Origin of the sequence: Rubellimicrobium arenae (genome assembly GCF_017916275.1) — a bacterium.
Lineage (GTDB): Bacteria > Pseudomonadota > Alphaproteobacteria > Rhodobacterales > Rhodobacteraceae > Rubellimicrobium > Rubellimicrobium arenae.
Genome location: NZ_JAFMST010000014.1, coordinates 1 through 54,595, shown reverse-complemented (window position 1 = coordinate 54,595; position 54,595 = coordinate 1). Strand labels below are relative to the sequence as shown.

Annotated in this window: 54 protein-coding genes, 1 tRNA gene and 1 pseudogene (1 of these 56 cut by a window edge); 25 read left to right on the top strand and 31 right to left on the bottom strand. The window is 69.7% G+C overall.

Annotation, left to right across the window (positions count from 1 at the left end; translation table 11 throughout):
* The 4 genes in view from J3P31_RS18750 to rnr are tightly spaced (at most 60 nt apart) and all read left to right on the top strand, a layout consistent with a single transcriptional unit that may run on beyond the window.
* On the top strand, positions 1-73 hold the end of the coding sequence (locus J3P31_RS18750; RefSeq protein WP_210530048.1) for a DUF8846 family protein. The gene continues 269 nt to the left of window position 1, outside the view; 73 of the gene's 342 nt are visible here — the last part of the coding sequence; its start codon lies off the left edge, out of view; it ends in the stop codon at positions 71-73.
* Positions 74-133: 60 nt separating this feature from the next.
* The gene (dapE, locus tag J3P31_RS18745; protein ID WP_210530047.1) at positions 134-1,273 is read left to right on the top strand and encodes a succinyl-diaminopimelate desuccinylase; all 1,140 of its coding nucleotides are present in this window, start codon (positions 134-136) and stop codon (positions 1,271-1,273) included.
* Complete coding sequence (locus J3P31_RS18740; protein ID WP_210530046.1) at positions 1,270-1,689, top strand: GNAT family N-acetyltransferase; 420 nt, start codon at positions 1,270-1,272, stop codon at positions 1,687-1,689. The genes dapE and J3P31_RS18740 overlap by 4 nt, the downstream gene beginning before the upstream one ends.
* 44 nt (positions 1,690-1,733) lie before the next feature.
* Entirely contained in the window at positions 1,734-4,004 is a 2,271-nt protein-coding gene (gene rnr / locus J3P31_RS18735) for a ribonuclease R (RefSeq protein ID WP_210530045.1), read from the top strand.
* Positions 4,005-4,008: 4 nt separating this feature from the next.
* On the opposite strand, the gene J3P31_RS18730 is transcribed toward rnr, so the two are convergent.
* Positions 4,009-4,347: a hypothetical protein gene (locus J3P31_RS18730; RefSeq protein ID WP_210530044.1), complete on the bottom strand. Its 339-nt coding sequence runs from the start codon at positions 4,345-4,347 to the stop codon at positions 4,009-4,011.
* 153 nt (positions 4,348-4,500) lie between these two features.
* On the opposite strand from J3P31_RS18730, the gene J3P31_RS18725 reads away from it, so the two are divergent.
* Complete coding sequence (locus J3P31_RS18725; RefSeq protein WP_210530043.1) at positions 4,501-5,730, top strand: lytic murein transglycosylase; 1,230 nt, start codon at positions 4,501-4,503, stop codon at positions 5,728-5,730.
* 45 nt (positions 5,731-5,775) lie between these two features.
* Here J3P31_RS18725 and J3P31_RS18720 read toward each other — a convergent pair whose 3' ends face one another.
* The 9 genes from J3P31_RS18720 to J3P31_RS18680 form a co-directional block, all read right to left on the bottom strand.
* A complete protein-coding gene (locus J3P31_RS18720) occupies positions 5,776-6,252 on the bottom strand; it encodes an RNA pyrophosphohydrolase (RefSeq protein ID WP_210530042.1) in 477 nt (158 codons plus the stop codon).
* Entirely contained in the window at positions 6,252-7,682 is a 1,431-nt protein-coding gene (locus J3P31_RS18715; RefSeq protein WP_210530041.1) for a S41 family peptidase, read from the bottom strand. Before J3P31_RS18715 ends, J3P31_RS18720 begins: the two co-directional genes overlap by 1 nt.
* A 10-nt stretch (positions 7,683-7,692) precedes the next feature.
* Entirely contained in the window at positions 7,693-8,820 is a 1,128-nt protein-coding gene (locus J3P31_RS18710; RefSeq protein ID WP_210530040.1) for a murein hydrolase activator EnvC family protein, read from the bottom strand.
* Complete coding sequence (gene gpmI / locus J3P31_RS18705; protein WP_210530039.1) at positions 8,817-10,331, bottom strand: 2,3-bisphosphoglycerate-independent phosphoglycerate mutase; 1,515 nt, start codon at positions 10,329-10,331, stop codon at positions 8,817-8,819. Before gpmI ends, J3P31_RS18710 begins: the two co-directional genes overlap by 4 nt.
* Before the next feature lie 81 nt (positions 10,332-10,412).
* Positions 10,413-10,967: a DUF1440 domain-containing protein gene (locus J3P31_RS18700; RefSeq protein WP_210530038.1), complete on the bottom strand. Its 555-nt coding sequence runs from the start codon at positions 10,965-10,967 to the stop codon at positions 10,413-10,415.
* Between the two features lie 59 nt (positions 10,968-11,026).
* Positions 11,027-11,494 (bottom strand): 23S rRNA (pseudouridine(1915)-N(3))-methyltransferase RlmH, encoded by a 468-nt coding sequence (gene rlmH / locus J3P31_RS18695; protein WP_210530037.1) that lies wholly within the window; start codon positions 11,492-11,494, stop codon positions 11,027-11,029.
* Between the two features lie 4 nt (positions 11,495-11,498).
* Complete coding sequence (gene rsfS / locus J3P31_RS18690) at positions 11,499-11,852, bottom strand: ribosome silencing factor (protein WP_210530036.1); 354 nt, start codon at positions 11,850-11,852, stop codon at positions 11,499-11,501.
* A 137-nt stretch (positions 11,853-11,989) separates the two neighbouring features.
* Positions 11,990-12,574: a hypothetical protein gene (locus J3P31_RS18685; protein WP_210530035.1), complete on the bottom strand. Its 585-nt coding sequence runs from the start codon at positions 12,572-12,574 to the stop codon at positions 11,990-11,992.
* On the bottom strand, positions 12,571-13,143 hold the full coding sequence (locus tag J3P31_RS18680; RefSeq protein WP_210530034.1) for a HupE/UreJ family protein: 573 nt from the start codon (positions 13,141-13,143) through the stop codon (positions 12,571-12,573). The genes J3P31_RS18685 and J3P31_RS18680 overlap by 4 nt, the downstream gene beginning before the upstream one ends.
* A 269-nt stretch (positions 13,144-13,412) precedes the next feature.
* On the opposite strand from J3P31_RS18680, the gene leuC reads away from it, so the two are divergent.
* From leuC to J3P31_RS18640, 9 genes are all read left to right on the top strand, one after another.
* Complete coding sequence (gene leuC, locus J3P31_RS18675) at positions 13,413-14,852, top strand: 3-isopropylmalate dehydratase large subunit (protein WP_210530033.1); 1,440 nt, start codon at positions 13,413-13,415, stop codon at positions 14,850-14,852.
* 14 nt (positions 14,853-14,866) lie between these two features.
* Positions 14,867-15,472 carry a 3-isopropylmalate dehydratase small subunit gene (gene leuD / locus J3P31_RS18670; protein WP_210530032.1) on the top strand — a complete coding sequence of 202 codons (606 nt, stop codon included), beginning with the start codon at positions 14,867-14,869 and terminating at the stop codon, positions 15,470-15,472.
* Positions 15,473-15,853: 381 nt separating this feature from the next.
* The gene (locus J3P31_RS21500) at positions 15,854-16,576 is read left to right on the top strand and encodes a hypothetical protein (RefSeq protein WP_246849668.1); all 723 of its coding nucleotides are present in this window, start codon (positions 15,854-15,856) and stop codon (positions 16,574-16,576) included.
* A gap of 59 nt (positions 16,577-16,635) precedes the next feature.
* The gene (locus J3P31_RS18665; protein WP_246849667.1) at positions 16,636-17,649 is read left to right on the top strand and encodes an endonuclease/exonuclease/phosphatase family protein; all 1,014 of its coding nucleotides are present in this window, start codon (positions 16,636-16,638) and stop codon (positions 17,647-17,649) included.
* Positions 17,650-17,773: 124 nt separating this feature from the next.
* Entirely contained in the window at positions 17,774-19,756 is a 1,983-nt protein-coding gene (locus J3P31_RS18660) for a M10 family metallopeptidase C-terminal domain-containing protein (RefSeq protein ID WP_210530030.1), read from the top strand.
* A gap of 166 nt (positions 19,757-19,922) precedes the next feature.
* Positions 19,923-21,407: a M10 family metallopeptidase gene (locus J3P31_RS21780; RefSeq protein ID WP_210530029.1), complete on the top strand. Its 1,485-nt coding sequence runs from the start codon at positions 19,923-19,925 to the stop codon at positions 21,405-21,407.
* 70 nt (positions 21,408-21,477) lie between these two features.
* Complete coding sequence (gene leuB, locus J3P31_RS18650; protein ID WP_210530028.1) at positions 21,478-22,587, top strand: 3-isopropylmalate dehydrogenase; 1,110 nt, start codon at positions 21,478-21,480, stop codon at positions 22,585-22,587.
* A gap of 89 nt (positions 22,588-22,676) precedes the next feature.
* The gene (locus J3P31_RS18645; protein ID WP_210530027.1) at positions 22,677-23,657 is read left to right on the top strand and encodes a DMT family transporter; all 981 of its coding nucleotides are present in this window, start codon (positions 22,677-22,679) and stop codon (positions 23,655-23,657) included.
* Between the two features lie 45 nt (positions 23,658-23,702).
* Positions 23,703-23,779, top strand: a tRNA-Pro gene (locus J3P31_RS18640).
* 131 nt (positions 23,780-23,910) lie between these two features.
* On the opposite strand, the gene J3P31_RS18635 is transcribed toward J3P31_RS18640, so the two are convergent.
* From J3P31_RS18635 to J3P31_RS18600, 8 genes are all read right to left on the bottom strand, one after another.
* Positions 23,911-24,672, bottom strand: coding sequence for an SDR family oxidoreductase (locus J3P31_RS18635; protein WP_210530026.1), 762 nt, complete (start codon positions 24,670-24,672; stop codon positions 23,911-23,913).
* Positions 24,669-25,697 (bottom strand): zinc-dependent alcohol dehydrogenase, encoded by a 1,029-nt coding sequence (locus J3P31_RS18630; protein ID WP_210530025.1) that lies wholly within the window; start codon positions 25,695-25,697, stop codon positions 24,669-24,671. The genes J3P31_RS18635 and J3P31_RS18630 overlap by 4 nt, the downstream gene beginning before the upstream one ends.
* A 13-nt stretch (positions 25,698-25,710) precedes the next feature.
* Positions 25,711-26,808, bottom strand: coding sequence for a mandelate racemase/muconate lactonizing enzyme family protein (locus tag J3P31_RS18625; RefSeq protein ID WP_210530024.1), 1,098 nt, complete (start codon positions 26,806-26,808; stop codon positions 25,711-25,713).
* A gap of 4 nt (positions 26,809-26,812) precedes the next feature.
* Positions 26,813-27,814: an ABC transporter permease gene (locus J3P31_RS18620; protein WP_246849666.1), complete on the bottom strand. Its 1,002-nt coding sequence runs from the start codon at positions 27,812-27,814 to the stop codon at positions 26,813-26,815.
* Complete coding sequence (locus J3P31_RS18615; protein ID WP_210530023.1) at positions 27,811-28,827, bottom strand: ABC transporter permease; 1,017 nt, start codon at positions 28,825-28,827, stop codon at positions 27,811-27,813. Before J3P31_RS18615 ends, J3P31_RS18620 begins: the two co-directional genes overlap by 4 nt.
* Complete coding sequence (locus tag J3P31_RS18610; protein WP_246849665.1) at positions 28,824-30,362, bottom strand: sugar ABC transporter ATP-binding protein; 1,539 nt, start codon at positions 30,360-30,362, stop codon at positions 28,824-28,826. The genes J3P31_RS18615 and J3P31_RS18610 overlap by 4 nt, the downstream gene beginning before the upstream one ends.
* A 73-nt stretch (positions 30,363-30,435) precedes the next feature.
* Positions 30,436-31,410 carry an ABC transporter substrate-binding protein gene (locus J3P31_RS18605; protein ID WP_210530022.1) on the bottom strand — a complete coding sequence of 325 codons (975 nt, stop codon included), beginning with the start codon at positions 31,408-31,410 and terminating at the stop codon, positions 30,436-30,438.
* A gap of 58 nt (positions 31,411-31,468) precedes the next feature.
* Positions 31,469-32,941: an aldehyde dehydrogenase family protein gene (locus J3P31_RS18600; RefSeq protein WP_368373115.1), complete on the bottom strand. Its 1,473-nt coding sequence runs from the start codon at positions 32,939-32,941 to the stop codon at positions 31,469-31,471.
* A gap of 188 nt (positions 32,942-33,129) precedes the next feature.
* Between J3P31_RS18600 and J3P31_RS18595 the strand changes: the two genes are divergently transcribed.
* Both J3P31_RS18595 and J3P31_RS18590 read left to right on the top strand, forming a co-directional pair.
* Positions 33,130-33,849 carry an FCD domain-containing protein gene (locus J3P31_RS18595; protein WP_210530021.1) on the top strand — a complete coding sequence of 240 codons (720 nt, stop codon included), beginning with the start codon at positions 33,130-33,132 and terminating at the stop codon, positions 33,847-33,849.
* A 22-nt stretch (positions 33,850-33,871) separates the two neighbouring features.
* Positions 33,872-35,497 (top strand): GMC family oxidoreductase, encoded by a 1,626-nt coding sequence (locus J3P31_RS18590; protein ID WP_210530020.1) that lies wholly within the window; start codon positions 33,872-33,874, stop codon positions 35,495-35,497.
* Positions 35,498-35,680: 183 nt separating this feature from the next.
* Here the strand turns inward: J3P31_RS18590 and ccoS are convergent.
* The 4 genes and pseudogenes from ccoS to J3P31_RS18570 all read right to left on the bottom strand — a co-directional run.
* Positions 35,681-35,836: pseudogene (ccoS, locus tag J3P31_RS18585) on the bottom strand (cbb3-type cytochrome oxidase assembly protein CcoS); the annotation flags it as partial.
* A gap of 1 nt (position 35,837) precedes the next feature.
* A complete protein-coding gene (locus tag J3P31_RS18580; RefSeq protein WP_210530018.1) occupies positions 35,838-38,021 on the bottom strand; it encodes a heavy metal translocating P-type ATPase in 2,184 nt (727 codons plus the stop codon).
* 4 nt (positions 38,022-38,025) lie between these two features.
* Complete coding sequence (locus J3P31_RS18575) at positions 38,026-38,490, bottom strand: FixH family protein (protein WP_210530017.1); 465 nt, start codon at positions 38,488-38,490, stop codon at positions 38,026-38,028.
* Position 38,491: 1 nt separating this feature from the next.
* Positions 38,492-40,027: a 4Fe-4S dicluster domain-containing protein gene (locus J3P31_RS18570; protein ID WP_210530016.1), complete on the bottom strand. Its 1,536-nt coding sequence runs from the start codon at positions 40,025-40,027 to the stop codon at positions 38,492-38,494.
* Positions 40,028-40,160: 133 nt separating this feature from the next.
* Here J3P31_RS18570 and J3P31_RS18565 point away from each other — a divergent pair, with 133 nt between their 5' ends.
* From J3P31_RS18565 to J3P31_RS18555, 3 genes are all read left to right on the top strand, one after another.
* A complete protein-coding gene (locus J3P31_RS18565; RefSeq protein ID WP_210530015.1) occupies positions 40,161-40,841 on the top strand; it encodes a DUF2270 domain-containing protein in 681 nt (226 codons plus the stop codon).
* A gap of 84 nt (positions 40,842-40,925) precedes the next feature.
* On the top strand, positions 40,926-41,441 hold the full coding sequence (locus J3P31_RS18560; RefSeq protein WP_210530014.1) for a hypothetical protein: 516 nt from the start codon (positions 40,926-40,928) through the stop codon (positions 41,439-41,441).
* Positions 41,442-41,544: 103 nt separating this feature from the next.
* Positions 41,545-41,757: a DUF1127 domain-containing protein gene (locus J3P31_RS18555; RefSeq protein WP_210530013.1), complete on the top strand. Its 213-nt coding sequence runs from the start codon at positions 41,545-41,547 to the stop codon at positions 41,755-41,757.
* A 70-nt stretch (positions 41,758-41,827) separates the two neighbouring features.
* On the opposite strand, the gene ccoP is transcribed toward J3P31_RS18555, so the two are convergent.
* The 4 genes from ccoP to ccoN are packed head-to-tail and all read right to left on the bottom strand — an operon-like array spanning position 41,828 to position 45,286.
* On the bottom strand, positions 41,828-42,709 hold the full coding sequence (gene ccoP / locus J3P31_RS18550; RefSeq protein ID WP_210530012.1) for a cytochrome-c oxidase, cbb3-type subunit III: 882 nt from the start codon (positions 42,707-42,709) through the stop codon (positions 41,828-41,830).
* Entirely contained in the window at positions 42,706-42,945 is a 240-nt protein-coding gene (locus J3P31_RS18545; RefSeq protein ID WP_210530011.1) for a cbb3-type cytochrome c oxidase subunit 3, read from the bottom strand. Before J3P31_RS18545 ends, ccoP begins: the two co-directional genes overlap by 4 nt.
* Positions 42,946-42,956: 11 nt before the next feature.
* Positions 42,957-43,682, bottom strand: coding sequence for a cytochrome-c oxidase, cbb3-type subunit II (gene ccoO, locus J3P31_RS18540; RefSeq protein WP_210530010.1), 726 nt, complete (start codon positions 43,680-43,682; stop codon positions 42,957-42,959).
* 11 nt (positions 43,683-43,693) lie between these two features.
* Entirely contained in the window at positions 43,694-45,286 is a 1,593-nt protein-coding gene (ccoN, locus tag J3P31_RS18535) for a cytochrome-c oxidase, cbb3-type subunit I (protein ID WP_210530009.1), read from the bottom strand.
* Between the two features lie 190 nt (positions 45,287-45,476).
* Between ccoN and J3P31_RS18530 the strand changes: the two genes are divergently transcribed.
* Positions 45,477-46,313 (top strand): universal stress protein, encoded by an 837-nt coding sequence (locus tag J3P31_RS18530; protein ID WP_210530008.1) that lies wholly within the window; start codon positions 45,477-45,479, stop codon positions 46,311-46,313.
* 27 nt (positions 46,314-46,340) lie between these two features.
* On the opposite strand, the gene fnrL is transcribed toward J3P31_RS18530, so the two are convergent.
* A complete protein-coding gene (fnrL, locus tag J3P31_RS18525) occupies positions 46,341-47,102 on the bottom strand; it encodes a transcriptional regulator FnrL (RefSeq protein WP_368373114.1) in 762 nt (253 codons plus the stop codon).
* Between the two features lie 130 nt (positions 47,103-47,232).
* On the opposite strand from fnrL, the gene hemN reads away from it, so the two are divergent.
* From hemN to J3P31_RS18515, 3 genes are all read left to right on the top strand, one after another.
* Positions 47,233-48,588, top strand: coding sequence for an oxygen-independent coproporphyrinogen III oxidase (gene hemN, locus J3P31_RS18520; protein WP_210530006.1), 1,356 nt, complete (start codon positions 47,233-47,235; stop codon positions 48,586-48,588).
* Between the two features lie 248 nt (positions 48,589-48,836).
* The gene (locus tag J3P31_RS21680) at positions 48,837-48,965 is read left to right on the top strand and encodes a hypothetical protein (RefSeq protein ID WP_256439179.1); all 129 of its coding nucleotides are present in this window, start codon (positions 48,837-48,839) and stop codon (positions 48,963-48,965) included.
* Between the two features lie 59 nt (positions 48,966-49,024).
* Entirely contained in the window at positions 49,025-50,047 is a 1,023-nt protein-coding gene (locus tag J3P31_RS18515) for an aspartate-semialdehyde dehydrogenase (RefSeq protein ID WP_210530005.1), read from the top strand.
* A 162-nt stretch (positions 50,048-50,209) separates the two neighbouring features.
* Here the strand turns inward: J3P31_RS18515 and J3P31_RS18510 are convergent, their stop codons facing one another.
* Positions 50,210-50,854 (bottom strand): carbonic anhydrase, encoded by a 645-nt coding sequence (locus J3P31_RS18510; RefSeq protein WP_210530004.1) that lies wholly within the window; start codon positions 50,852-50,854, stop codon positions 50,210-50,212.
* 140 nt (positions 50,855-50,994) lie between these two features.
* On the opposite strand from J3P31_RS18510, the gene J3P31_RS18505 reads away from it, so the two are divergent.
* Both J3P31_RS18505 and J3P31_RS18500 read left to right on the top strand, forming a co-directional pair.
* Complete coding sequence (locus tag J3P31_RS18505; protein ID WP_210530003.1) at positions 50,995-52,380, top strand: leucyl aminopeptidase family protein; 1,386 nt, start codon at positions 50,995-50,997, stop codon at positions 52,378-52,380.
* On the top strand, positions 52,377-53,198 hold the full coding sequence (locus tag J3P31_RS18500) for a C40 family peptidase (RefSeq protein WP_210530002.1): 822 nt from the start codon (positions 52,377-52,379) through the stop codon (positions 53,196-53,198). The genes J3P31_RS18505 and J3P31_RS18500 overlap by 4 nt, the downstream gene beginning before the upstream one ends.
* A 13-nt stretch (positions 53,199-53,211) precedes the next feature.
* On the opposite strand, the gene J3P31_RS18495 is transcribed toward J3P31_RS18500, so the two are convergent.
* From J3P31_RS18495 to J3P31_RS18485, 3 genes are all read right to left on the bottom strand, one after another.
* Positions 53,212-53,562 (bottom strand): DUF2794 domain-containing protein, encoded by a 351-nt coding sequence (locus J3P31_RS18495; protein WP_210530001.1) that lies wholly within the window; start codon positions 53,560-53,562, stop codon positions 53,212-53,214.
* A gap of 123 nt (positions 53,563-53,685) precedes the next feature.
* Positions 53,686-54,036, bottom strand: coding sequence for an I78 family peptidase inhibitor (locus J3P31_RS18490; protein WP_210530000.1), 351 nt, complete (start codon positions 54,034-54,036; stop codon positions 53,686-53,688).
* Positions 54,037-54,103: 67 nt separating this feature from the next.
* A complete protein-coding gene (locus tag J3P31_RS18485; RefSeq protein ID WP_210529999.1) occupies positions 54,104-54,418 on the bottom strand; it encodes an I78 family peptidase inhibitor in 315 nt (104 codons plus the stop codon).
* Between the last annotated feature and the right edge of the window lie 177 nt (positions 54,419-54,595).

Genomic DNA, 54,595 nt, shown 5'->3' with positions numbered 1-54,595 from the left:
GCTGATGGATCGCGCCCTGGCCGAGAACGCCGTGATCGTCGCACAGATGACGCCCTTCTACAGCAACGAATAGGCCACGCCTTGCATGGCTGCGGGCCTGCGGCTTAGGTGCCCGGGCTGCCCGGAGGACCCCATGCCCGACGCCCTGACGCTCGCCGCCGACCTGATCCGCTGCCCGTCCGTAACGCCTGTGGAGGGCGGAGCGCTGGTCCTGCTGGAACGCGTGCTGGCGCAGGCCGGCTTCGACTGCGTTCGGGTGGACCGGAATGGCATCCCGAACCTGTTCGCCCGGATCGGACTCAAGGGCGCCGTGCGGAGCTTCGGCTTCAACGGGCACACGGACGTGGTGCCCCCGGGGGATGTGGCGCGCTGGAGCATGGACCCCTTCGCAGGTGAGATCCGTGACGGGATGCTCTGGGGCCGGGGGGCCGCCGACATGAAGTCCGGGGTTGCGGCCTTCGTCGCCGCCGCGGTCGAGGTCGCGCCGCGGCTGCCGGCGGATGGGGCCATCGTGGTCACCATCACCGGCGACGAGGAAGGGGACGCCACCGACGGCACGGTCGCCCTTCTTGACTGGATGGCAACCGAGGGCGAGGTGATGTCGGTCTGCCTGGTGGGGGAGCCGACCTCCGTCGAAGCCCTGGGCGACACGATGAAGATCGGGCGCCGCGGGTCGTTGACGGCGCATGTCACGGTGACCGGGAGGCAGGGCCATTCCGCCTACCCGGAACGGGCGCGAAACCCCATCCCGGCGCTGGCCCGGCTCGTGGACCGGCTGTCGTCCGAACGCCTGGACGACGGCACGGATCATTTCGGCACGTCCACGCTGGCCGTGGTGACGATGGACACGGGGAACACGGCCTCGAACGTCATTCCCGCCGAGACCCGGGCCACTCTCAACATCCGCTTCAACGACCGGCACACCGGTGCGTCGCTGGAGGCCTGGCTTCGCGAGGTGTCGCGCGAGGTCGCCGACGCGTTCGGGGTCGAGATCGCTCTTGCGGTCCGCGTCTCGGGCGAGGCGTTCCTGACGCCGCCCGGGGCCTTGTCGGATCTGGTGTCGCGGGCCGTCCAGGCCGAGACGGGTCGGGCGCCCGTCCTGTCCACCACGGGCGGCACCTCGGACGCGCGCTTCATCAAGCGCATCTGCCCGGTGGTGGAGCTTGGCCTTGTCGGGCCGACGATGCACCAGGTGGATGAACGGGTCGAGGCGGCGCAGGTCGGTGGCTTGGCCCGCATCTATGGACGCATCCTGGAGGACTACTTCGCATGAGGATCGAGGTCACCCGGACGACGGACCTGGAGACCTGCCAGCGGCTGCGGCGGACGGTCTTCATCGAGGAGCAGGCCGTTCCCGAGGACCTGGAGGTGGATGGACTCGATCCCGACGCGATCCACCTCCTGGCGTGGGGGGATGGCCATCCGCTCGGGACCGCGCGGCTGCTCGTCAAGGGCGACACGGGCAAGATCGGGCGTGTCTGCGTCCTGCCCGAGGCGCGGGGGCTCGGGCTGGGCGCGGCGCTGATCCGCGCGGCCGTCGAGGAATTGGGGGCGCTGGGCCTGGCCAGGGCCAAGCTCGGATCCCAGACGCACGCCATCCCGTTCTACGAGCGCCTGGGCTTCGTGGCCGAGGGGCCGGTCTACGACGATGCGGGGATACCCCATCGCGATATGGTGCGAACACTCTGAAAAGCGCCCGTGACGTGGCGGCCGAGGCGCGCTAGCTCTGCGCCATGGCAGAGTTTCCCACCAAGGACGCGATCCTCCAATGGATCGAGGACAATCCCGAAGCGACCAAGCGAGACATCGCACGGGCCTTCGGCATACGCGGCGCGGCGAAGATCGACTTCAAGGCGCTTCTCAAGGACATGGAGGCGGAGGGCGACCTTCCCGGCAAGACGCGCCGGCGCGACCGCCACGAGGGCGGCGGGATGCCTCCGGTCACGGTGATCGAGATCACGGGTCCCGATGCGCAGGGCGACCTGCTCGCGCGGCCCGTCGACTGGCGCGGCGACGGGCCGCCTCCGGCGATCCGGGTGCAGCTGCGGGAGATCGATCGGGACATCGGCCCGCGCGACCGGCTCCTGGCGAAGATCGACGAAACCCCGGGCGAGGATCAGCCCTATGCCGCCCGGCCGATCCGCCGCATCGCTGCGGCGCCCGCGCGCGTGCTGGGCATCTTCCGCAAGGACAGTCAGGGCGGCCGCATCCTGCCCATCGACAAGGGCGAAGCCAAGCAGTGGGTCGTCGGCCCCGGCAATGACAACGGCGCCCGCGACGGCGAGCTGGTCGAGGCCGAGCAGGTCGGACCCAAGGGTCGGCTCGGGCTGCCCAAGGCGCGCGTGACCGAGGTCCTGGGCGACCCTGCCGGCCCGCGCGCGGTGTCGCTGATCGCGATCCACCAGCACGGCATCCCGGACGTCTTTCCCGAAAAGGTGCTGGACGAGGCCGAGGCGGCCGAGCCCGCAGGCCTGGACGGGCGCGAGGACCTGCGCGAGATCCCCCTGGTCACCATCGACCCCGAGGACGCACGCGACCGGGACGACGCCGTGCTGGCGATCCCGGACGACACGCCGGGAAACGAAGGGGGGTTCGTCCTTTGGGTCGCCATCGCGGACGTGGCCTACTATGTCCGCCCGCAGAGCGCGCTCGACACCGAGGCGCGGCTGCGGGGCAACTCGACCTATTTCCCGGACCGGGTGGTGCCGATGCTGCCGGATCGGCTGTCGGGCGACCTGTGCTCGCTCCACGAGAACGTGGACCGCGCGGTGATCGCCGTCCGGATGCGGATCGACCGGGAAGGGCGCAAGCTCGACCACAGCTTCACGCGCGGGCTCATGCGGTCGCGCGCCTCGCTCGAGTACGGGCGGGTGCAGGCGGCCATCGACGGCCAGCCGGACGACAGGACCGAGCCGCTGCTGGAGTCCGTGCTGAAACCGCTCTACGGCGCCTACGAGGCGCTGCGGCGCGCCCGCGACATGCGTGCCCCGCTCGATCTCGACCTGCCCGAACGGCGGATCGTGCTGGACGAGAGCGGCAAGGTCACCTCGGTCGCCTTCAAGGACCGGCTCGACGCCCATCGGCTGATCGAGGAGTTCATGGTGCTGGCCAACGTCGCCGCCGCCGAAACCCTGATCGCCAAGCGCACGCCGCTGCTGTTCCGCGTCCATGAGGAGCCCGACCCGCTGAAGCTCGAGTCGCTCCGCGAGACGGTGGAGGCTTCGGGCCTGACGCTGGCCAAGGGGCAGGTGCTTCAGACGCGGCACCTGAACCGGCTTCTCGCGCAGGCGGCGGGAACGGATCAGGCCGAGCTCATCAACATGGCGACGTTGCGGTCGCTGCCGCAGGCCTACTATGCGGCCCAGAACTTCGGGCATTTCGGCCTGGCTTTGCGCAACTACGCGCATTTCACCTCGCCGATCCGGCGCTACGCCGACCTGATCGTCCATCGGGCGCTGATCTCGGCACATCGCTGGGGGCCGGACCCGGCGGCGGATGGATTGTCGGACTCGGACATCGACCGCATCGACGAAACGGGGGAGCTCATCTCCCAGGCCGAACGCCGCTCCATGATGGCCGAGCGCGACACCCAGGACCGCTACCTCGCGGCCTTCCTCGCCGACCGGGTCGGGGTGGAGTTCGGGGGGCGCATCTCGGGCGTGGCGAAGTTCGGGCTTTTCGTGAAGCTGGACGAGTCCGGGGCCGACGGCCTGGTGCCCGTGCGATCGCTGGGGGAGGAATACTTCCACTACGACGCCCGTGAAGGCACCCTGACGGGCGGCAGTTCCGGCGTGGTCTTTGCGCTGGGAAGCCGCGTGACCGTGAAGCTGGCCGAGGTCGCCCCGGCGACCGGCGGCATCCTTCTGGAACTGCTGACCCTCGAGGATCATCCTCTGCCCCGGCGTCGTGGCGGCAGCCGGCGGGGGGCGCCGCCGCGCCGCAAGCTCGGGCAGGAAAAGGCGCGCGCGGCCAAGGAAAGGAAGGTCAGCCGGCGACGGAAATGAGGGCTCAGTCCTTCTCCTTCCCCTCGGCCTCCTGCAGGCGGGCCTTGGTCGTCTCGGCCCAGTCCCGCCCCGGTTCGCCCCCCCAGAGCAGCCAGGCGATGTAGCCGGCCGAGGGGTTTTCCTCGTTGCCCCAGTCATGGCCGCGCTTGTCGACCTCATGCCGGGCAAAGTAGCTTGCCATGGCGACCACGTCGTCACGGCTCAGCTCCTTGCGGTCGCGAAGCTGACGGGCGCGGGCCCAGCCGACCTCCGTGCCGCCGCGGTTGAAGGTCTCGTGAAGCTTGAGGCCCTTTGCCGCCTCGCGGGCAACGGTGGCGGGGGGTGTCATGTCGATGCGGGCCATGGGGCCTCCTGTGGCTTTGGCGGGGAACGGCCCATGGCGCGCTTCGTTCCCGGCCCCGCCGTTTTCGCCTCCCGGACGGCGGTTTCGCCTTCCGCGCGAGTGTCGGGCGGGCTAGGTTCGGAGGTAACAACAAACGGTGGGCAAGAGGGCAGTATGCGACAGGGCTTGGCTCGAATCCTTCTGTCGGGGGCGATGATCCTTGGCGTGGCTTCCTGCGGGATGGGCGTGCGCCCCGGCGCACAGATGGGGACGCAGCAGAACGTGAACGCTTTCGTGACGGTGCCGAATCCGGCCTACGACGCCTGGGTGGCGTCCTTCCTGCCCCGTGCGCAGGCGGCGGGCATCCCCGACGCTACGCTTCAGGCCGCGTTCGCCCAAGCGGGCTTCATCCCCCAGGTGATCGAACGGGACCGCAACCAAGCCGAGTTCTCGCGCACGCTGCAGGATTACCTGCTCAGCGCCGTGTCCGACAGCCGCGTGGAGAACGGGCAGGCTGCGCTGCGGTCGCATGGCGACCAGCTTGCGCGGATCGAAGCGACCTACGGCGTCGATCGGGAGGTGGTCGCGGCGATCTGGGGCATGGAGTCCTCCTATGGCACCCGCAAGGGCGACGTGCCCGTGGTCTCGGCGCTCTCGACCCTGGCCTTCGAAGGGCGGCGCGCCCAGTTCTTCGAAAGCCAGCTGATCTCCGCGCTGCGGATCCTGGCGGCCGGGGACACGACCCCCCAGGCCATGAAGGGCTCCTGGGCGGGGGCGATGGGGCATACCCAGTTCATCCCGACCTCCTTTGAGGCCTATGCCGTGGACTTCACCGGCGACGGGCGGCGCGACATCTGGGGCGAGGATCCGTCGGATGCGCTGGCCTCGACGGCGGCCTACCTGTCGGGCCATGGGTGGCGGTTCGGGGAACCCTGGGGCGTGCAGGTCCTCGTGCCCGAGGGCGTGGGCGGCGGCACCCGGTCGGCGTCGGAATGGGCGTCCCTGGGCGTGCGGGACGTAAACGGCAACCCGCCCCCCGACTTCGGGTCCGCGACGCTGCTCCGCCCCGAAGGGGCCGCGGGCGCGGTGTTCCTGACCTACCGCAACTTCGATGTCATCAAGCGCTACAACAACGCCGACAGCTACGCGATCGGGGTCGGGCACCTCGGCGACCGCCTCAAGGGCCGTCCGCCCCTGCAGGGCATCTTCTCGAGCGAGCGGCCGCTCACCCAGCCCGAGCGGGTGGCGCTCCAGCAGCGGCTGACCGCGCTGGGCTACGACACCGGCGGCACCGACGGGAGCATCGGGCCCCGCACGATCCAGGCGATCCGCGACTTCCAGGCCTCGCGGGGGTTGCCGCCCACGGGATTCGCGGCGCCGTCCGTGCTGGCCGCGCTGCGGTAGGGCAGGGATCGGAACGGCGCTGGCGGGCTTTGCGGTTCGCCAGCCTCAGCCGTTCAGCAGGGCGTGGGCGGCCTTGTACGCCTCGCGCTTGAAGGGGACGATGTGCTCGGCCAGCCGGGCCGCGTCGTCCCATCGCCAGTCCTCGAACTCCGGATGCGCGGTGGCGATGCCCACCTCGGCATTCGTGCCCAGATACCGCATGAGCACCCAGGTGATCGCCTGCCCGCGCCACCGGCCGCGCCAGTGCGCCGGGCGCAGCTCCTCGGGGATGTCGTAGGCGATGGCGGCGGGACCGACCGCCTCCACCCGGACGAGGGAGGAGGGAATGCCGGTCTCCTCCTCCAGCTCCCGCAGGGCGGCGGTGGTCAGGTCCTCGCCCCTGTCCACGCCGCCCTGAGGCATCTGCCAGGCCGCGGGATCCTCGGCGGGACGGTCGTTCCGACGTCCGGCGAAGACCTGCCCCGCCGGATTCACCAGGATGATGCCGACGCAGGGCCGGTATCCCTCGGGCAGGTCGGGCATCACGGCTCGGCGGTGGCCGGCGCCTGAGCGGGCGCATCGGCGGCAGGCGCGGCCTGCGCGGCCTGCGTCGGGACCGGCGCATCGGGGCCCAGGGCCGAAAGCCCCTTGAGGATGTCGATCGCGTAGGCGAGCTGGTAGTCCTCCTCGCGGAGCTTGGCCGCGGCTTCCGCCCGGGCCTGATCCTGCTCGATCTGCGACTTCTCCTCGTCGGTGAGCCAGTCGTTGTTCAGAGCGCCCCGCAGGTCGCCTTCGTGGATCTCGCGCGGCGCGGCCGAGGTATCCTCGCCGGGGTCGGTCGCATCGGCGGCCGGCTCGGGCGCCGGAGGCTGGTCCACGATGATGTCGGGCGAGATGCCCAACGCCTGGATCGACCGGCCCGACGGCGTGTAGTAGCGCGCCGTGGTCAGGCGCATCGCGCCATCCCCGGCCAGCGGCATGACCGTCTGCACCGAGCCCTTGCCGAAGCTCTGCGTTCCCACGACCACCGCGCGGCGGTGGTCCTGGAGCGCGCCCGCCACGATCTCGGAGGCCGAGGCCGATCCGCCGTTCACGAGGACGACCATCGGCTTGCCCGAGATCAGGTCACCGGGCGTGGCGTTGAAGCGCTGCCCGTCCTCGGCGTGGCGGCCGCGCGTCGACACGATCTCCCCGGCATCAAGGAAGGCGTCCGCCACATAGATCGCCTGGTCCAGCAACCCGCCCGGGTTGTTCCGGAGGTCGAGCACGATGCCGTTGACGTGATCCATCCCGCCTGCGGCGTCGATCTGCGCCTTGAGGCCGTCGGTCAGGTTCGGGAAGGTCTGGTCGTTGAAGGTCGTGACCCGCAGCACCACGGTGTCCCCTTCGGTCCGGGCGCGCACGGCCTGCAGCTTGATGGTGTCGCGGACGATCGAGACGTCGAAGGGCTGCTCCTCGCCTTCGCGGACGATGGTGAGCTTGATCTCCGAGCCGACGGGGCCGCGCATCATCTCGACCGCCTCGTCGAGGGTCAGGCCCATCAGGCTCTCGCCGTTGACGGCGGTGATGAAGTCCCCGGTCTCCAGGCCCGCCAGATCCGCCGGGGTCCCATCCATGGGCGAGACGACCTTGACCCAGCCTTCCTCCTGCGTGACCTCGATGCCTAGGCCGCCGAACTCTCCGCGGGTCTGGACGCGCATCTTCTCGGCGTCGTCGGGGCTCAGGTAGCTCGAATGCGGGTCGAGCGAGGTGAGCATCCCGTTGATCGCGGCCTCGATCAGCTTCTGCTCATCGACCTCCTCGACATAGTCGGCGCGAATCCGTTCGAAGATGTCGCCGAAAAGGTCGAGCTGCTGGTACACGCTGCTGTCGCGGCTCCCGGCCTCCTGGGCCAGGAGGGGCCCGGCCACCTGCGTCGAGACCACGAGGCCCAGGGCGGCCCCACCCATGGCGGCGAACGCCAGTTTCTTCATCGGAGCCCTCTCAGTCCAGCCGGAACCAGGTGCCGGGGTCCACGGGACCATCGGCGTCGCGAACCTCAAGATACAGGGACTCTGTCCGGGCACTACCCCCTGCGCTCGCCGGAGCGGTCAATATCGCGTCAGCATCCGGCGTTTCCCCTCCCATGAGGCCCAGAGGCGCACCTTCGGGCAGGATCTCGCCTGCATTGCCATACACCTCGCCCAGGCCGGCAATCACGAAGAGCGTGCCTGGCGCGGGCTCAAGGATCGCCACGGTGCCATAATCGAGCAGCGGCCCCCGGAAGCGCAGCGTGGCGGCCACCGGAACGCTGACCAGGGCGCGCGGATCGGTCGCGATGACCAGCCCCGGACGAGTGACGCCCGCAGCGTCGGCCTCACCCGGCCGGCGAAGGATCGTCCCCTCGACGGGCAGGGGCAGGTCGCCCTTGCGGGCCGTCGCCTCGTCGGGCGGGGTCGAGAGCTGCTCGTCCACCGTTTGCGCCAGCCCTTCGGCAAACCCGTCCAGCGACTCCGTGGAGGCCATCAGCAGCGCGGTCGCCACCGGATCCTCGGTATAGGCGCGGGGCAGTTCCGTCCGGTCGGCGGCAGCGGCGGCCAGCGCGGCCCGGGCGGCCTGCACGTTGGACAGGCCGTCGCGGAGCGTCTGCGCGGCCTCGTCCTGCGTGGCCTGGATCGCGGACAGCGTCTCGAGCTTGCCGCGCAGGGCCTCGGCCTTGGCCTGGAGGGCCGGCGTCACGTCGGCGAGCATCATCCCCGCCCGGGCCGTCCCGAGCGGCCCTGACGGGTGCAGCATCAGCACCGGCTCGGGCGCCTGCCCCATGGACTGGAGCACCCCCAGGAGTTGGGCGATCCCCTCGCGGTCGGCCTGCAGTTCGGCCTCGATGCGGGACCGTTCCACGGCGACCCGGCGAAGCGTGTCCCGAAGGAGCCCGAGCCCGTCCTCGTAGGCCTTCACCGTCCGCGTCAGCGCGGCGAGCCGGTCCTCGGCGCCCGTGGCGCCCTCCATCATCTGCGTGGCCTCGTGCAGCTGACGGGCGGCCTGCGCCGCCGCCTCCGCCGTGCCGGGCTGCTGCGCGGCGGCCGGGACGGGCAGGGCCAGGAGCGCCACGAGCGCGAGGGCGCGCCTCATCTCTGGATCAGGCTCCGTCCCGTCATCTCGGGCGGCAGGTCGAGGCCCATGAGGTCCAGGATGGTCGGCGCGAGGTCGGCAAGGCGCCCGTCGCGCAAGGCCACGCCCTGCGGCCCGCCGAACAGGATGACCGGGACGGGGTTCGTGGTGTGGGCGGTGTGGGGGCCGCCCGTCTCCGGATCGACCATCAGCTCGCAGTTGCCATGATCGGCGGTGACGACCATGGCGCCCCCGGCCTTGTCCAGCGCGGCGAGGACGCGGGCCAGGCCCCGGTCCACCGCCTCGCAGGCCTTGATCGCCGCGGCAAGGTCGCCGGTGTGGCCGACCATGTCCGGGTTGGCGTAGTTGGTCACGATCAGGTCGTAGCCCGCCTCGATGGCCTGGACGAAGTGGTCCGTGACCTCCTCGGCCGACATCTCGGGCTGGAGGTCATAGGTCGCGACCTTGGGCGAGGGCGCCATGTACCGGTCCTCGCCCGGGTAGGGCGTCTCGATCCCGCCGTTCAGGAAGAATGTGACGTGCGGATACTTCTCGGTCTCGGCCAGGCGGAACTGGCGCAGGCCCTTGGAGGCCACCCAGGCGCCCAGCGTGTTCACGATGTCCCGCTTGGGGAAGACCTGCGGATACCAGGCGTCGTGCCGGTCCGAATAGGTCACCATGCCGAGCCGGGCGGCGAGCGTCGGGGCCGGGCCGCGGTCCCAACCCGCAAAGTCCGGGTCGGCCAGGGCCGCCAGGATCTCCCGCGCGCGGTCGGCCCGGAAGTTGAGGCAGAAAAGCCCGTCTTCGGGCTTCAGGCCCTCGTAGCCGTCCAGCACCGTGGCCTCGATGAACTCGTCGGTCTGGCCCCGTTCGGAGGCAAGGCTCACGGCGCTTGCGGCGTCCTTGGCGCGGGCGCCCTTCGCCTCGGCGATGGCGTCGTAGGCGGTCCGGACCCGTTCCCACCGGTTGTCGCGGTCCAGGGCATAGTAGCGCCCGATCACCGTCGCGATCCGCGCGCCGTCGGGCAGCCCGCGCTGCAATTCGGCGATGAAGTCGCCGGCGGAGGTCGGGGCGACGTCGCGGCCGTCGGTGATCGCGTGGATCGCCACCGGCACGCCGGCCGCCGCGATGATCCGTGCTGCCGCGAGGGTGTGGGCGATGTGCCCATGCACGCCGCCATCCGACGCCACGCCCACCAGATGGGCCGTGCCGCCAGACCGCCTGAGCGTCGCGATGAAGGCCTGCAGCGCCGCATTGGCGGCGAACGAGCCGTCCTCGATGGCGAGGTCGATCTGGCCCAGGTCCATCGCCACGACCCGCCCCGCGCCGATGTTGGTGTGCCCGACCTCGGAATTGCCCATCTGCCCGCGCGGCAGGCCGGCGTCCGGCCCGTGCGTGACGAGCTGGGCGTGCGGGAAGTCCGTCCAGAGACGGTCGAAGGTAGGGGTCTGCGCCAGCTTCGGAGCGTTGGCGAAGGGGTCGTCCCGCAGGCCCCAACCGTCGAGGATGCAAAGGACGACTGGCTTTGGCATGGACGTTCTCCCTTCGTGACGGCGCCGTTCTAGACGACCGGCACGCAAAGGGAAACCATGGCCGGCCCGCCCGAAGCCCCGCTAAGGGGCCACGAGCCGCCGGGGGCGGCCGGGAGGCCCGTCCAGGGCGCGCAGCACCCCTTCGGCCACCGCCCCCAGGACGGCGTGGGCCACGACCGAACGGGCGTGATCCTGCCAGGGGTAGTGCTGCGGCGGCGCGGCCAGGCCCAGGGCCGGATTGATCCCCTCGTCTTCGATCAGGGTCATGGCCAGACCCCAGAGCGTGCCGCCGCCGGCCGCCACGGCGGGATGGCGGTGCCGCAGGACGGCGTAGGCCAGGGTCGGGACCATGCCGAAGGAATAATGGAGGGCCAGGCCCGCTGGATGGGGCTGGGGCGGGTTGAGCTCGCGGCCCATGGCCCCGGCGATCCGGTTCGCCGCCACATGGGCCGGATCGAGCCCGCCGGGCCGTGCGCGGCGGGTCTGGGCCCGGGTCTCGGAGGCTTCGGCGTCCCACATCGCCCAGTCCACCCGGTCCAGCACCCACATGGCTGCCGCCCCTGCGGCCGCTCCCTTCAGGAGCGTTCCAAGGAGGCCGTCGCCCTGCCGGTCCGCACGATGATCGCCCTGGCTCATGCCGCCCTCCGCCCGGTTGGTGCTGGGGCAACCGGCGGGGGACCGGAAGGTTCCGCGCCTCAGGACCGGTGGTAGGGCGTTCCGGCCAGGATCGTCGCGGCCCGGTACAGCTGCTCGGCCAGCATGACGCGGACCAGCATGTGCGGCCAGACCATCGGGCCAAGGGACAGGAGCAGGTCCGCGCGCCCCGTCACCGAGGGGTCGATGCCGTCCGCCCCGCCGATCACGAACACCGCCTCGCGGCGCTCCATCTTCCAGCGGTCGAGGCGTCCCGCGAAGGTGGGCGAGGTCAGAAGATCGCCCCTTTCATCGAGGCAGCAAAGCCAGCCGTCCTTGGGAACGCGAGCCTGGAGGAGCGCCCCCTCGGCCGCCATGCCGGCCCCGGGCTTCGCCTCCACCTCCACGACCGAGGCCGGGCCCAGGCCCAGGGAGCGGCCGGTCCGGTCGAAGCGGGTCAGGAAGTCGTCGAGCATCTCCCTCTCGGGGCCCGCCCGCAGGCGGCCCACGGCGAGGATCGTCACTCGCAACGGGTCAGCCTGCCGCGGCGGACCGGTTGGCGGCTCCGGAGGGCATCCACATCTTCTCGAGCTGGTAGAAGTCGCGCACCTCGGGCCGGAAGACGTGGACGATGACGTCGCCCGTGTCGATCAGCACCCAGTCGGCGGTCTCCTTGCCTTCCATCTTGGAAAGGATGCCATGATCCTGCTTCAGCCGGTCGGCGAGCTTCTCGGCGATGGCGGCCACCTGGCGGGTGGAGCGGCCGGAGGCGATCACCATGAAGTCACCCATCTCGGAGCGGCCGCGCAGGTCGATCGTGACGATATCCTCGGCCTTGTCATCCTCGAGGGAGTCGATGACCACCTTGAGGAGATCCTCGCTGGTCATCTGGGGGTCGGGCGTGGGCCCGGGGGTTGCGGCTGGCGCCGCGTGAGCGTCGGGTGACAGGGAGTCATCCTCCTTTCTGCGCGCCGTCAGCCCCGGCGCAGGGCTTGCCTGAAAGATAGCATCGCGGGCATCTCCTCTCAAGGAAGCGGTCCCGCGAATGTGAGCGAGAGCGCCAAGGCGCTTATGGCGGCCACCCATGAGGCCGCGACCCGCAGCCCGATGCGCAGAGGGCCGGGCCAGCGCGACAGGAGTGGCGCAAGGGCGAAAGGTCCTGCAAGGGCCACCAGGCTCCCCAGCGCCAGGCCGGCCAGACCCCCGGCCGGCAGGGTCCGGGGGTCATGCCCGCCGGTCAGGGCCGCTCCGGCCAGCGTCCCGGTCAGCGCTGCCAGCGCCATGTGGCCGGGACCAGCCAGCGGCAGGCCCGTGGCCGTCAGGACCGCGCAGGCGAAACCGGCCGCCAGCGCCAGGAGATCGGCGTTCGGCCCGATCCAAGGGGCCAGGATCAGGCCAGCCAGGAGCCCCGCCGCTCCAGCCAGGACGAACTCCCTCCGGCGTGCCATGACGGCCATGAGGCCGAGCGCCAGCAGGGGCAGGAGGAGCGGGCCTCCGCTCGCGGCAAGGCCCTCGCCGACGTTGCGGGGGATGCCGTGCGCCACGGCGGGCCCCGCCCCCAGGAGCAGAAGCAGGCCCGCCCGTCCGGCCCGGCCTGCGGCCCGCCTCACGCCAGGCCGGCGAGGAAGGCGCCCCCGGTCAGCGCGATCGCCGCCCCGAGGGTCCGCAGGATCGGCTTGCCCCGGGCTACCGTCGCTTCGCCCACGCCGACGCCCAGCAGGTGCAGGGCCCCGGTCGAGATCACGAAGCCCACGGCAAAGGCGAGCGGGTTGGCCGAAGCGGGCAGTTCCGCGCCGTGGGCGTAGCCATGGAACAGCGCGAAGGTTCCGACGATCAGGCAGGCCGGGACCAGGGGAAGCCGCACCGCGAAGGCCACGAGGAGCCCCAGCACCACGCCGGACAGCGCAATCGCCGTTTCGACCGATGGCAGGGGCACGCCCATGATCCCCAGCATCCCCCCGAACGCCATCACGAGCGGAAACGCCACCGGCAGGGCCCAGAGCGCGGGACGACCCAGGATCGCGCCCCAAAGGCCGACGGCCACCATGGCCACCACGTGATCCGGGCCCAGGATCGGATGGGACAGCCCGCTGACCAGCCCGCCGGCCTCTGCGCTGTGGGCCAGGGCCGCGCCGGGGGCCAGAAGGACCCAGGGGGCCAGGAGGGCTATGCGTTTCATGTCATCTCTCCGGATCGTTCGGCGCGAACTTGGCGGCTGCGACATCCGCCCGCAAGGTCCGCGTTTTTCTTGCAGCGAAGAGGCCGAATGTGTATGTGCCGCCTCATGACGCATGTTTTCGACATGGGCGACCGGGACAGGCTCCCCTGGCGGTTCTTCGGAGCCACCCACGGCATTCGCGCGCAAGCGTAATCCGTTCGCGTCGGCGCGCGCGGCGCGCACCTTTTGTCGAACCCTTCCCGTCACGACCCCCTGCCAGGAGCGGACTCATGTCCCCGAACCCCTCCAAGCCCCGGACCCTGTACGACAAGATCTGGGATGCCCACCTCGTCGATGAGCAGCCCGACGGCACCTGCCTGCTCTACATCGACCGACACCTCGTCCACGAGGTGACCTCGCCCCAGGCCTTCGAAGGTCTGCGCATGACCGGCCGCAAGGTCCGCGCGCCGGAAAAGACCATCGCCGTGCCGGACCACAACGTCCCCACGACCGAAGGCCGGGACAAGCGCATCGACAACGAGGAGTCGCGCATCCAGGTCGAGGCGCTCGACAAGAACGCCAAGGACTTCGGGATCAACTACTATCCCGTGTCCGATATCCGTCAGGGGATCGTCCACATCGTCGGGCCCGAGCAGGGCTGGACGCTGCCGGGCATGACCGTGGTCTGCGGCGACTCGCACACCGCGACGCACGGGGCCTTCGGCGCGCTGGCGCATGGCATCGGCACGAGCGAGGTCGAGCATGTCCTCGCCACCCAGACGCTGATCCAGAAGAAGTCCAAGAACATGAAGGTGGAGATCACCGGGTCCCTGCGCCCCGGCGTCACCGCCAAGGACATCACGCTGTCGGTCATCGGCGCCACCGGCACCGCGGGCGGCACCGGCTACGTCATCGAGTACTGCGGCCAGGCGATCCGCGAGCTGTCCATGGAAGGCCGCATGACGGTCTGCAACATGGCCATCGAGGGCGGCGCCCGCGCGGGCCTGATCGCGCCCGACGAAAAGACCTTCGCCTATGTCCAGGGCCGCCCCCACGCGCCGAAGGGTGCCCAGTGGGAGGCCGCGCTGAACTGGTGGAAGACGCTCTTCACCGATGAGGGCGCGCATTTCGACAAGGTGGTGACGATCCGCGGCGAGGACATCGCCCCCGTCGTGACCTGGGGCACCTCGCCCGAGGACGTGCTGCCGATCACCGACGTCGTGCCCGATCCGTCGCAGTTCACCGGCGGCAAGGTCGAGGCGGCGAAGCGGTCGATCGAGTACATGGGGCTCCAGCCCGGCCAGCGCCTGCAGGACATCACGATCGACACGGTGTTCATCGGCTCCTGCACCAACGGCCGGATCGAGGATCTGCGTGCCGCCGCCGCGATCCTGAAGGGCAAGAAGATCAAGGACGGCCTCCGTGCCATGGTCGTTCCCGGCTCGGGCCTCGTGCGCGCCCAGGCCGAGGAAGAGGGCCTGGCCCAGATCTTCATCGATGCGGGCTTCGAATGGCGCCTCGCGGGCTGCTCCATGTGCCTCGCCATGAACCCCGACCAACTGGCGCCGGGCGAGCGTTGCGTCTCGACCTCGAACCGCAACTTCGAAGGCCGCCAGGGCCGGGGCGGGCGCACGCACCTCGCCTCGCCCGCGATGGCCGCCGCCGCCGCGCTGACCGGTCACCTGACCGACGTGCGCGAGCTGATGGCCCAAGAGCCGGAACTGGCCTGAGAGGAGACGGGACCATGGACAAGTTCACCCACCTGAGCGGCATCGCCGCGCCCATGCCGCTCGTCAACATCGACACGGACATGATCATCCCCAAGCAGTTCCTGAAGACCATCAAGCGGTCGGGCCTGGGGGTGAACCTGTTCGACGAGATGCGCTACAACCAGGACGGCACCGAGATCGCGGACTTCGTGCTGAACCGGCCGGCCTACCGCGCCGCCACGATTCTGGTGGCTGGCGACAACTTTGGCTGCGGCTCCTCGCGCGAGCATGCGCCCTGGGCGCTGGCCGACTTTGGCATCCGCTGCGTGATCTCCACGTCCTTCGCGGACATCTTCTTCAACAACTGCTTCAAGAACGGCATCCTGCCGATCGTCCTCCCCGAGGCCGAGCGCGACCTTTGCATGAAGGACGCCGAGAAGGGCGCCAACGCCCGGATCGAGGTGGACCTCGAGGCGCAGACGATCACCCTGTCCGACGGGCAGGTGATTCGGTTCGAGATCGACCCCTTCCGCAAACATTGCCTGTTGAACGGGCTGGATGACATCGGATTGACCATGGAAAAGGCCGGCGCCATCGCGGCCTTCGAATCCCAGCTGTCCCAAGCCCGCCCCTGGGTCTGAGCCAGCAATCAAAGGGGCTGCGCCTGTCCTGCGCAGTCCCGCAAGCCTCCGGAAAGCTGTGCTGAAAGTGCCACGACTCAGCATTTTCTTGCTTACGAGGCTTTGGATGACAACCGATGGTTGTTTTTCCGTTGCGCAACCTACGCCTTCCGATCAATAGTCCGGCTTAGGTACAAAGATTGTCAGGCCGTCGGCTTGGGGCGGCAATCGGCCGGAGAGCGTAAGCACGAAATCGCCCCCGGCCCCGAGTGGGACAGGAACTGGATGTCGCGCATCGTGGGTTCGCGGGCACCGTCGGCGGTGCTGCGTGCTGGCTTGGTGGCGTTGCTCATAATCCTCCCCCAGCTCATGCTTGGGCAGGGGTCCCCCAGCTCTCGGCAGTTGGCGGCGCTCTTCGCGATCATGGCGGCCCTGTTCACTGGTCTCGAATACACGGTTCGCGCCCCCAGCCTCCTCGAGTTCCGTGACGCCCGTCCTTACAATCGTGTCCGCATATCGGCGCTCTTCCTCGCCGTGATGCTGGTGTGCCTCATGCTCCGGGGCGGGCCGCAGGACATGCTGTCCCTGGCGGCGTGCCGGATCGGAGAAGGCCTGGCCTGGGCTCTCGACCTGCGGTGGTCGCCCCTGCACCTTCTGCTCGGGACCTTGCCGGAGGGCGCTGATCCCGCTCTGGTCACGGCCATCGGGCGCGCGGCGGCGACCGCCTATATCCTGTCCCTCCTGATGGTGGCGGCGTTTGCCGCGCTGGTGTGGCTTCGTCTCTGGCCCCGGTGCCGGAGCTTCAACATCTGGATCAACCTTCCCCAGTTCGACCCCGCGACCGGCGGGGACGTCGTGGCCCGCCTCCGCCGGGATGCCCAGGCCAACATGTTGCTGGGCCTCCTGCTGCCGTTCCTCCTGCCGCTGGTCGCGGACGTGCTGGCAGCTCCCTTTGATGGCATGATGCTGCGGGAACCTGCGGCCCTGGTCTGGACAGTGATAGCATGGGCGTTCATCCCCGCGAGCTTCGTGATGCGAGGGGTGGCGATGACTCGGCTCGCAGGGATGATCACCGCCCACCGTGCGCGCTTGCGCCAGTCGGGCGGGCTGCCGCAAACGGTCTGATCCGAACCCTTGCCGTCCTTCTGGGGCTGGCCGTCGCCGCCCCGGCGGTGGCCGATCCGTTGCGTTTGGCCACTTGGGGGGCGGATCTGAGCCGGGCCGGGCCCGGGCTCCTCCTGCGAGACCTACTCAAGGGCGAGGACCCGGCCATCGCCGGGGTCATCTCGACGCTGGCTGCGGTCCGTCCCGACATCCTCCTGCTGACGGACATGGACTGGGACGGAGATGGTGCGGCCTTGTCGTCCCTGGCCGACCGGCTTGCGGAACAGGGGCTCGCCTACCCGTACCGGATGGCGTTGCCTTCGAACGCCGGGCTGGCCTCCGGCCTCGACCTCGATGGCGATGGGCGGCTGGGAGGGCCGGGCGACGCCCAGGGCTACGGGCATTTCGCCGGCGAGGGCGGCCTCGCGCTCCTCTCCCGCTGGCCGTTGGGCGAGATGCGCGACCTATCCGGCCTCCTCTGGCGGGACCTGCCGGGCGCGCGGCTGCCCAGGATGGACGGGCATCCCTTCCCGTCCGATGCGGCGCAGGCCATCCAGCGCCTGTCCTCCTCGGGCCATTGGATCGTCCCGGTCGAGACGCCGGCCGGGCGCGTGACCCTGCTGGCCTGGTCCGCGACGCCGCCCATCCATGACGGACCCGAGCGGCGCAACTCTCTCCGCAATGCGGATGAGCTTGCGGTCTGGCTCCGCCTGCTGGACGGCGATCTGGGCCCGGTTCCCGAGGGGGCGGTGGTCATCGGCAACGCCAACCTCGATCCCATGGATGGAGCGGGGCTCCGCGACGACATGCTGAAGGTGCTGGCTGACCCGCGCCTCCAGGATCCCCTTCCCAGGAGCGAGGGCGCGCGTGCCGACGCCGACCCGGGACAGGTGGGCGACCCCGCGCTCGATACGGTGGACTGGCCCGGCGGGTCCGAGGGACCGGGGAACCTCCGGGTCACCTATATCCTCCCGGCCGCAACCTGGCATGTGATCGGCTCCGGGGTGGTCTGGCCTCGGCCCGGAGAGCCGCTGGCCGAGGCTGTTCAGGCGGCGGGGCCACATCGTCTCGTGTGGGTGGAACTGGATCGCTGATCCTGGCCCGGGTGACGGGGCCGCCTTCACGGAAGGAGGGAGCCCTGTCGGTCCAGCAGGGTGTTAACAAAATATTAGCCAAGATTGACGATCCTTGTGACCGAGCCGGGACAGGGGACGATTCATGTCAGTGCGCCGATGGGGCCTGGAGATGTGGGTCGGTTCCGCGGCAGGGCGACCGTCCCGGCCCGACGTGGCGGCTCTCGCCGATGGGGGCTACGCCATCGCCTGGCTCGATCAGGCTGATCCCGCAGGGGCGCGGATCCACGTCCAGCGGTTCGACGCCACCGGAGCCGCCGTGGTTCCGGAGGCCGTCCTCTCCTATCCGGTGCCCGTCATCGCGCCCTGCGTGACGGCCCTGTCCGACGGCGGCTTCCTGGTCGGGGCGGAGGTCAGGCCGGAGGGCAGGGATCACGATCTCCTGGCCTCCCGCTTCGACCGGAGCGGCCTTGGTCTGGGGGCGCTGCCCGTCGATGCCGGCCCCGACGCGACGGGGTTGGCGCTTGCCTCGGTCGGCGACGGCCTCGTCGCCGTCTATGAGAAGGGAGGCGATCTGACCACCCGGCTGTTCGACCGGTCCGGCGCGATTGTCGGCGGCGACAGGGCGACCAACGCGATCACCCTCGGCCCGCAGGTAAGCCCCGATGTGGCAGCTCTGGCAGGGGGCGGGTTCGCGGTGGCCTGGACCGACCTCAATTTGGGCCGCATCCAGGCCCGGGTCTTTGCGGCCGATGGCACGGCGGTCAACATCAACGAGATCCAGGCCAACGCGACGTCCCTGGGCGGCGACCCTGGCCATGCGGCCCTGGCCGCCCTGACCGGCGGCGGCTTCGTCGTCACCTGGGAAACCGGGTCCAGCCTGTTCCCCGGAGCCGCCCCGGACGTTCGGGCGCGGATCTTCGACCCGATGGGCGCCCCTCTGGGGGCGGAACTGGTCGTGAACGCCAGCAGTCCGGGGAGCCAGGAAGGCCCGGACGTCGCCCCACTCGCGGGGGGCGGCTTTGCCGTGGTCTGGATCGACCTGTCGGGCGAGCCGACCGTGCGCGGGCAGATCTTCGACCCCTTCGGCGCGCGGGTCGGGCAGGAGTTCGTGATCAGCACCTCGGCCCCCTCCGCCGAGGCCGTCCCGGGCGACCTGTCCGTCCGCGCGCTGGCGGACGGCCGTCTGGTCGTGACCTGGACCGCCGAGGGGGACGGCGGCCAGCCTTGCGTGCTTCACCAGATCCTCGACCCCCGCGAAGGCGTGGTGAACGGGGGCGCTGGCGACGACCTGCTCTATGGCCATGAGGCTTGGGGCGACGAGATCAGCGGCTTTGGCGGCCAGGATACGCTGGTGGGATTGCGGGGCGACGACTTCCTCCTGGGAGGGGGCGACGACTTCCTCCTGGGAGGGGGCGGCGACGATCTCCTGAAGGGGGGACGCGGCGACGACATCCTTCATGGCGGGCGAGGCGCCGACATCCTGATCGGTGGCACGGGCGGTGACGATCTCTGGGGTGGCGCCGGCTTCGACATCGCGAATTATGAAGCCGCCACCGCCGGGGTGCGCGCGGCTCTCGATGGGACGCTGTCCGGGATCGGGGACGGGGCGGGCGATGTCTTCGGCGGCGTGGAGGGCCTGTGGGGGTCCGCCAGCGCGGACCGCCTGCGAGGCGACGCGGAGGAGAACCTGCTGCGCGGCGGGGATGGCAACGACCGGCTGGAAGGCCGGGCGGGAGCCGACAGCCTCTGGGGCGACGGGGGGGACGACTCCATCCTGGGGGCCACGGGGGCCGATTGCCTGACCGGCGGCGCGGGCGCGGACGGCTTCGTTTTCCAGTTCGCGTCCGAAAGCGCGGCGGAATCGGGCCGTGACCAGATCATGGATTTCCAGAAGGGCGTGGACCATCTCGTCCTGACGCTGATCGACGCGAATACTGGCGTCGCAAGGGACCAGGCCTTCGTGCTCGACACCAATGCGTCCTTCTCTGCCGGCGAGATCCGGCAGCTCCAGCAAGGCGGCAATCTGCTGATCGAGTTCAACACCGACACCGACCTCCAGCCCGAGATGTCGATCCTGCTGGTCGGTGTTGCAGGCCCGCTGACGGCGACGGATTTCGCGCTCTGACGGCCTCGGCAGAGTTCAGCCCGCCCGCCAACACTTCCGCGTGGGCGGACTTGGCCGGTCAGGTGGGTCGATGTTACCGGTCCACCGCAGCCCCGTGCCTCAAGCGGGAGCGGCAGGAGGACAGTGGATCGGGAGGTATCGACCTTCCGCACAAGGGAGGTCGAGTATGGCCGGAACGGCACGCCCCGTAAGCAGCTCCGAGACGGGCAACGTCTGGATGGACGGAGTCCTTTGGACTCGGAAATGGAGCTCGGGCCAGGAGCCCACCGTCATCAGCGCCTACATCGCCGGCCAAGGCGGGACCGAGTTCGTCGGCCCTGACGACTCCGTGGTCCAGGCCGGGGTTCCCACCGGCCGCGAGCTGGACGCCATGACCTCGGCCATGACCTCCTTCGAGCAGGTCTGCGGCCTGCGGTTCCGGACGGTGGCCTCGGAAGCCGATGCCGATCTCATCTGGGCCAGCGTGGGCAACAAGGATGCAGGCGGGGACGGCATCCTCGGCTGGGCCTGGCTGCCCGGGACGGCCTACAGCACCGCCTACGGCGATGAGCAAAGCATGGTCTCGATCAACCATGACGCCTACTTCCCGGCCAAGGGGGCCGAGGCGCTCGTGAGGGGCGGCTTCGACTACTGCACCTTCATCCACGAGCTGGGCCACGCGATGGGGCTGTCCCACTCACATGACGACTGGGACGGGACCGGGTACTTCCCGGGCGCCAAGTCCGACACGGACATCGGCGAATTCGGCATGAACCAGGGCGTCTTTACCATGATGGGGTACAACGACGGCTGGCAGACCGCCCCCGAGGGCCTTTCGCCCAGCGACACCTGGGGCTACCAGGCCACGCCCATGGCCATCGACATTGCCGCTCTCCAGAAGCTGTATGGTGCGAACACGACCGCGCGTCAGGGGGGCGACACCTACACGCTTCCCGACGCCGACCGGATCGGCACCTTCTACTCCTGCATCTGGGACACGGGCGGCGCCGATCTCATCGTCGGAGCCCAGGATCGGGCCAACGTCATCGACCTGCGCGCGGCCACGCTGCGGGCCGAGCCCGGCGGCGGGGGCTGGGTGTCGCACGCGACGGGCGTCCACGGGGGCGTCACCATCGCCCATGGCGTGGTGATCGAGAACGGGCGCGGCGGAGCGCGGGACGACATGATGACCGGCAATTCGGCCGGCAACAACCTGGCTGGCCTGGGCGGCAACGACAGGCTGCTGGGCCGGGTCGGAAATGACGTGCTCGTGGGCGGACGCGGCGACGACTTCCTGTACGGTGGCTCGGGCGATGACCGGCTCGTCGGCGGAAAGGGGGCGGATTTCATGAACGGCGGAGAGGGCCGTGACGTTTTCGTCTTCGGGATCGCGGAAAGCCCGGCCGGCCCGGGCCAGGACCGGATCGACGGGTTCGAGCGCGACCGGGATGTCATCAACCTGTCCGGCATCGATGCCAACGGCGATGGCCTGGGCGAGGGGACCTTCCGCCTCGACACGAACGACGACTTCGCCCGGGCCGAGATCCGACAGGTCGCGTCCAAGACCGGTCTCGTGCTGGAGATGAACGTCGATGGGGACGCGGAAGCGGACATGTCGCTTCTGCTGCTCGGCGTGGGAGGCCCCTTGAGCGTGACGGATTTCGTGCTCTGACCAGCCCCGCTTGACCCCGGGTCCCCCCGGGGCTACGCCCCCGCGCGACCCATCCAGCGGAGCGCGCATCATGGCCCACGATCTTCTCATCCTCGCCGGCGACGGCATCGGCCCCGAAGTCATGGGAGAGGTCAAGAAGGTCATCGGCTGGTTCAACGCGAACGGCATGGCCTTCGAGGTCGAGGACGACCTCGTGGGCGGCTGCGCCTATGACGCGCATGGGCAGGCCGTGTCCGACGCGACCATGGACAAGGCGCTGAAGGCCGATGCCGTGCTCCTGGGCGCGGTGGGCGGCCCGAAGTGGGACAAGGTCCCCTACGAGGTGCGCCCCGAGGCCGGGCTCCTGCGCCTGCGCAAGGACCTCGAACTCTTCGCCAACCTCCGCCCCGCCAAGTGCTTCGACGCGCTCGCCGACTTCTCCTCGCTCAAGCGCGAGCTGGTCGAGGGGCTCGACATCCTCATCGTCCGTGAACTGACCGGCGGAGTCTACTTCGGCGAGCCCAAGGAGATCCGCGACCTTGGCAACGGCCAGAAGCGCGCTATCGACACCCAGGTCTACGACACCTACGAGATCGAGCGCATCGCCTCGGTCGCCTTCGAGCTCGCCCGCGTCCGCCAGAACCGCGTCTGCTCCATGGAAAAGCGCAACGTCATGCGCTCGGGCGTCCTTTGGAACGAGGTCGTGACGCAGGTCCACAAGGACCGCTACGCGGACGTGCAACTGTCCCACATGCTCGCGGACGCGGGCGGGATGCAACTCGTGCGCGCGCCCAAGCAGTTCGACGTGATCGTCACCGACAACCTGTTCGGCGACATGCTGTCGGACGTGGCGGCGATGCTGACCGGGTCGCTCGGGATGCTTCCCTCCGCCTCGCTGGGTGCGCCCGACGCCGCGACCGGGCGGCGGAAGGCCCTCTATGAGCCCGTCCACGGCTCCGCGCCCGACATCGCGGGGCAGGGCAAGGCCAACCCGATCGCCTGCATCCTGAGCTTTGCCATGGCGCTCCGCTACTCCTTCAACGCAGGCGACGCGGCGGACCGGCTCGAGGCGGCGGTCGAGAAGGTGCTGGCCGATGGGGTCCGCACCGGCGACCTGCTGGGTCCTCAGGGCGGCACGGCGGTCAGCACCTCGCAGATGGGGGATGCCATTGTTGCAGCACTTGAGGACGGTGCGCGCTGATCCGCCCGGCAGCGGGTTGACCCTCAGCGATTCGTGATCCTAAAGCGGGAGTCGGCGCGATCCCCAGAATCGCGTCCGAAAGGACTCCCATGGCACAGAACGGCAAAGGGGCGCTTCTCGCGCTGGCGGCCTTTGGCATTTACGCCACGCACGACGCGCTGGTGAAATTCCTGGGGGCGGAGTACGCCCCCTTCCAACTCCTGTTCTTCTCGGTTCTCTTCAGCTTCCCGATGGCGACGCTGATGATGATCCGCGACACGGCGCCGGGAACGCTCCGGCCCGTCCACCCCTGGTGGATGGCCCTGCGCACGGCGGCCTCGGTCTGCACCGGCCTGTGCGCCTTCTATGCCTTCTCGGTCCTCCCCTTGGCGCAGACTTATGCGATCGTCTTCGCGCAGCCGCTGCTCATCACCCTTCTGGCCATCCCCGTCCTGGGGGAAACGGTGCGCCTGCGCCGGGGGCTCGCGGTCGTCGTGGGGCTGCTCGGGGTCATGGTGGTCCTGCGGCCTGGCGGAACCGATCTGGGCCTGGGCCACCTGGCCGCGCTCATGGCGGCGGTCACCGGCTCGGTCGCGTCGATCGTCGTGCGCAAGATCGGCCACGAGGAACGGCCCGTCGTTCTTCTGCTGTACCCGATGATCGCCAACCTGGCCGTCATGGGCTGCGCCCTGCCGTTCGTCTACCGGCCCATGGAGGCCGAGCACATGGGCCTGATCGCCTTCCTGTCCTGCCTGGGATGGGCGGGCGGGGTCGTGATCATCATGGCCTACAAGGCCGGCGAGGCCGTGATCGTCGCGCCCATGCAGTATTCGCAGATCCTCTGGGCCACGTTCTACGGCTATGCCTTCTTCAACGAAACCATCGACGGCGCCACCGCGATCGGCACGGCGATCATCATGGCCTCGGGGCTCTACATCGTTCTTCGGGAGGGTCGGGCCTCGGCCAACAAGCCTGTGCTGAGCACCAAGCTCCGTCCCGACACCGGCACGGCCCCCCGCGCCAGCACGCTGCTGCGCCTTGCCGGACTGCAACCCAAGGTCAGGGTGCCGCAGGCTACGCCGGGTGAATGATCAGGGCTTGCAAATCATGGGCGCGCGGGATACCTCGCCCCCTGTCGGAGTGTAGCGCAGCCTGGTAGCGCACCTGCTTCGGGAGCAGGGGGTCGGAGGTTCGAATCCTCTCACTCCGACCATTTCCCCGGAACGGCGGATTGACCGCAGATCGGCCCCTTCGGGGCCGTTTTCGTTTGTGGCGCAGGACAGGCGAACGAAAAACGGCGGCTGGTTGCCCTGCCGCCGCGCTGTTCCGGCCGTTCGAGGGTTTTCAGCGCCCCATCCAGCCCCCGTCCACCGTCAGGATCGTGCCGCTGACGTAGTCGGACGCCTTGGACGCCAGAAACACCGCCGGTCCGCCAAAGTCCTCGGGCGTGCCCCAGCGGCCCGCCGGGATGCGGCCCAGGATGGCGGCGGATCGGTCGGGATCATTGCGAAGAGCCTCGGTGTTGTCCGTGGCGATGTAGCCGGGCGCGATGGCGTTCACGTTGATGCCCTTGGAGGCCCATTCATTGGCGAAGGCCATGACCAGCTGGCCCACGCCGCCCTTGGAGGCCGCATAGCCGGGAACGTTGATCCCGCCCTGGAAGGTGAGCAGCGAGGCGGTGAAGATGACCTTGCCGCCCTTGCCCCGCGCGATCATCCCGCGCCCTACGGCCTGCGTGAGCAGAAACTGGGCCGACAGGTTGGTCTCGATGACCTCGTCCCACCACTCCTCCGGGTGGTCCGCTGCTGGGGTGCGCCTGATCGTGCCCGCGTTGTTCACGAGGATGTCGATGGGCGCCTGCTCCATCCGCGCGGCAAAGGCCTTGAGAGCGGCGCGGTCCGCGAAGTTGACGGCGTGCCCCTCGAAGCGGCGGCCCATGCTGCGGATCTTTTCGCCCACGTCGCCGCCATCGGCCTCCATCTGGGCCGAAGCGCCGATGATGTCGGCTCCGGCCTCGGCGAGCGCGAGCGCCATGCCCGCGCCGATGCCGCGGCGGGCGCCGGTGACAAGGGCCGTCTTGCCGGTCAGGTCGAAGAGGTTGCTCATGCCGGCTCTCCGATCCTGATGAGGGTCTTCATCGCGGTTGCGTTCCCTTCCAGCGCTTCGAAGGCCTGCTGGACGGCCGCCAGCGGATGCCGGTCGGTGATGAGGCGGTTCACGTCCAGCCCGTCCGCGATCATGAGGATGGCCTGATCGTAGTCCACGGCCTCGTAGACCCGTGCGCCGACCATCTCCAGCTCGCGCCAGAAGAAGCGGAACAGGTCCACCTGGGCCTTCTGCGCATGGATCGCGACCATGCATATCCGACCGCGGGTCGCGGCAGCGGCGGTCATCAGGTCCACGCCGGGCTGGGTGCCCGACACCTCGAACACCACGTCCGCGCCCTTGGTCCCGGTGATCTCGGTCACCTGCGCGGCGACGTCGCCCTCGCGCGGGTTGAGGCCGGTGAACCCCATCTCGGCCGCCATCTTGAGGCGGTTGGGGTTGATCTCGGACAGGATGACGTTCGCGCCCACATGCTGGGCCACCAGGGCGATCAGCATCCCGATGGGGCCGCCGCCGATGACCAGCGCCGTTTCGCCGGCCTGGAGACGCGCGCGGCGCACGTCGTGAACCGCAACGGCCAGTGGCTCGATCATCGCGGCCGTTTCCAGCGACATGCCGGGGGGCAGCTTGTGAAGCGTATGCGCGGGGACGTTCCACTTTTCCTGAAGCGCGCCGTCGGTGTCCAGGCCCAGGAACTTCAGCTTGTGGCAGATGTGGGTGTAGCCCGCCTGGCAGGCCGGGCATTCGCCGCAATGGGCCAGCGGGCGCACCACGACGCGGTCGCCGGGCGCGAAGCCCGTCACGCCTTCGCCGACCTGGGCGACGGTGCCGGACATCTCGTGGCCGATCACGCGATGGTTCCCCACCCGGGCGTCCATGTTGCCGTGGAAGACGTGCATGTCGGTGCCGCAGATGCCGACATAGGCCACGTCGAGCTGGACCTCGCCCGGCCCAGGCGCGGGGGCCTCCTTCTGTTCGAGGGTGAAGGTCTTGTGGCCGGTGTAGAAGGCCGCCTGGATGGTCATGGGTGTTCTCCTGTCAGGCGTGAACGGCGTAGGGAGCCAACCGCTCCCAGGCAAAGACGACGCCGGTTCCGGGGGTGTCGGGGGCAACCGCGTGCCGCCCTTCGTGGACGAGCGGGCGCGTCGTGTAACGGTCGATGGGGAAGCTGTGGACCTCGACCCAGCCTGCGTTGGGCTGCGCGCCGACAAGGCTCACATGCAGTTCCTGCATCCCATGGGAGCAGACCGGAAGGCCATGCTGCGCGCACAGATGCGCGACGCGCAGGAAGCCAGTGATGCCGCCGCAGTTGGAGGCATCGGGTTGCAGGAAGGACAGCTTGGCCTGGTCCACGGCGTACTCGAACTCGTGGATGGTGTGGAGGTTCTCGCCCATGGCCAGCGGCACGCCCGTCGCATCCGCGATCCGGGCATAGCCCTGGTAGTCGTCGGGGATCGTCGGCTCCTCGAACCAGAGGAGGTTCAGCGGCTTGAAGGCCTTGGCAGCCTCGATGGCCTGCGGCACCGACAGCGAATAGTTCGCGTCCACGGCAAAGATCCGGTCCGGCCCCAGGATCTCGCGCACGCCCTCGGCCCGGCGGACGTCGTCGGCCAGGTCGGGCCGCCCGACCTTGATCTTCACCGCCTCGAAACCTTCGGCGATGAAGCCCCGGACGTTGTCCATCAGCTTCTCGTAGGGGAAGTTGAGGTCGATGGCGCCCCGATAGACCTGGGAGCGGTTCGACGTGCCTCCGGCCATGCGCCAGAGGGGTTGCCCCTCCGCTTTGCCGCGCAGGTCCCAGAGCGCGATGTCCACGGCCGAAATCGCGAAGCTCGCGATGCCGCCCCGCGCGACATAGTGCACCCGCCACTGCATCCCGTCGTAGATCGCGTCGATCCGTGCGGGATCCTGGCCCAGGAGGAAGGGCCGCAGATCGTGGTTGACCATGGCCAGGATCGCGCGTCCGCCGAAGCCGCCGGTGTAGGTGTAGCCGGTCCCCTCCCGCCCTTCGGAGTCGCGGACCGTGACGGTCACCAGCTCGAAGTGGGTGTGGTCGCCGTGCTTGGCGTCGGACATCACCTCGTCCAGCGGCACGCGGAACAGGCGGGCCTGGAGGTCGATTATCGTTCGGGTCATGACGTCAGGCCTTGGATGCGGCAGGGCGGGCCAGCCGCACCTGCAAAAGGATCACGATCAGGAGGAAGGCGCCCCGGATCACTGACTGCCAGTAGGCCGACAGCGAGATGACCCCGAGGCCGTTCTCGAAGTTCAGAAGGTTGAAGACGAGGCCGAAGAGCAGCGCCCCCGCCACCGTCGCGGGTACCGAGCCCATGCCGCCGGTCAGGAGCGTGCCGCCCACCACCACCGAGGCGATCGCGGCCAGTTCCCAGCCCTGACCTTCCAGCGGCTGACCCGCGCCGTAGCCCGAGGCCAGGAACACCCCGGCGAGCCCCGCGCAGGCGCCCGAGAACAGGTAGACGAACACCAGCGCTCGCGAGGTCTTGAGGCCCATGAGGTGCGCGGCCTCGGCGTTGCCGCCCACGGCCAGCACGGTCCGGCCCAGAGAGGTCCTTTCCAGGATGTACCAGGCGACGAGCACGACCGCCGCCGCGACCACGATGGTCCAGGGCAGGATCGGGCCGATCTTGTTCATGCCGAGCCCGGTGAAATCCGAGGTCCAGTCCACCGACACCGCCTGCCGGTCCGACACCACGAGCGAGGTCCCCCTCGCGGCCAGCATGGTGGCCAGCGTCGCCATGAAGGGCGGCAGCCGCAGCCCGACGATCAGCCCCGCGTTGATGGCGCCCGCGACAAGGCCGGTCAGCACGCCCGCGGGCAGCGCCACGACCAGGCCACGCGCGCTCAGCAGCGCGGCCACGACCGAGGACAGTGCCGCCACCGCGCCCACCGACAGGTCGATGCCGCCCGTCATGATGACGAGGCACATCCCCACCGAGATCAGCACGAACATGGAGTTGTACTGGAGGAAGGACGAGATGTTGTAGGCCGACAGGAAGTTGTCGTAGCGCCACGCGCCGAACAGGATGAGCAGGGCCAGCGCCACCCAGACGGTGAGATGCGTGCCCCCGCCCAGCGGGCGCATGTAGCGGCGGAGGTTGAGGTCGAGCGGCTGGGCGGTCATGTGCGCCTCCGGCTGTCCTGGAGATAGACGGCGATGACGATGATGGCGGCGGTGACGATGAAGGTGGCCTCGTCCGGCACGCCGTTGGCGATCAGCGTATAGCCCACGAGCTGGATGAACACCGCGCCCAGCAGCGTCCCGAGGATCGGCGCGCGGCCGCCCGACAGCGCGGCTCCGCCGACCACGGCGGCGGCGATGGCGTCGAGCTCCATCAGGTTGCCGACGCGCGCCGCATCCGAGGCCGAGTTGATGGCCACGTCGATCAGCCCGGCCAGGCCCGCAAAGGTCGAGGCGATGGCGTAGGTCGCGATTTTCACCCTGGCCACCGGCGTCCCGGCCAGCGCCGCCGCGCGCTCGTTGCCGCCCACGGACAGCAGGTAGCGCCCGTAGATCGTCTTGCGGACGACCAGGGCCACGATCACCGTCAGGCCCAGCGCGATCCAGCCCTGCACCGGCAGGCCAAGGACGCGCCCCGTGCCCAGCCAGGTGAAGCTCGGGTTCGAGAAGGTCTGGAGGTTGCCGTTCGTCAGCACCTGCGCGACGCCCCGCCCCGAGATGAACAGGATCAGCGTCGCGATGATCGGCTGCACGCCCAGGAAGCTGACCAGCGACCCATTGAACAGCCCGCAGCACATGGCGACCAGCAGCGGGGCCACGATGGCCGCCGCGAGGCCCAGCCCCGGGTTGGCCTGACCCCAGGCGCTCCCGAAGATCAGGGGCGCCAGCGCGCCCGCGACGGCCATGACCGCGCCCACCGACAGGTCCACGCCGCCGGTGGCGATCACCAGCGTCATGCCCAGCGCGACGATGGCCACCGTGGCGACCTGGCTCACGTTCACGGCCAGCGTCTGGATGGCCAGGAAGTTCGGCGTCAGCACGACGTTCAGGAGGATCAGCGCCGCAAGCGCCGCCACGAGCCCCAGGAAGCGGCGGTTCAGGCGCGACCGGCGCGGGGCCGGGGCTTCGCCCACTCCGCCCAGGCCGCGGCCGGTCAGGCTGTTCTGCTGGCTCATTCAGCGGCCTCCATATGGGGGTCGTCGGGGGGCTCGGCGATGGCGTGGATCAGCGATGCCTCGGTCACGCCGGGGTTGTTCAGGCGGCGCACGGACCGCCCATCCTGCAGCACGACGATGTTGTGCGCGCCCTCGATCAGCTCCTCGAACTCCGAGGAGATGAGCAGCACGGCGCAGCCCTGCTCGACGTGCTTGGCGATGATCGACTGAATCTCCAGCTTGGCGCCGACGTCGACGCCCCGCGTGGGCTCGTCAAGGATGAGGAGCTTGGGCTCCAGCGCCAGCCAGCGGCCCAGAAGGACCTTCTGCTGGTTGCCGCCCGACAGCTCGCGGATGGGCTGGTCCATGTCGGCGGTGCGGATGCCCAGCGCCTTGATGAAGCCGTCCACGATCTGGCGCTCCCGCGCCTCGTCGACGATGCCCATGCGGGACAGCCGGGGAAGGAGGGCCAGCGTCAGGTTCTCGCGCACGGACAGGTCGGGGATGATCCCTTCGACCTTGCGGTCCTCGGTCAGGAAGGCGATGCCCGCGTCGATGGCGTCGCGGGGCGTGTTGATCCGCACCTCGCGCCCCCCGACCCGGAGCGTGCCGCCGGTCACCTTGTCGAGCCCGAAGACCGCGCGCGCGGCCTCGGTCCGGCCCGAGCCCAGGAGCCCCGCGAGGCCCACGATCTCCCCGGCGCGGACCTCCAGGTCCAGCTTGCGCAGTCGCCGGTCCGAAGACAGGCCCTTGGCTTCGAGGAACACGGGGCCCGTGCTGGTCTGGTCGGTGGACAGCTGCGTCCGGCCCGCCGCCCGGATCTCGTCGGGGTCGCGGCCCAGCATCCCGGCGATGAGATCGAGCTTGGTGGTGTCCGCGATCCGCGTCTCGCCCACCGTGCGGCCGTCGCGCATGATGGTGACGCCGTCGCAGACCTGGAACAGCTCGTCGAGGAAGTGGCTGACGTAAAGGATGGAGGTCCCCCGATCCTTGAGGGCCCGGATGACCCCGAACAGCGTCTCCACCTCGCGCTCGTCGAGCGAGGAGGTCGGCTCGTCCATGATGAGGAGCCGGGTGTCCATGGAGGCCGCGCGACCAATGGCCACGAGCTGCTGGATCGCGGTGGGGTAGGAGCCCAGCGGCCGGTGAAGGTCCAGCTCGATCCCGAATCGGGAGAGTACCTCGCGCGCGCGCGCATCGGCGGCGCGCCAGTCGATGGCGCCCCATGGCTTGCGGGGCTCGTAGCCCAGGACGATGTTCTCGGTCACCGTCCGCTGCGGGACGAGCGTGAGTTCCTGATAGATGGTGGCGATGCCCACGCCCTGCGCGTCGCGCGGCGACCGCAGGTCCACGGGACGGCCCTGCCACAGGACCTCGCCGCCGTCGCGGCGGTAGACGCCCGTCAGGATCTTGATCAGCGTGGACTTGCCCGCGCCGTTCTGGCCCACGAGCGCGTGGACCTCTCCGGGGAGGATGGTGAGGGAAGCGTCGCGGAGGGCGGGCACACCGGCGAAGGCCTTGGTGATCCCGGACATCCGAAGCAGAGGCTCGGCCATGGCGGGCCCTCCTGTGGTGGGCGTTCCGCCCCAGGGATCGGCCCCCCGCCCGTGGCAGGGGGCCGGGTCGAACTCAGTACGCGCCCGCGATGCTCTCTTGGGCATTCTCGGCGGTGAAGATGCGGTCCTCGACCTTCACCCAGGGCTCGATGGCTTCGCCGGCGGCGTAGCGCTTCATCGTCTCGCAGGACAGCGGGCCGAAGAACGGCGAGGACTCCACGGTCACGGCCATCTTGCCGTCGATGATCGCCTGCAGCGCGTCGCGGGTGCCGTCGATGGACACGACCATCACGTCCTCGCCGGGCTTGCGGCCCGCGGCCTCAAGGGCCTGGATCGCGCCGATCGCCATCTCGTCGTTGTGGGCGTATACGATGTTCACGTCCGGATGCGCCTGCAGCAGCGTTTCCATGACGCGGCGGCCCTCGTCGCGGGCAAAGTCGCCCGAACGGGACTCGAGGATCTGGAACTTCGAGTCGGCGGCGATGGCCTCGTCGAAGCCGCGCTTGCGGTCGTTGGCGGGCGAGGAGCCGGTGGTCCCCTCCAGCTCGATGATCTTGCCCTCCTCGCCCTGGAAGTTCTGGATCACGTACTCGGCCACGCGGCGGCCCTGGTCCACGAAGTCCGACCCCAGGAAGGCCACGTAGTCGCGCCCGGCCTGCGCCACGTTCGGATCCACCGAACGGTCCACCAGGAACACGGGAATGCCCGCGGCCTTGGCGCGCATCACGGCGGGGATGAGCGGGCTTTCCTCGCGCGGGGGTAGGAAGAGCACGTCGATGCCCTGCGCGATCATCGAGTCGACGTCCGCCACCTGCTTGGCGGCCGAGCCGCCCGCGTCGGTCACGATCAGGTTCCAGCCGCACTGGGCGGCGGTGTCCTGGAACGACTTGGTCTCGGCGATGCGCCAGGGGTTGTTCGACTCGCTCTGGGCGAAGCCGACGGTGTAGCTGTCCTTCTGCTCCAGCGGCGGCAGGTCCTGCGCCGTGGCGAGCCCCGCCCAGCCCAGGACGGCGAAGGCGGTGGCCCCCAGCAGAGTGCGTCTGTTCATTCCATTCCTCCCGTTTGGAGCCGCCGTCCTCCCGGCGGCATCGTTCATGGGCCTGTCGTCAGGCCCAATTCACGTACATGGTCTTCTTTCGGAGGTATCCGTCGAAGCCCCACTTTCCGTCCTCCCCGCCCAGGCCCGAAAGACCCCAGCCGGTATGGAAGCCCTGCACCAGCTCCCCGTTGGTGCGGTTGCAGTAGATCTCGCCGAAGTGCAGGCCCTCGGCCGCCTGGAAGACCCGCTTGAGGTTCGCCGACCAGACATAGGCCGAGAGCCCGTAGGCCGAATCGTTGGCCAGGGTCAGCGCTTCCTCGAAGGAGCCGATCCGCTGGGCCGCGACGACGGGCCCGAAGACCTCGTCCTTCATCACCGGCAAGTCGTTCGACCGCGCCAGCAGCACGGTCGGCGCCATGAAATGCCCGTGCTCGTACCGGCCTTCCGTCAGCGGGCCGCCCCGAAGCAGCACCTCTGCGCCCTGCTCGATGGAGGCAACGGTCATGGCTTCGACCTTCTCCACCTCCCCGCCCGAGATCTTGGGGCCCAGGTCGGGGTCCTCCATGCCGGGGCCGATGCTCAGGGCCCTGGATTTCTGGACGAAGCGGTCGAGGAACTCGTCCGCGATGGCCTCGTGCAGATACATGCGTTCATTGCAGGTGCAGATCTGCCCGCAGTTGGTGAAGCGCGCGGCCACGGCGGCGTCCACCGCGCGTTCGATGTCCGCGTCCTCCATGACGATGAAGGGGGCCTTGCCGCCCAGTTCCAGGCGGAGGTTCTTGATGGAGGGGGCGCCCGCCGCATAGATCTCGCGGCCTGCGCGGGTCGACCCCGTCATCGTGGTCATGTCTGCGCCTTCGACCAGCGCGCGGCCGACGTTGCGGCCATCGCCGGTCACGACGTTGAACACCCCCCGGGGCAGCCCGATCCGCTCGGCCAGCGCCGCCAGGGCCAAGCCCGAAAGGGGGGTGAACTCGTGCGCCTTGAGCACGAAGGTGTTCCCGGCGACCAGGGCGGGACCGAGCTTCCGCGTCGCCAGCGCCGAGGGATAGTTCCAGGCCGTCAGCCCCGCCACGACCCCGTGCGGCAGGCGGCGGATCCAGATCTCCTCGTTCTCGGCGTCGGAGGGCAGGATCTCCCCCTCGATCCGGCGGGCCCACTCGGCGGCGTAGCGCAGGAAGGTCTCGGTCGCGCCGATCTCGCCCCGCGCCTGTCCCAGGGGCTTGCCCTGTTCCAGGACCACGATGCGGGCCAGCGTCTCGGCCTCGGCATGGACGGCATCGGCCAGCGCCAGAACGGCCCGGCCGCGTTCGACCGCCGGGATCCTGGCCCAGGCGGGCTGGGCGGCCCGGGCGGCAGCCAGCGCCTCCTCGGCATGGGCGCGGGTTCCGGCCGGCGTGGTCGCGATGATGCGGCCGGTGGCCGGATCCTCGACTTCGTCCACCGCCAGCCCGGCAGGATCATGCCACTGGCCGTTGATGAACATGCGCGCCTCGAACGGGCGCGCGTCGGAAATCATGGAAAGAAGGCCGTTCAGCACCAGCAAGTCGCCTTTGGTATGACCAAACTGGCGGCATTGGGGCTTATTTGGGGCCGGTAGTCAAGAGCCGATTCACAGATAGGCTTATTTCTGCAGGTGCAAACGTTCGCAGGGATAGCTGCAACTTCCATTTGCGCGGTCCGCTGGCATCTATATAGTCATACCAGAGCGGCCTTGGACTTGCCTGAATGACCGACGAAACCGAAATCTTGCGCCTGGGAACGCGCGCCGCCGACGCGGTTGTCCGGGAGCTGGAGGCGCGCATCGTGTCCGGGGCCCTGCCGGACGGGGCGCATCTTCCGCCGGAACGCGACCTCATCGACACCTACGGCGTAAGCCGGACCGTGGTGCGCGAAGCCGTGGCCCAGCTCGCGAGCCGGGGCCTCGTGGAAAGCCGTCCCCGATACCGTCCCGTGGTGCGCCGCCCGGGCGCGGACGCCGCCCTGGCCGCGGCGGGGGGGGTCGTCGGCCATCTCCTTCGGGAGTCGGGGGGCGTGAAGAACCTTTACGACACGCGCATCCTGATCGAAGGGGCGCTGGTACGGCACGCGGCTCTCCAGGCCCGCAAGGCCGACATTGCCGCGCTGGCCCGGGCCTTGGCCGAGAACGAGGCGGCCGTTCCCGACAGCGAACGGTTCTATGCGACCGACGTGGCCTTCCATGCGGTGCTTTACGACATCCCGCGCAACCCCATCCTTCCCGCGGTTCACAAGGCCTTCACCGCCTGGCTGGCCGAGCACTGGACCAAGATGCCCCGATCCCCCGAACGGAACCGGGTGAACTGGCTGCGCCACCGGGACATCTTCACGGCGATCCAGGACCGCGATCCCGATGCGGCCGAGGCCGCGCTCACCTCCCATCTCAACGCCGCCTGGGAATATGTCCGGGGCACATTCGAGGGCCTCTGACGGCTCCACGGGGAAGACCAGCATGTCACGTGAGGAATACGACTACATCGTGGTGGGCGGGGGTGCGGCCGGCTGCGTCGCGGCGTCCCGGCTCGTGACGGATGGCGGGCACCGGGTGCTCCTTCTCGAGGGAGGGTACTCGCACCGCCATCCCCTGCTCGACATGCCGCCGGGCATCTTCAAGATGATCAACGGCAGCAAGTTCATGCACTACCACACGACCCCGCCGCAGGAGCATCTGGGCGGACGCGCCCACGACATCCCGCAGGGCAACGTGCTGGGAGGCGGGAGCTCGGTGAACGCGCAGGTCTACATGCGCGGGCGCCCCTCGGACTACGAGGAGTGGAACGAGATCCTGCGCGGCAACAACGACGGCGCGGACTGGTCCTGGCCGGCGGTCCTGCACCACATGCGGCGCATGGAGGACAACAACCGCATCTACAACGAATTCCATAACGTGGACGGGCCGTTGCAGGTCTCGGACCCCGGGCACATCGACCAGATGTCGCGCTGGTTCGTGCAGGCGGTCCAAGGCATGGGCGAGCCCTTCAACCCCGACTTCAACGGCGCCGCCCAGCGGGGCGTGGGCTTCTACCAGTTCATGAACCGCCACGGAAAGCGGTCCTCGGCCGCCTATGCCTTCATCTCGCCTCTCGAGAAGGACCCCAGGCTCGACCTGCGGCTCGAGGCGCGCGCCGAACGGGTGCTGATCGAGAACGGCCGCGCGGTCGGCGTCCTGTGGCGCGACAAGACGGGGCAGGAGCATCGCAGCTACGCCCGCGGCGAGGTCGTCCTGACGGCCGGCGCGCTGATCACGCCCAAGCTGCTGATGCTGTCGGGGGTCGGACCCGCGGACCACCTGCGCGAGCACGGGGTCGAGGTGCTGGCCGACCACCCCGGCGTGGGCCAGAACCTCGTGGACCATCCCGAGGTGCCCATCATCTCGGTCGCCAACGGCAAGTACGGCTACTACCGCCAGGGCGAGGGGTGGCGGATGATCAAGCACGGCCTCCATTTCAAGCTGTTCGGGACGGGCGTGATCACCTCGGCGGGGGTGGAGGCCGGCGCCTTCGTCAACCCGACAGATCCCACGGCCGAGCCGACCATCCAGGCGTTTTGCGTCCCGATCGTCTATCTCGACCGCGACCTGCTCAAGGTCATGCAGAACACCTACGGCATGACCATCACCACGGTGGTCGTGAAGCCCAAGTCGCGAGGCTGGGTGAAGCTCCGCTCGGCCAACCCCGCCGACAAGCCGATCGTCTCGCCGAACCTTCTCAAGGAGCCCGAGGACATGCGGGCGATGATCGAGGGCCAGCGCTTCTTCCTGCGCGCCTTCCAGACCGAGCCCCTCAGGAGCCGCACCAGGGAAGTGAAGTTCCCCGATCCCGCAAGGCTCGACGACGAAAGCCTTGCCGCGCATTGCCGCAAGATGGTCAAGACGAACTATCATCCGGCCGGGACGGCCAGGATGGGCGCCGATGGCGACCGGATGGCCGTGCTCGACGCGCGCATGCGGGTGCGGGGGATCGAGGGGCTGCGGGTGGCCGACATGTCCGCCTGCCCCAACATCAACGCCGGGAACACCACGGCTCCGGCCCTGATGCTGGGGGACCGCTGCGCCGACTTCGTCATGGGACTCGAGTGACAGCCGGCCCGATGCCGGCGCTCCTTCCGTAAGGGGGAGGAGGCGGCTCCGGGCTGCCGCTCATCCTCGGGCCTGACGCGCCGCGCGAGCATCCTCGCGCGGCGAGGTCATCGCCTAACCGCGTTTGCCTTCCGAGGGGCCTGCCCGATCCGGCCGCCCTTGCCGCGGCGCGCGATCTTCGGCCGGCGCCGGCCGGTCGTCCCAGCGGTCCGAGAGGATGCGGGACGCGTCGCCCTTCGGATCCTCGTACTGCCGGTGCCGCAACGTCCACACGAAGGCCAGGAGACCAAGCAGGCCCAGGCCCAGGCTGACCGGCACGAGGAGAATCAGGACGTCCATGTCACTTCAGTCTTAGCGCGTTCAGGGTCACGGTCACGGAGCTGATCGACATGGCCAGCGCGGCCAGAAGCGGCGTTGCCAGGCCGATCAGGGCGATCGGCACGGAGACGACGTTGTAGCCCGCCGACAGGTAGAAGTTCTCGCGGATCCGCCGCACCGATTGCCGCGCGATGCGGAGCGCATCCTCGACGGGCGCGAGATCCCGGCCCATCAGCACGATGTCCGAGGCCGCCCGCGCCGCATCCAGCGCGGACGCGGGCGAGATCGACACCAGCGCCTCGGCCAGGGCCGCCGTGTCGTTCAGGCCATCGCCGACCATCAGCACGCGCCGGCCCTGCCGGGCGAGCGCCTTCACATAGGCGGCCTTTTCCTCGGGCTTGGCCTGGGCGGTCCAGGCCGGGATGCCGAGCCGCCGGGCCAGCCCTTCCACCGCGCCGGGCACGTCGCCCGATACGAGGTGCAGGTCCAGGCCCTGGCCGGCCAGCGCCTGGACCAGCGTCTCGGCGCCGGGGCGGAGCGAGTCCGCGAAGGCGAACGTCACCGGGGCGTTGCCGCCGATCCTGAGGGTCGTCGCGGTCACGTCGCCCGCTTCGGCCCCCACCCAGTCGGCGCGGCCGAGCCGGACCCGCTGATCCTGCCAGACCCCCTCGATGCCGTGGCCCGGCACTTCGCGCATCTCGGTCACATGAGCGGGCCGAAGACCCATCGCCTGCGTGCCTTTCACGAGGGCCTGCGCCAGGGGATGCGACGATCCCAGAGCGAGCGCCAGCGCCACCCGAAGATCGTCGGCCTCGTGGGCGTCCAGGTCCAGCGGCTCGGGCGCGCCCAGCGTCAGCGTGCCGGTCTTGTCGAAGACCACCGTGTCCACCTGGGCAAGCCGCTCCAGCGCGGTTCCCGACTTGATGAGCAGGCCCTTCTTGAACAGCTTCCCGCTGGCCGCGGTGACGACCGCGGGCACCGCGAGGCCCAGCGCGCAGGGACAGGTGATGATCAGCGTCGCCGCCGAGATGTTGATGGCGAAACGGGCGTCCCCGCCGGTCTTCCACATCCAGAACGCGAAGGCGCTGAATGACAGGGTGTGGACCAGCGGCGAATAGGCCCGCGCCGCCCGGTCGGCCAGGGAGGTGTAGCGGCTCCGCGCCTCCTCGGCGACGGCGACCAGCGCCGCCATCCGCGCAAGCGACGAGTCCTTCCCCGCGGCGGTGACGCGCACGGTGAGGGGGCCGGTCAGGTTCACCTCGCCCGCACTGACGGTCTCGCCCGGAGCCGCGCGGGCGGGGAGGGACTCGCCGGTCAGGAGCGAGCGGTCGATCTCGCTTTCGCCGTCCGTGACCACGCCGTCGGCGGGCACCCGCGCGCCTGGACGGACAGAGATGAGATCGCCCACGGCCAGGTCGGCCACGGCCACCGTCTCCTGGCCCTCGGCGGTGAGCCGGATGGCGCGCGGCACTTCGAGCGCGGCCAGTTCCTGCGCGGCCGAGCGCGCGGCGGCCCGCGTCATGTGGTCGAGATAGCGCCCCCCGAGCAGGAAGAAGGTCAGCATCACCGCCGCGTCGAAGTAGGCGTGATGCCCGCCGTGGAAGCTTTCGTAGACCGAGATCGACGACGCGAGCACGAGGGCGAGGGAGATCGGGAAGTCCATCCCGAGCCGCCCCCGCTTCACCCCCGCCCAGGCCGATCGGAAGAAGGGCTTCCCCGAGAACAGCACCGTCGGGATCGCGATCGCGCCCGAGATGAAGTGGAACATGTCGCGCGTCGCGTCATCCGCCCCCGACCAGACCGCGACGGAAAGCAGCATGACGTTCATCATCGCGAAGAACGCCACGCCCAGGCGCATGACGAGGTCGCGCCCGATCCTGTCGTTCTCGGTCCCCGAAAGCGCGACGAGGTCCAGGGGCAGCGCCTCGTAGCCGAGCTTGGCCACCTCGGGGATCAGGTCCTCGGGGGCAAGGCTCCCGTCGTGCCGCACCCGCAGGCGGCGGAGCGACAGGTTCACCCGCGCCTCGCGGACGCCGGGCAGGGGGGCCAGGCCTTCCTCGAGCTGCGGGATGCAGGCGGCGCAATCGGCGCCGGGCACGGCCAGGACGATCTCGTTCTCGGCGGCGGCCTCGCCCTTGCCCTGCGCGGCAGGGGCGGTCACGCAGCCGATGCATCCAAGCGAGCCGGGAGCTTCGGTGAGGCTCATTGCGTCACTCCACCAGAAGGTCGAGCCGCTGCTCGAACAGGGTGCCGTCCAGGGCCGTGATGCTGAGCCGCAGATGCCAGCGGCCCGGCTCCACGGTGACGGGCGCGTGCCAGGCCTGGCCGTCGAAGGTGAACGCCGGGGTCTGGTCCTCGGTCTCGGTGGTGGCGCGGCCCAGGATGGCCGTGACCGTCGCGCCCTGGACCGGCTGCCCGTCCGGGCCAAGGAGGGTCAGGGTCAGGTCGCCATCGCGGACGGCGGCACGGGCCGTCCAGCCCAGCTCTTCCTGGGCCTTCTTCTCGGCGTCGAAGCTTTGGCTCGCCACATAGGAGTTCTCGACCTCGAGGCCGGGAAAGGTGTGGATCGCCTGGTAGGCCATGATCACGTTGACCGCGATGATGACCACGAAGAACGAGGAGAAGATCGCGAAGGCCTTGGGGCCGGTGATCGGGCCGCGGAACAGGGAGGTCATCTCAGTTGGCCTTTCCGTTGAAGAGGGTCTCCACCGAGGCGCGGTCCGCGTCGGCAAGGTCCGTGATCCAAAGCCGGATCTCCGATCGTTCGGTCCGGGCGGCCTCGGTGGCCGGCGCGGCTTCGAGATAGACACGGGCTTCGCCCGTCTGGTCCGCAGGCACGGTCACCACGCCGTCCGGGGCGCCTTCGACCGAGAGGACGAACGGAGCGTCGGCGGAGTAGGCGAGCGAGAAGCGCCGCTCCTCCCCGTGCTTGTTGCGGATGCGCAGGTCGTAGGCGTTGCGGATCGTCCCGTCCGACAGCGTGATGTAGAGGGGGTTGCGGATGGGCGAGACGTCCACCTCGATCGAGGGCCGGACGAACAGGGCCACGATCAGGCCCACGCCGACCAGCGACCAGAGCGAGGTGTAAAGGATCGTGCGCGGCCGCAGGATGTGCTTCCAGATCTTCTTGGCCTGCCCGCCCGCGCGCTCCTTCCGCTCGTCCTCCAGCGTGAAGTAGTCGATCAGCCCGCGTGGGCGGCCCAGCTTGTCCATGACCTCGTTGCAGGCGTCGATGCAAAGGCCGCAGGTGATGCACTCCATCTGCTGGCCGTTGCGGATGTCGATGCCCATGGGGCAGACGTTCACGCAGGCCATGCAGTCCACGCAGTCGCCCACCGTCCTGAGCGTCACGCCCGCGGCGGCGCCCGGGGCCGCCTCCGGTCCGGCGAAGGCGACGGCATTCTGGGCGAGGGCCTTTTCCTGCGCGCGGAAGGCGGGGGGCTGGCCGGCTGCGGCGCGGGCCGCCTTGCCCGCCTTGCCACGAGGCTCGCCGCGCCAGTCGCGGTAGCCGATGGTGATGGTTTCCTCGTCCATCATGGCCGACTGGATGCGCGGCCAGGGGCAGGCGTAGATGCAGATCTGCTCGCGGAAGAAGCCGCCGAAGGCGAAGGTCGTGGCGGTGAGCGTCGCCATGGTCATGTAGGCCACGGGATGCGCCTGCCCGGTCACGAGCGCGCGCAGCAGCGTCGGCGCATCGGCGAAGTAGAAGACCCAGGCCCCGCCGGTGGCGAGGCCGATCAGCAGCCAGATCGTCCATTTGGTGAGCCGGAGGCGTGCCTTGTTGAGCGACCACGGCGCGTTCCACAGGCGGACCCGCGCGTTGCGGTCGCCTTCCACCCAGCGTTCCGTCAGGATGAAGAGATCGGTCCAGACGGTCTGCGGACAGGCGTAGCCGCACCACACCCGCCCCAGCGCCGAGGTGAACAGGAAGAGCCCGAGCCCCGCCATGATGAGCAGCCCGGCCACGAAGTAGAATTCATGGGGCCAGATCTCGACCCAGAAGAAGAAGAAGCGCCGGCCGGCCATGTCCACGAGCACGGCCTGGTCGGGCAGGTTCGGACCGCGATCCCAGCGGATCCAGGGCGTCAGGTAGTAGATGCCCAGGGTCACGGCCATGATGACCCATTTGAGCGTGCGGAACTTTCCCGACACCCGGCGCGGAAAGATGGGCTCGCGCGCGGCGTAAAGGGACGGCGTGCTGGTCTGGCTCATGGTCGGCTTCCTGGCGGTCGTCTTGTTGTTGTCGACCGTCATGCGCCCGAGCAGGGCCAGGCACCTTGACATGGATCAACCGGGCCGCACCTGCCCGGAACGAGAGGTGCGGCAGGAGGGCGCAGCCAGATCCATGACCATGTTGCCCGATTCCGATGACGGACCCCGGCCCATGCCGGTGTTCGGCCCCGCCGAGATCGGCGCGCTTGCCCATCTCTACCGGGCCGAGATCTACCGGGGCACGGTCTGGCGGACCCGGCTCGACACCACGACGAACTGGTCCGTGGGGACCTTGGGGGTGGCGCTCTCCATCACCTATTCGGACCCGCAGGCCTCGCCGTTGCCGCTCTTCCTCGTGGGGATCCTGATCCTCGTGTTCCTGTGGATCGAGGCGCGGCGCTACCGCTACTTCAACGTCTGGCGCGAACGGTCCCGCCTCATCGAAACCAGGTTCCTCGTCTCCATGCTGGACGGGCGGCACACCGAGCCCGCCTGGCGGGACGCCCTCGCATCCGAATACCGCCGTCCGCGCTATCCCGTCTCCATGCTCACCGCGATCGCCCGAAGGGTCCGGAGCAACTACATCTGGATCCTCCTGGTCCAGATGCTGGCCTACCTGGGCAAGCTCCTGGTCCATCCGACGCCCGCTCCGTCCGCGGCGGCGGTGCTCGAGCGGGCGGCGATCGGGCCGTTGCCCGGCTGGTTCGTGCTCGGGGCAGGGGGGGTCTATGTCGCGGCCTGGGTCGGGCTCGCGCTCTGGGCCTTTGCCGGCGGGGCCGGTCCCGACTCGGACGACGACAAGCCCGAGGGCTGAGCCGAGGGGTCAGGGATTCCCGCCTTGGCCCGGGCGCGCCCGATCGGGCATCACCCGGGGCATAACACGGCAAGGATTTTCACGATGGGACTTCTGGATCTGATCACGGGGCGCAAGGCGCCCCCGGAGGGCATTCCCCGCAGCGGCGCGGCCGAACTTCGCACGGCCCTTCTCGACCTGAACCGGGACACCGCGCCCTTCGTGGTGCGCGCGGGCGGGCCCGAGGACGCGGACATCACCGCCGAATGGCGGATCGTGGACGCCCAATGGTACGAGATCTTCGCCAAGGCTGGGGTCAAGCGGGGCGCGCAGGTCCTCCTGCGCTTCGACGAGGCCACGGGCGAGGTGCGGAACGTCCAGCGCGACTTCAGCGTGGAATGGCGGGCGGGCCTGCCCCATCTCGCCTTCGCCTCCGAAGCCTTCCGGGGTCAGAGCATCGAGCTGAGCTTCGGCGCCGGCGTGGCCTTTCGAGAGGACGACCTCCGCCTCGGCAAGGTCTACGAGTACCGCTTCCAGACCCGCGAGCTGAAGAGCCCGCTCCAGGAGCTGACGGCCCGTCATGGCTGGACCTGGCGCCCCCTGGCGTTCGGCCGGCTCTGACACCTTCGCCCCTGGCGCCGTCAGGCCGTCGTCCCCGTCCCCGCGGCAGGGCCGGCGGCCACCCCTTCCGATTGTTATCGTCACATTTCAGTGGAGCCTTTCCATGACGGCCCTCACCGCTTCCCAGATCCTCCTCTCCCGGCCCGAGTTCCGTTCGTCGCAGCTGCGGCGCCTGGGCGGGCTTCGCGGGCTTCTCGCCCGACGGGCCGCCGCGGTCCATGCCGCGGCCCTTCGCCGTCCGGCCGGGGACCTGTCAGAACACCTCCTGCGCGACATCGGCCTGTCGCGGGCCGAGATCGCGGGCCTGGACGGCTGACCAACAAAAAAGGGCGGCTCGAGGAGCCGCCCAGTGTGACGAACCAGGAAGGTCAAGTTCGCCAGGAAACTTATTCGCCGCCGCCCAGGCCGTGGACATAGGCCGCAACCGCGTTGATCTCGGCCTGGCTGAGACCGTTGGCGGGGCGGAACTGCTCGCTCCAGGCCGGCATGATGCCGAACCGCGCATAGGTCACGGTTTCCTTGAGCTTCTCGGGCGTGCCGCCATAGAGCCACACCGCATCCGTCAGGTTCGGCGCGCCGACCTCGCGCATGCCGTGGCCATCCTCGCCGTGGCAGCCGGTGCAGTTGTCCGCGAACACCTGCGCGCCCTTCTCGGCCAGCGCGGCGTCATGCTCCTGCCCCGAGATGGCGAGGACATGGTTCACCACGGCGTCGATATCGGCCGGTTCCAGCATCTCGCCGAAGGCCGGCATCTGCGACCAGCGGGCATCGGGCGAGGAGTCGTTGCGCACGCCGTTGGTCACCGTGGCGGCGACGTCCGTGATGGACCCGCCCCAGAGCCAGTCGTCGTCCAGCAGGTTCGGGAAGCCGCCCGACATGTTGCCGGCCGCGCCCGCGCCGTGGCACTGGGCGCAGTTGGCCCGGAACACCGAGGCGCCGGCGCTGACGGCGAAGGCCTGGAGGTCCGGATCCTGCGGAAGCTGCGTGAGATCCACCGCCGCCAGCTTCTCCATCAGGCCCGAGCGCGCCTCTTCGGCCGCGGCGATGTCCGTCGCCACGTCGCCGCGGGTCGAGAAGCCCAGGTAGCCCGCCGTCGCGCCCGAGATCATGGGCCAGGCCGGGTAGGCGATGGTGTACCAGATCCCCCAGACGATGGTGGCGTAGAAGACCCACAGCCACCAGCGCGGGAGCGGGTTGTTCAGCTCCTCGATGCCGTCCCATTCGTGCCCCGTGGTCTGGACCGTCGGGGTCTTGTCGTTGCGTGTCATGCCCGGGCCTCCGGAATAAGGTCGGAGATGCCATCGCCGCAGTCCGTTGCTCGGTTCGGCATCATGTCGGTGAGGGGGCGGTCGTCGTGGCGGAAGGGCACCTGCCCGGCGTCCTCGTGGACGGACCGGCTGCCCGGCCGCCACGCGAAGAGGATCGCCCCCAGGAAGAAGGTCGTGAGCGCCAGGAGGACCCAGGAGTCCGCGAACTCACGGAGGAGGGAATAGGTATCTTGCACCGGATCCTCCCTCAGCGGCTCGCGTCGGGCGTGAAGGTGGAGAAGTCCACCATCGTGCCGAGCACCTGGAGATAGGCGACCAGGGCGTCCATCTCGGACACGCCGGGCAGCCCGTCGGAGTTGGCCACATGCGCGCCCGGATAGCGTTCCAGCAGCGCGTCGTAGTCGCCGTTCGGATCCGCCTGCACGTTGAAGTCGGCCCGCGCCTGGGCGATCTGGTCGTCCGTGTAGGGGACGCCCACGATCCGGTTCGTTTCCATCAGGTCCGCGATCTGCTCGCCGTCCAGAAGGTTGTCCTTCAGGAAGGCGTAGGGCGGCATGATGGATTCCGGCACGACCGACTGCGGATCGCTCAGGTGCTGGACGTGCCAGGCATCCGAGTAGCGGCCCCCCACGCGGGCGAGGTCCGGCCCCGTCCGCTTGGAGCCCCACTGGAACGGGTGGTCGTACATCGACTCGGCGGCCAGCGAGTAGTGGCCGTAGCGCTCCACCTCGTCGCGCATGGGGCGGATCATCTGGCTGTGGCAGACGTAGCAGCCCTCGCGCAGGTAGATTTCGCGGCCCTCCAGCTCCAGGGGAGAGTAGGGCCGGACCCCTTCCACCTTCTCGATGGTGTTCTCGAGGTAGAAGAGAGGGGCGATCTCCACGATGCCGCCGATCAGGACGACGAACAGGCTGCCGCCCAGGAGGAGCGTCGCGTTGCGCTCCAGGGACTTGTGGTAGTCGAGAAAGGCCATTTGGGGTTACCTCATTCGGCCGGAGTGGGGACGGCGGCGACGCGCACCTTGCCGAAGGCGGTCATCCACAGGTTCCAGGCCATGATGATCGCGCCGGTGAGGTACATCCCCCCGCCCAGGGCGCGGACGACGTACATCGGGAACTTGGCGGCCACCGTGTCGGCGAAGGAGTTCACGAGGAACCCGTTGGCGTCGACTTCGCGCCACATCAGGCCTTCCATGATGCCCGTGACCCACATCGAGGCGGCGTAGAGCACGATCCCGATGGTGGCGAGCCAGAAGTGCCAGCTCACGGCCGAAAGGGAGTGGAGCCGCTCGCGGTGCCACAGGCGCGGCACGAGGAAGTAGAGCGCCGAGAAGGTGATCATCCCGTTCCAGCCCAGCGCGCCGGAGTGCACGTGGCCGATGGTCCAGTCCGTGTAGTGCGACAGCGAGTTGACGGCGCGGATCGACATCATCGGGCCTTCGAAGGTCGACATGCCGTAGAAGCCGAGCGAGATCACCATCATCCGCATGATCGGGTCGGTGCGGATCTTGTCCCAGGCGCCCGAGAGGGTCATCAGGCCGTTGATCATGCCGCCCCAGGAGGGCATCCACAGGATCACCGAGAAGACCATGCCCAGCGTCGAGGCCCAGTCGGGCAGCGCGGTGTAGTGCAGGTGGTGCGGACCGGCCCAGATGTACAGGAAGATCAGGGCCCAGAAGTGGATGATCGACAGCTTGTAGGAATAGACGGGGCGGCCGGCCTGCTTCGGCACGAAGTAGTACATCATGCCCAGGAAGCCCGCGGTCAGGAAGAAGCCCACCGCGTTGTGGCCGTACCACCACTGGGTCATGGCGTCCTGGACGCCGCCGAAGAGCTGGACCGACTTGCTGCCCCAGATCGACACGGGGACCGACAGGTTGTTCACGAGGTGGAGCATCGCCACCGTGACGATGAACGACAGCAGGAACCAGTTGGCCACGTAGATGTGGGGTTCCTTGCGCTTGATGATCGTGCCCAGCGTCACGAGCAGGAAGGCCACCCAGACGACCGTGAGCCAGATGTCCACGTACCATTCGGGCTCGGCGTATTCCTTGCCCTGGGTTTCCCCCAGGAGGTAGCCGGTCGCGGCCAGCACGATGAAGAGCTGGTAGCCCCAGAACACGAACCATCCCAGGTTGCCGCCCCAGAGCCGCGCCGCCGAGGTGCGCTGCACGATGTAGAACGTGCTCATGATGAGCGCGTTGCCCCCGAAGGCGAAGATCACCGCCGAGGTGTGCAGCGGACGCAGGCGCCCGAAGTTGCCGTAGCCCTGCAGCACGTCCAGGTTCAGCTGCGGAAACGCGAGCTGGAGCGCGATGATGACGCCGACCAGGAACCCGGCAAGGCCCCAGAAGGTGGTCGCGATGGCGCCGGCGCGGATCACGCCGTCGTTGTATTCGTCGAGCCTGGGCGCCGCGGGTTCCCCCGTGCGCCGCACGCTCCAGATGAAGAGGCCCGCCGCCACGGCCATGACGATGAGCGCGTGCACCTGGTAGGCCAGGTCGCGTGCCCAGTTGGCGGCGATGGCGGCGAACAGGGCGACAACCCCGAACACCGCAATCTTGATCCAATCCCACATGCGGATGTGTCCCTCTGATTCGACCCGCCCGCCAAGACGCGGCGCGCGTGGTGGTCCGGGGGTGATCTCGCAAACCGGGGCCGGTGCCGCCTTGATCCAAGTCAAACGCATTCGAGCGATCGCCTGATAGGGATCAAGGCACCCGGGGAACGGACGGGCGAAGGTGATGTCCGAACAAGGAGACCGCACCATGATCAAGACGCTGAGCCTCGTCGTGACGGACGAAACGCGCGACCTCCCGGCGCTGCGGGCCGCGGCCGCCCTCGCCGAGCGCGAGGACGCCCACCTGGACGTGGCCTGCCTGGGGCTCGAGCCGCTGGCCCTCGACACCATGCCGATGGCTGCCACCCAGATCATCGTGGAAACCGGTCGTGCCGAGGCCGAGGCGCAGGCCGAGTCCCTGGTGGCCTGGGCCAAGGCGCACCTGCCGGTCGACATTCGCGTGGACGTGGCGCCCCGCACGGTCATCGGCCTCGACATCAGCGCCCATGCGGCGCGGTTCGCCCGATTCTCGGACCTGACGGTGGTGGCGCGGCCCTACGGTCGCGGCCGGGATCCGCTGGCTCCGGCCGTGGCCGAGGCCCTGCTGTTCGGGACTGGCGTGCCCGTCCTCGTGGTGCCTGATTCGCCGGTGGACTGGTCGCAGCCCTTCCGTCGAATCGCCTTGGCCTGGAACGGCACCGACGAGGCGATGCGCGCGGCGCGCGGGGCCCTGCCGTTCCTCCAGGCCGCCGAACGGGTGGATGTCGTGATCGTCGATCCGCCGCTCCATGCCGCGGACCGCTCGGACCCGGGCGGGGACCTGTCGATCTGGCTCGCCCGCCACGGCGTGAAGGCCGAGGTGGCGGTGCTGGCCAAGACGCAGCCCCGCATCGCCGACATCCTGATCCGGTTCGCGACCGACAAGGGCTGCGACGCCCTGGTCATGGGCGCCTATGGCCATTCCCGGCTGCGCGAGGCGATGCTGGGCGGGGCGACCCGGGACCTGCTGTCGCAGGTTCCGCTCCCCCTCGTCATGGCCCACTGAAGGATGGGCCGCGCCCCCATGGTCACGTCAGGCGATCAGGCCGCCGTCCATGTCGTCGCCGGTCTCGGCCATGAGACGGCGGATGTCGGGCACGCTGATGCGGCGCTGGGGGCCGAGCTCGAGGACGCCCTCGGCCTTGAGGGCGCTGATCTGGCGGCTGACGGTCTCGAGGGTGAGGCCCAGGTAGTCGGCCATGGCCTCGCGGGTGAGCGGCAGGTCGATGTTGATGCGCCCGGTCATGGCGCCCAGGCCCACGGTGGCCTCGCGCCGCGCCACGATGGTCAGGAGCGAGGCGATCTTTTCGCGGGCGGTCTTGCGGCCCAGCACCAGCATCCACTCGCGCGCGGCGTCCAGCTCATCAAGGCTCATGTCGAGCAGCCGCTCGGCCACATGGGGCGTGGCGGCCATGAGGCCCTCGAAGGGGCGACGGCGGAAGCAGCACAGAGTGACGTCGGACACGGCGGTCACGTCGTAGGGCGTCGAGGCCCGCCCGGGCCGGCCCAGGAAGTCGGACGGCAGCAGCAGTCCCACCATCTGCTTGCGCCCGTCGGCCATGGTCTGGCTGATGGTGGCCACGCCCCGCACGACCGAGGCCACGAAGCCCATCTCGTCGCCCGCCCAGGCGATGGGCTGGCCCGCCTCGTAGGTGCGGTAATACTTGATCTCTTCCAGCCGCGCGAGCTCGTCGGCGTCACAGCGCGCGCACACCGCCCGGTGCCGGATGGGGCACCCCGAGCATTCGACCTCGACGTTCTTGGACAGCTTGGGAACAGGGGCAGGGGGGCTCACGGCTTTGGACGGCCTCCGGTCGAAGGGCATGGGTGGCGGACCTCGCGGAATCGTGCGGCAGGACGGGAAACCATTCAAGGGGGTGCCAGGAAACCTGCCTCCCATAACGTTAATTCAGGAAGGCTTGGCAATGGGCTCTCATGAGCTTTTACGCGATCTGGGGCTTTTCGACGCACGGGCCCCCCGATACACCAGCTACCCGCCCGCCAACCATTTCGGCGGTGGCGTCGGTCCCGCCGAGGTGGAGGGCTGGCTCCAGGCGATTCCCCAGGGCGGCCGGGTCTCGCTTTACGTCCACATCCCCTACTGCCGGCGGCTTTGCTGGTTCTGCGCCTGCCGGACGCAGGGCACCTCGACCGACCGGCCCCTGATCCCCTATCTGGCGCAGATCAAGGCCGAGCTGGCGCTGGTCGGCCGCCATCTGCGCCCCGACGTCAAGGTCGCGGCCATCCACCTGGGCGGCGGCACGCCCACGATCCTTCCGCCAGCCATGCTCGCCGAACTCTGCGAGGCTCTCAACACCTTCCGTCCGCTCCCGGAGGATGTCGCCTTCTCGGTCGAGATCGACCCGACCGAGGTGGACGAGCCGCGGCTTCGCGCCCTCCAGGCCGCCGGGATGACCCGGGCGTCGATCGGCGTGCAGGACTTCGACCCCACGGTGCAGGATGCCATCGGCCGGGCGCAGGGCTATGCCCTGACGCGCGACGTGGTGGCCATGATCCGCGACACCGGCGTGACCAGCCTGAACATGGACATGCTATATGGCCTGCCGCACCAGACGCGGGCCCGGATGACGGACACGGTTCAGAAGATCCTGTCGCTGTCGCCCGACCGCCTCGCGCTCTATGGCTATGCGCATGTCCCGTGGATGGCCAAGCGGCAGGTGATGATCCCCGCCGATGCCCTCCCGGGGGCCGAGGAGCGGCTCGACCTCTTCGAGGCGGCCGCCCGCATGTTCGTCTGGGACGGCTACAAGGAGATCGGCATCGACCATTTCGCCCGTCCCGGCGACCCTCTTGCCCAGGCGGCGCAGGAAGGCCGGATGCGCCGGAACTTCCAGGGCTACACCGAGGATGGCTGCGACGTGCTGATCGGGCTCGGCGCCTCGGCCATCTCGCGTTATCCGCAGGGCTACGCGCAGAACGCCTCGACCTCCTCGGCCTATGCCCAGGCGGTCAGGAAGGGCCGCCTCGCGACCGAGAGGGGACACGTCATGAGCGCGGACGACACCCTTCGCGCCGACATGATCGAGCGGCTGATGTGCCGGTTCGAGCTCGATCTGGCGGACATCTCCGCCCAGCACACGATCCCGATGCCGGACCTCCTCCGGATCACGGCGCCGATCCGCCACCGGTTCGCCGACTGGATCGACGCAGGCGGGGAAACTCTGCGCCTGACCCGGTCCCCCCGGTTGATCGCGCGGCTCGTGGCGCAGGAGATCGACGCCTACGCCATGCCGGAGGGCCGGCACAGCCGGGCGCTCTGAGGTTGTCGGGTTAACGAGTTCCGGGGCGCTCCGAGGGGAGGACGCGCCCCGTGGGGGCCCGGCCCGCTGCGGGAGGCGGGCCGGGTCCCGGTTTCCCGGGTCGACCGGCCCGTTCCGCCTGGCGGCCCCGCAGGCCAGGGGCGCGGGGTGATCCTCGGGGGTGCGGGGGCCACTTTGCCCTGGTCAGGGGACGAGGCCGGCAATGCGCATCGGGATCGCCCGCCCGCCCGATCGGAGCCTATGCCCTGTTGCGGGTCGCCATCCATGCCGTGGCCGCAGACCCCGACGCGGCCTCCCACGTCCCGTCCCTGCGCCTTGCCGGGATCGTGGCTCTGGGTCTCCTTGCCCGCCTGTTCGCCCGCGACGGCACCGACTGACCCTTTCGCTGCCGTCGCCTGTCCTGTAAGGGGCGCGGGATCAGAGAAGGGAAAAGGAAATGGGTTACAAGGTCGTCGTCGTCGGCGCCACGGGCAACGTGGGGCGCGAGATGCTCAACATTCTGGCCGAGCGGGAATTCCCGGTGGACGAGATCGCCGCTCTCGCCAGCCGGAAATCGCTGGGGACCGAGGTGAGCTTCGGCGACCGAACTCTGAAAACCCAGGACCTCGACCAGTTCGACTTCGCGGGCTGGGACATCGCCCTCTTCGCCATCGGCTCGGACGCGACCAAGACCTATGCGCCCAAGGCGGCGGCGGCGGGCTGCGTCGTGATCGACAATTCGTCGCTCTACCGCTACGACCCGCAGGTTCCGCTCGTGGTGCCCGAGGTGAACGCCGACGCGGTCATGGGTTATACCCAGAAGAACATCATCGCGAACCCCAACTGCTCCACGGCGCAGATGGTGGTGGCGCTCAAGCCCCTGCATGACCGCGCCCGGATCAAGCGTGTCGTCGTCTCGACCTACCAGTCCGTGTCGGGCACCGGCAAGGAAGCCATCGACGAGCTCTGGAACCAGACCAAGGGCGTCTACGTCCCCGGCCAGGAGGTCGAGCCCTCGGTCTACCCGCGCCAGATCGCCTTCAACGTCATTCCCCACATCGACGTCTTCATGGAGGACGGCCAGACCAAGGAAGAGTGGAAGATGATGGTCGAGACCAAGAAGATCCTCGACCCCGCGATCAAGGTCACGGCCACCTGCGTCCGCGTCCCCGTCTTCGTCGGCCACTCGGAGTCGGTGAACGTCGAGTTCGAGGACTTCCTCGACGAGGAGGAGGCCCGCGACATCCTGCGCGAAGCCCCCGGCTGCCTCGTGGTCGATAAGCGCGAGGCGGGCGGCTACATCACGCCCATCGAATGCGTGGGCGAATACGCCACCTACATCTCGCGCATCCGGCAGGACCAGACGATCGACAACGGCCTCAACATGTGGATCGTCTCGGACAACCTCCGCAAGGGCGCCGCGCTGAACGCCGTCCAGATCGCCGAGGTCCTGGGCCAGCGGGCTCTCAAGAAGGGCTGACGGCACAGCGTCCGCGGGGCAGGCCTTCATGCCCCGCGGCCTTGATCCGGATCGTGCGGCGTGCTGGGTCTCGCGGCCTGTCGGTCGCCTGCCTGAGCCCGCCGACCGGCCGGGCCGCGAGCTCCCGCCGGCCGCCGGGTCCGGGACCGGCCCAAGGGCTGGTCAAAGGACGACGAACTCCCCGCGCGCCTCGTCCCAGGTCTCCAGCGTGCCTTCACCGATGTCGTTCCAGAGGCCGTGCAGCGTGAGCCGCTCGTCCTCGACCGCCGACCGCACGAAGGGGAAGGTCAGGAGGTTGTCCAGGGACACCTTGACCGACAGCTTCTCGAGCGCCTGCACCCGCTCGGCGTCGTCGCCGGGGGGCAGCGCCTCGTAGCCGGGCCGCAGGATGTCCATCCAGCGCCCGACAAAGCTCGTGGCCTCCAGGAGTTCGGGCGCATGGCCCGAGCACATGTCGTAGCAGCCCTTCACGCCGCCGCACTGGGAATGACCCATGACGATCAGGTGCGCGACCCGCAGTTCGCGGACCGCGTATTCGACGGCCGCCGAGGTGCCGTGGTGGTCCCCGTCCGGCTTGAAGGGCGGGATCAGGTTCGCGATGTTGCGGTGGATGAAGAACTCGCCCGAGTCCGCCCCGAAGATCGAGGCGACGTGGACTCGGCTGTCGCAGCAGGCCACGATCATGGCGCGGGGGCGTTGCCCCTCTTCGGCTAGGCGTCGGTACCAGGGACGGTTCCCGGCATAGGTCGTGGCCCGCCAGCCCTGGTAGCGGCGAACAAGGTATTCCGGCAGCGGTCGCGAAGTCATGGCAGATCTCCTTCCCGCCGCAGCGCGGCAGGCTGCTCCATATGGCCGGAATGACGGCCTGACGCAACGGAGGGCTGGACCCTTGCGGCGGCCGCTTCCAGGGCTAGGCTGAACGCCCGACCCTCGAACCCCATAGGCCCATGTCCCCCTTCGCCTTTGCCCCCGACTCCGACGACGCCATCCCCCTCGTCCCCGTCCGCCCCGACGCCCTCGAGTCCGCGCTGGGCCAGCTTCCGCCCGAGCAGGCCGCCTGGGTCCGCGCCCTGGGGTTCAAGGCCGGCCCGGGCGAGGTTCTCGCCCTTCCGGGGTCCCATGGTGTGGCCCGCGCGCTGATCGGGCGCGGCAAGGCCGAGGGGCGTCCTCGCAGCCGGTTCGCACTCGGGCAGGGCGCCTCCCGGCTGCCCGAGGGGAGCTACCGCCTGGACGGCACTCTCGACCCCGCCGAAGCGCGCGAGATGGCGCTGGGCTGGCTTCTCGAGGGCTATCGCTTCACGCGCTACAAGGAACAGTCGGGACCCCGCGCCCGCCTCGTCGCGCCCCAGGGGGTTGATGCCGCCCGGATCGAGGCGCTTGCGCAGGCCGAGGCGCTGACCCGCGACCTGATCAACACGCCGGCCTCGGACATGGGGCCAGCCGATCTCGAAGCCGCGGCACGGGGCTTGGCCGACCGGTTCGGGGCGGGCCTTTCGGTGATCACGGGCGAAGATCTTCTCGCGCGGAACTTCCCGATGATCCATGCGGTGGGCCGGGCCGCCGCCCCGCATCGCGCGCCCCGCCTGATCGACATGGCCTGGGGGACGGCAGGGCCCAGGCTGACGCTGGTCGGCAAGGGCGTCTGCTTCGACACCGGCGGCCTCGACATCAAGCCCTCGGCATCCATGCTCACCATGAAGAAGGACATGGGTGGGGCGGCCCATGTCCTGGGCCTCGCGCAGGCGATCATGGCGCTGGGCCTGCCGGTGCGGCTGCGCGTGCTCATCCCGGCGGTCGAGAACGCCGTGGGCAGCGACTCCTTCCGGCCCGGGGACATCCTGACCTCGCGCAAAGGCCTGACGGTCGAGATCAACAACACCGACGCCGAGGGCCGCCTCGTCCTGGCCGATGCGCTGGCGCTCGCGGCGGAGGACGACCCCGGCCTGACCGTCACCTTCGCCACCCTGACCGGCGCGGCGCGCGTGGCCGTAGGGCCCGACCTCGCGCCGTTCTTCACGGACGACGAGGATCTGGCGGCCGCCTTGGCCCGCGGCGGGCGGGACTGGGCCGATCCGGTCTGGCGGCTTCCGTTCCACGATCCCTACGAGGCCCTGATCGAGCCCGGGATCGCCGACCTCGACAACGCGCCGTCGGGCGGCATGGCCGGGGCGATCACGGCGGCCCTGTTCCTGCGCCGCTTTGCGCCGCCGCGGTACTGCCATTTCGACATCTTCGCCTGGTCGCAGTCCAACGCGCCCGGCCGCTCCAAGGGGGGCATGATGCAGGGCGCCCGCGCGCTCCTGGCCGCGCTGCCCGAGGCGCTGGGCCTTTGATGGACGCCCGGCTGACCCCCGCCAACGGCCGAGTCGCGGCGGAACGCCTGCGCGGCCTCGTGCAGGCGGACCGCTATGTGGCCGGAGAAGCGCGCCGCGTCGCCGTCCCGGTGGCCGACCTCGACGGCTCGCCCGGCGGGATGCGCGACCGCCAGCTGCTCTGGGGCGAGACGGTCACGGTCTACGAACTACGCGAGGGCATGGCCTTCGTAGAAGCCGGGCGCGACGGCTACGTGGGCTACATTTCCGAGGTGTCGCTGGCCGAGCCGCGCACGCCGACCCACCGCGTCGCGGTCCCGGCCACCCATCTGTACCGTGACGACGACATGAAGAGCCCGGACCTGCGCCACCTGTCGTTCGGGGCCCTGGTCACCGTGGAGGCGGAAGGGCGCAGGTTCTGGGAGACGCCCGAAGGCTACATCCCCAAGCCGCACCTGCGGCCACTGGACCGCCCCTTCTCGGACCCGGCCGCCGTGGCGCAGCTTCACTTCGGGGTGCCCTACCTGTGGGGCGGCAACTCGGTGCTGGGGATCGACTGCTCCGGCCTCGTGCAGGCCGCGCTGCTGGCCTGCGGGACCGCCTGCCCGGGCGACAGCGACCTGCAGCAGGGCATCGGGGCGGCGATCCCGGACTCCGAGCCCCTGCGGCGCGGCGACCTGCTGTTCTGGAAGGGCCACGTCGCGATGGCGGTGGACGCGGACACCCTCATCCACGCCAACGCCCACCACATGGCCGTGGCCTACGAAGGGGTCCAGCAGGCCATCCTGCGCATCCAGGCGCAGGGGAACGGCGAGGTCACGGCCCGGCGGCGGCCCTGACCCGTCCGGGCGACTACTCGATCAGCTTGGGCTTGGGCGCGATGACCCGGAGCACCTGCTCCAGATCGTGCCCGCGCCGGAGGACCTGCCCCTCCGAGCCGATCACGGCATACTGCCCCTGGCGGAGCCGCAGGGCGGGACGCTTCTCGATCCGGTAAAGGGGAGTCTCCGCCGTGCGGCGGAAGACGGAGAACACGGCCACGTCCCGCAGATGCGAGATGCCATAGTCGCGCCATTCGCCCGAGGCGACCATGCGCCCATAGAGGCTGAGGATGAGGCTCAGCTCGGTGCGGTGGAAGGCGACCTGGGACGGGGCGGCCGGACTGGCGGGTCCCGGAAAGGGGATCGGCGGCAAGACGGACATGAGAAGGAGTCTGGGGGCGCGGTGCCCCCAAATCAAGGACCGAATGCCGGACCCGTGAACCGGGATGCGCCGTTTTCCGCACGGAGCACCGGGGCGTCCCCGGTTGCGCCGCCGATGGTGCGGTCAGCCGCAGCGGACGCGCACGACCTCGTTCAGGGTGTCCAGCTCGAAGTTGATGCGCTGGGGGTTGAAGTCCTGCGTCACCGCCGAGCCGGCCGGGATCACGCGGATCGGGTTCTGGAACCGGGCCGCGTCGATGCTGCCAGCGTCCTGTCCGATGTAGCCCGTCAGGGCCGAGCCGCCGCAGGTGTCGGTCGCGGGGTTGGGCAGCACGGGAAGGGGCATGTCGCCCAGCGCCTCCCCCGCCGAGACGGTCCCATCGGACGGCGGGGCGTCCGGGGCCGGGGCCGGCGCGGCGCAGGCGGACAGGAGAAGGGCGGCGAGGGCGGGAGCGGCAAGGCGAAGATGGGTCATGATCGGCGATGCTAGCACGGTTCCATGGCCCGCCCCAAGCGGGCTTCGACGCGATGTCCCGGCCGGGTCAGCCGCAGTCCACGGCGACGACCTTGCCGGTCGCGTCCGTCCGGAAATTCACCCGCTGCGGGTTCGAATCCGCGGCGACGACGCTCCCCGGCCGGACCACGCGGACAGGTCCGGGCGACGCGAAGGTCGTCGAGGTGACGGCGCTCTCATCCTGTCCCACGAAGTCCTGCAAGCCCCGGGCCCCGCAGGAGTCGCCGGGATCCAGGACGATCTCGAAGGCACCCGGCGTGCCTTCCGGGACCGGAATGGGCACGATGCAGGCGGGCAACGCGGCCAGGGCGAGAAGCGGGATGATGGCACGAAGCTGGGTCATGTCCCCAAGCCTAGCGCACGCCCGCGTCCAGCCAAGCGAAGTGGTTGAATTCGGCTGCTGAATGGTGGACGCTGCTCCGGACAATCTGGGAGGACCACGATGCGCACGCGGGCTGCGGTGGCTGTGGCGGCTGGCCGGCCGTTGGAGATCATGGAGGTGAACCTGGAGGGCCCGCGG

What these genes read in the sequence shown, in the direction of transcription:
- dapE (WP_210530047.1), top strand. Translation starts at nt 134, where the DNA reads ATGCCCGACGCCCTGACGCTCGCCGCCGACCTGATCCGCTGCCCGTCC.
- J3P31_RS18740 (WP_210530046.1), top strand. Translation starts at nt 1,270, where the DNA reads ATGAGGATCGAGGTCACCCGGACGACGGACCTGGAGACCTGCCAGCGG.
- rnr (WP_210530045.1), top strand. Translation starts at nt 1,734, where the DNA reads ATGGCAGAGTTTCCCACCAAGGACGCGATCCTCCAATGGATCGAGGAC.
- J3P31_RS18730 (WP_210530044.1), bottom strand. Translation starts at nt 4,347, where the DNA reads ATGGCCCGCATCGACATGACACCCCCCGCCACCGTTGCCCGCGAGGCG.
- J3P31_RS18725 (WP_210530043.1), top strand. Translation starts at nt 4,501, where the DNA reads ATGCGACAGGGCTTGGCTCGAATCCTTCTGTCGGGGGCGATGATCCTT.
- J3P31_RS18720 (WP_210530042.1), bottom strand. Translation starts at nt 6,252, where the DNA reads ATGCCCGACCTGCCCGAGGGATACCGGCCCTGCGTCGGCATCATCCTG.
- J3P31_RS18715 (WP_210530041.1), bottom strand. Translation starts at nt 7,682, where the DNA reads ATGAAGAAACTGGCGTTCGCCGCCATGGGTGGGGCCGCCCTGGGCCTC.
- J3P31_RS18710 (WP_210530040.1), bottom strand. Translation starts at nt 8,820, where the DNA reads ATGAGGCGCGCCCTCGCGCTCGTGGCGCTCCTGGCCCTGCCCGTCCCG.
- gpmI (WP_210530039.1), bottom strand. Translation starts at nt 10,331, where the DNA reads ATGCCAAAGCCAGTCGTCCTTTGCATCCTCGACGGTTGGGGCCTGCGG.
- J3P31_RS18700 (WP_210530038.1), bottom strand. Translation starts at nt 10,967, where the DNA reads ATGAGCCAGGGCGATCATCGTGCGGACCGGCAGGGCGACGGCCTCCTT.
- rsfS (WP_210530036.1), bottom strand. Translation starts at nt 11,852, where the DNA reads ATGACCAGCGAGGATCTCCTCAAGGTGGTCATCGACTCCCTCGAGGAT.
- J3P31_RS18680 (WP_210530034.1), bottom strand. Translation starts at nt 13,143, where the DNA reads ATGAAACGCATAGCCCTCCTGGCCCCCTGGGTCCTTCTGGCCCCCGGC.
- leuC (WP_210530033.1), top strand. Translation starts at nt 13,413, where the DNA reads ATGTCCCCGAACCCCTCCAAGCCCCGGACCCTGTACGACAAGATCTGG.
- leuD (WP_210530032.1), top strand. Translation starts at nt 14,867, where the DNA reads ATGGACAAGTTCACCCACCTGAGCGGCATCGCCGCGCCCATGCCGCTC.
- J3P31_RS18660 (WP_210530030.1), top strand. Translation starts at nt 17,774, where the DNA reads ATGTCAGTGCGCCGATGGGGCCTGGAGATGTGGGTCGGTTCCGCGGCA.
- J3P31_RS21780 (WP_210530029.1), top strand. Translation starts at nt 19,923, where the DNA reads ATGGCCGGAACGGCACGCCCCGTAAGCAGCTCCGAGACGGGCAACGTC.
- leuB (WP_210530028.1), top strand. Translation starts at nt 21,478, where the DNA reads ATGGCCCACGATCTTCTCATCCTCGCCGGCGACGGCATCGGCCCCGAA.
- J3P31_RS18645 (WP_210530027.1), top strand. Translation starts at nt 22,677, where the DNA reads ATGGCACAGAACGGCAAAGGGGCGCTTCTCGCGCTGGCGGCCTTTGGC.
- J3P31_RS18635 (WP_210530026.1), bottom strand. Translation starts at nt 24,672, where the DNA reads ATGAGCAACCTCTTCGACCTGACCGGCAAGACGGCCCTTGTCACCGGC.
- J3P31_RS18630 (WP_210530025.1), bottom strand. Translation starts at nt 25,697, where the DNA reads ATGACCATCCAGGCGGCCTTCTACACCGGCCACAAGACCTTCACCCTC.
- J3P31_RS18625 (WP_210530024.1), bottom strand. Translation starts at nt 26,808, where the DNA reads ATGACCCGAACGATAATCGACCTCCAGGCCCGCCTGTTCCGCGTGCCG.
- J3P31_RS18620 (WP_246849666.1), bottom strand. Translation starts at nt 27,814, where the DNA reads ATGACCGCCCAGCCGCTCGACCTCAACCTCCGCCGCTACATGCGCCCG.
- J3P31_RS18615 (WP_210530023.1), bottom strand. Translation starts at nt 28,827, where the DNA reads ATGAGCCAGCAGAACAGCCTGACCGGCCGCGGCCTGGGCGGAGTGGGC.
- J3P31_RS18610 (WP_246849665.1), bottom strand. Translation starts at nt 30,362, where the DNA reads ATGGCCGAGCCTCTGCTTCGGATGTCCGGGATCACCAAGGCCTTCGCC.
- J3P31_RS18605 (WP_210530022.1), bottom strand. Translation starts at nt 31,410, where the DNA reads ATGAACAGACGCACTCTGCTGGGGGCCACCGCCTTCGCCGTCCTGGGC.
- J3P31_RS18595 (WP_210530021.1), top strand. Translation starts at nt 33,130, where the DNA reads ATGACCGACGAAACCGAAATCTTGCGCCTGGGAACGCGCGCCGCCGAC.
- J3P31_RS18590 (WP_210530020.1), top strand. Translation starts at nt 33,872, where the DNA reads ATGTCACGTGAGGAATACGACTACATCGTGGTGGGCGGGGGTGCGGCC.
- J3P31_RS18580 (WP_210530018.1), bottom strand. Translation starts at nt 38,021, where the DNA reads ATGAGCCTCACCGAAGCTCCCGGCTCGCTTGGATGCATCGGCTGCGTG.
- J3P31_RS18575 (WP_210530017.1), bottom strand. Translation starts at nt 38,490, where the DNA reads ATGACCTCCCTGTTCCGCGGCCCGATCACCGGCCCCAAGGCCTTCGCG.
- J3P31_RS18570 (WP_210530016.1), bottom strand. Translation starts at nt 40,027, where the DNA reads ATGAGCCAGACCAGCACGCCGTCCCTTTACGCCGCGCGCGAGCCCATC.
- J3P31_RS18565 (WP_210530015.1), top strand. Translation starts at nt 40,161, where the DNA reads ATGACCATGTTGCCCGATTCCGATGACGGACCCCGGCCCATGCCGGTG.
- J3P31_RS18560 (WP_210530014.1), top strand. Translation starts at nt 40,926, where the DNA reads ATGGGACTTCTGGATCTGATCACGGGGCGCAAGGCGCCCCCGGAGGGC.
- J3P31_RS18555 (WP_210530013.1), top strand. Translation starts at nt 41,545, where the DNA reads ATGACGGCCCTCACCGCTTCCCAGATCCTCCTCTCCCGGCCCGAGTTC.
- ccoP (WP_210530012.1), bottom strand. Translation starts at nt 42,709, where the DNA reads ATGACACGCAACGACAAGACCCCGACGGTCCAGACCACGGGGCACGAA.
- ccoO (WP_210530010.1), bottom strand. Translation starts at nt 43,682, where the DNA reads ATGGCCTTTCTCGACTACCACAAGTCCCTGGAGCGCAACGCGACGCTC.
- ccoN (WP_210530009.1), bottom strand. Translation starts at nt 45,286, where the DNA reads ATGTGGGATTGGATCAAGATTGCGGTGTTCGGGGTTGTCGCCCTGTTC.
- J3P31_RS18530 (WP_210530008.1), top strand. Translation starts at nt 45,477, where the DNA reads ATGATCAAGACGCTGAGCCTCGTCGTGACGGACGAAACGCGCGACCTC.
- hemN (WP_210530006.1), top strand. Translation starts at nt 47,233, where the DNA reads ATGGGCTCTCATGAGCTTTTACGCGATCTGGGGCTTTTCGACGCACGG.
- J3P31_RS18515 (WP_210530005.1), top strand. Translation starts at nt 49,025, where the DNA reads ATGGGTTACAAGGTCGTCGTCGTCGGCGCCACGGGCAACGTGGGGCGC.
- J3P31_RS18510 (WP_210530004.1), bottom strand. Translation starts at nt 50,854, where the DNA reads ATGACTTCGCGACCGCTGCCGGAATACCTTGTTCGCCGCTACCAGGGC.
- J3P31_RS18505 (WP_210530003.1), top strand. Translation starts at nt 50,995, where the DNA reads ATGTCCCCCTTCGCCTTTGCCCCCGACTCCGACGACGCCATCCCCCTC.
- J3P31_RS18495 (WP_210530001.1), bottom strand. Translation starts at nt 53,562, where the DNA reads ATGTCCGTCTTGCCGCCGATCCCCTTTCCGGGACCCGCCAGTCCGGCC.
- J3P31_RS18490 (WP_210530000.1), bottom strand. Translation starts at nt 54,036, where the DNA reads ATGACCCATCTTCGCCTTGCCGCTCCCGCCCTCGCCGCCCTTCTCCTG.
- J3P31_RS18485 (WP_210529999.1), bottom strand. Translation starts at nt 54,418, where the DNA reads ATGACCCAGCTTCGTGCCATCATCCCGCTTCTCGCCCTGGCCGCGTTG.